The organism is Asticcacaulis aquaticus, from assembly GCF_028550415.1.
Taxonomy (GTDB): Bacteria; Pseudomonadota; Alphaproteobacteria; order Caulobacterales; family Caulobacteraceae; genus Asticcacaulis; species Asticcacaulis aquaticus.
In genome coordinates this window covers 1-51,130 of the sequence record NZ_JAQQKX010000020.1, presented here as the reverse complement: position 1 = coordinate 51,130, position 51,130 = coordinate 1, and the positions used below count along the sequence as shown (strand labels likewise).

General features: G+C 60.4%; 48 protein-coding genes and 2 pseudogenes. 17 read left to right on the top strand and 33 right to left on the bottom strand.

Translation table 11 applies throughout. From position 1 onward, the window contains the following. A pseudogene (locus tag PQU92_RS17630) lies at positions 1–105 on the top strand (IS5/IS1182 family transposase); the annotation flags it as partial. Positions 106–306: 201 nt separating this feature from the next. Here PQU92_RS17630 and PQU92_RS17625 read toward each other — a convergent pair. The 3 genes from PQU92_RS17625 to PQU92_RS17615 all read right to left on the bottom strand — a co-directional run bounded on the left by PQU92_RS17625 (position 307) and on the right by PQU92_RS17615 (position 4,548). Next, positions 307–1,962 carry a M28 family metallopeptidase gene (locus PQU92_RS17625; protein WP_272749616.1) on the bottom strand — a complete coding sequence of 552 codons (1,656 nt, stop codon included), beginning with the start codon at positions 1,960–1,962 and terminating at the stop codon, positions 307–309. A gap of 59 nt (positions 1,963–2,021) precedes the next feature. Next, a complete protein-coding gene (locus PQU92_RS17620) occupies positions 2,022–2,861 on the bottom strand; it encodes an alpha/beta fold hydrolase (protein ID WP_272749615.1) in 840 nt (279 codons plus the stop codon). Positions 2,862–3,042: 181 nt separating this feature from the next. Beyond that, positions 3,043–4,548: an oligogalacturonate lyase family protein gene (locus PQU92_RS17615; protein ID WP_272749614.1), complete on the bottom strand. Its 1,506-nt coding sequence runs from the start codon at positions 4,546–4,548 to the stop codon at positions 3,043–3,045. Positions 4,549–4,691: 143 nt separating this feature from the next. Between PQU92_RS17615 and dusA the strand changes: the two genes are divergently transcribed. After that, a complete protein-coding gene (dusA, locus tag PQU92_RS17610; RefSeq protein WP_272749613.1) occupies positions 4,692–5,711 on the top strand; it encodes a tRNA dihydrouridine(20/20a) synthase DusA in 1,020 nt (339 codons plus the stop codon). On the opposite strand, the gene PQU92_RS17605 is transcribed toward dusA, so the two are convergent. Then, positions 5,700–6,236: a TIGR02281 family clan AA aspartic protease gene (locus PQU92_RS17605; RefSeq protein ID WP_272749612.1), complete on the bottom strand. Its 537-nt coding sequence runs from the start codon at positions 6,234–6,236 to the stop codon at positions 5,700–5,702. The genes dusA and PQU92_RS17605 overlap by 12 nt on opposite strands. 350 nt (positions 6,237–6,586) lie before the next feature. Here PQU92_RS17605 and PQU92_RS17600 point away from each other — a divergent pair, with 350 nt between their 5' ends. Further along, positions 6,587–6,724 carry a hypothetical protein gene (locus PQU92_RS17600; RefSeq protein ID WP_272749611.1) on the top strand — a complete coding sequence of 46 codons (138 nt, stop codon included), beginning with the start codon at positions 6,587–6,589 and terminating at the stop codon, positions 6,722–6,724. 87 nt (positions 6,725–6,811) lie between these two features. On the opposite strand, the gene PQU92_RS17595 is transcribed toward PQU92_RS17600, so the two are convergent. From PQU92_RS17595 to PQU92_RS17570, 6 genes are all read right to left on the bottom strand, one after another. After that, a complete protein-coding gene (locus PQU92_RS17595; RefSeq protein ID WP_272749610.1) occupies positions 6,812–7,189 on the bottom strand; it encodes a hypothetical protein in 378 nt (125 codons plus the stop codon). A gap of 269 nt (positions 7,190–7,458) precedes the next feature. Continuing rightward, entirely contained in the window at positions 7,459–7,824 is a 366-nt protein-coding gene (locus PQU92_RS17590) for a hypothetical protein (RefSeq protein ID WP_272749609.1), read from the bottom strand. A 327-nt stretch (positions 7,825–8,151) separates the two neighbouring features. Next, on the bottom strand, positions 8,152–8,520 hold the full coding sequence (locus PQU92_RS17585; protein WP_272749608.1) for a hypothetical protein: 369 nt from the start codon (positions 8,518–8,520) through the stop codon (positions 8,152–8,154). A gap of 248 nt (positions 8,521–8,768) precedes the next feature. Next, positions 8,769–9,458, bottom strand: coding sequence for a hypothetical protein (locus PQU92_RS17580; RefSeq protein ID WP_272749607.1), 690 nt, complete (start codon positions 9,456–9,458; stop codon positions 8,769–8,771). Positions 9,459–9,609: 151 nt separating this feature from the next. Next, positions 9,610–11,331: a methyl-accepting chemotaxis protein gene (locus PQU92_RS17575; protein WP_272749606.1), complete on the bottom strand. Its 1,722-nt coding sequence runs from the start codon at positions 11,329–11,331 to the stop codon at positions 9,610–9,612. Positions 11,332–11,621: 290 nt separating this feature from the next. Then, positions 11,622–12,773, bottom strand: coding sequence for a cell wall hydrolase (locus PQU92_RS17570; protein ID WP_272749605.1), 1,152 nt, complete (start codon positions 12,771–12,773; stop codon positions 11,622–11,624). Between the two features lie 577 nt (positions 12,774–13,350). On the opposite strand from PQU92_RS17570, the gene uvrB reads away from it, so the two are divergent. The 3 genes from uvrB (at position 13,351) to PQU92_RS17555 (ending at position 16,995) form a co-directional block, all read left to right on the top strand. Beyond that, complete coding sequence (gene uvrB, locus PQU92_RS17565) at positions 13,351–15,528, top strand: excinuclease ABC subunit UvrB (protein ID WP_368407121.1); 2,178 nt, start codon at positions 13,351–13,353, stop codon at positions 15,526–15,528. A gap of 286 nt (positions 15,529–15,814) precedes the next feature. Continuing rightward, positions 15,815–16,216 carry a hypothetical protein gene (locus PQU92_RS17560; protein ID WP_272749604.1) on the top strand — a complete coding sequence of 134 codons (402 nt, stop codon included), beginning with the start codon at positions 15,815–15,817 and terminating at the stop codon, positions 16,214–16,216. A 173-nt stretch (positions 16,217–16,389) separates the two neighbouring features. Continuing rightward, positions 16,390–16,995, top strand: a complete 606-nt coding sequence (locus PQU92_RS17555; protein ID WP_272749603.1) for a DUF3617 domain-containing protein — start codon at positions 16,390–16,392, stop codon at positions 16,993–16,995. A 10-nt stretch (positions 16,996–17,005) separates the two neighbouring features. Here the strand turns inward: PQU92_RS17555 and PQU92_RS17550 are convergent, their stop codons facing one another. The 11 genes from PQU92_RS17550 to carA all read right to left on the bottom strand — a co-directional run bounded on the left by PQU92_RS17550 (position 17,006) and on the right by carA (position 30,125). Further along, positions 17,006–17,404, bottom strand: coding sequence for a DUF4870 family protein (locus tag PQU92_RS17550; RefSeq protein ID WP_272749602.1), 399 nt, complete (start codon positions 17,402–17,404; stop codon positions 17,006–17,008). A gap of 10 nt (positions 17,405–17,414) precedes the next feature. Further along, positions 17,415–17,966, bottom strand: a complete 552-nt coding sequence (locus tag PQU92_RS17545; protein WP_272749601.1) for a DinB family protein — start codon at positions 17,964–17,966, stop codon at positions 17,415–17,417. Then, positions 17,963–18,316, bottom strand: coding sequence for a dihydroneopterin aldolase (locus PQU92_RS17540; protein WP_272749600.1), 354 nt, complete (start codon positions 18,314–18,316; stop codon positions 17,963–17,965). The genes PQU92_RS17545 and PQU92_RS17540 overlap by 4 nt, the downstream gene beginning before the upstream one ends. Further along, positions 18,307–18,867, bottom strand: coding sequence for a 6-pyruvoyl trahydropterin synthase family protein (locus PQU92_RS17535; protein ID WP_272749599.1), 561 nt, complete (start codon positions 18,865–18,867; stop codon positions 18,307–18,309). The genes PQU92_RS17540 and PQU92_RS17535 overlap by 10 nt, the downstream gene beginning before the upstream one ends. 76 nt (positions 18,868–18,943) lie before the next feature. Continuing rightward, positions 18,944–19,948: a DUF4268 domain-containing protein gene (locus PQU92_RS17530; RefSeq protein WP_272749598.1), complete on the bottom strand. Its 1,005-nt coding sequence runs from the start codon at positions 19,946–19,948 to the stop codon at positions 18,944–18,946. A gap of 18 nt (positions 19,949–19,966) precedes the next feature. After that, on the bottom strand, positions 19,967–20,953 hold the full coding sequence (gene trxB / locus PQU92_RS17525) for a thioredoxin-disulfide reductase (RefSeq protein WP_272749597.1): 987 nt from the start codon (positions 20,951–20,953) through the stop codon (positions 19,967–19,969). Positions 20,954–21,030: 77 nt separating this feature from the next. After that, complete coding sequence (locus tag PQU92_RS17520) at positions 21,031–22,077, bottom strand: mitochondrial fission ELM1 family protein (protein ID WP_272749596.1); 1,047 nt, start codon at positions 22,075–22,077, stop codon at positions 21,031–21,033. 63 nt (positions 22,078–22,140) lie between these two features. Then, the gene (greA, locus tag PQU92_RS17515; protein ID WP_272749595.1) at positions 22,141–22,614 is read right to left on the bottom strand and encodes a transcription elongation factor GreA; all 474 of its coding nucleotides are present in this window, start codon (positions 22,612–22,614) and stop codon (positions 22,141–22,143) included. 213 nt (positions 22,615–22,827) lie between these two features. Continuing rightward, entirely contained in the window at positions 22,828–25,068 is a 2,241-nt protein-coding gene (locus PQU92_RS17510) for a DUF6311 domain-containing protein (RefSeq protein ID WP_272749594.1), read from the bottom strand. Positions 25,069–25,246: 178 nt separating this feature from the next. After that, positions 25,247–28,546 (bottom strand): carbamoyl-phosphate synthase large subunit, encoded by a 3,300-nt coding sequence (gene carB / locus PQU92_RS17505; RefSeq protein WP_272749593.1) that lies wholly within the window; start codon positions 28,544–28,546, stop codon positions 25,247–25,249. 406 nt (positions 28,547–28,952) lie between these two features. Then, positions 28,953–30,125 (bottom strand): glutamine-hydrolyzing carbamoyl-phosphate synthase small subunit, encoded by a 1,173-nt coding sequence (gene carA, locus PQU92_RS17500; RefSeq protein WP_272749592.1) that lies wholly within the window; start codon positions 30,123–30,125, stop codon positions 28,953–28,955. 265 nt (positions 30,126–30,390) lie between these two features. Here carA and PQU92_RS17495 point away from each other — a divergent pair, with 265 nt between their 5' ends. Further along, complete coding sequence (locus PQU92_RS17495) at positions 30,391–30,579, top strand: hypothetical protein (RefSeq protein ID WP_272749591.1); 189 nt, start codon at positions 30,391–30,393, stop codon at positions 30,577–30,579. Here the strand turns inward: PQU92_RS17495 and PQU92_RS17490 are convergent. Then, positions 30,576–30,716: a hypothetical protein gene (locus tag PQU92_RS17490; protein ID WP_272749590.1), complete on the bottom strand. Its 141-nt coding sequence runs from the start codon at positions 30,714–30,716 to the stop codon at positions 30,576–30,578. The genes PQU92_RS17495 and PQU92_RS17490 overlap by 4 nt on opposite strands. An 80-nt stretch (positions 30,717–30,796) precedes the next feature. Next, on the bottom strand, positions 30,797–31,834 hold the full coding sequence (locus PQU92_RS17485; protein WP_272749589.1) for a glycoside hydrolase family 43 protein: 1,038 nt from the start codon (positions 31,832–31,834) through the stop codon (positions 30,797–30,799). Between the two features lie 221 nt (positions 31,835–32,055). On the opposite strand from PQU92_RS17485, the gene PQU92_RS17480 reads away from it, so the two are divergent. The 5 genes from PQU92_RS17480 (at position 32,056) to PQU92_RS17460 (ending at position 37,357) form a co-directional block, all read left to right on the top strand. Next, a complete protein-coding gene (locus tag PQU92_RS17480; protein ID WP_272749588.1) occupies positions 32,056–33,120 on the top strand; it encodes a LacI family DNA-binding transcriptional regulator in 1,065 nt (354 codons plus the stop codon). A gap of 337 nt (positions 33,121–33,457) precedes the next feature. Then, positions 33,458–34,618: a fumarylacetoacetate hydrolase family protein gene (locus PQU92_RS17475; protein WP_272749587.1), complete on the top strand. Its 1,161-nt coding sequence runs from the start codon at positions 33,458–33,460 to the stop codon at positions 34,616–34,618. Between the two features lie 16 nt (positions 34,619–34,634). Then, complete coding sequence (xylB, locus tag PQU92_RS17470; RefSeq protein ID WP_272749586.1) at positions 34,635–35,384, top strand: D-xylose 1-dehydrogenase; 750 nt, start codon at positions 34,635–34,637, stop codon at positions 35,382–35,384. Between the two features lie 104 nt (positions 35,385–35,488). Further along, positions 35,489–36,385 (top strand): SMP-30/gluconolactonase/LRE family protein, encoded by an 897-nt coding sequence (locus PQU92_RS17465; RefSeq protein ID WP_272749585.1) that lies wholly within the window; start codon positions 35,489–35,491, stop codon positions 36,383–36,385. A 108-nt stretch (positions 36,386–36,493) separates the two neighbouring features. Beyond that, positions 36,494–37,357: an aldose 1-epimerase gene (locus tag PQU92_RS17460; RefSeq protein ID WP_272749584.1), complete on the top strand. Its 864-nt coding sequence runs from the start codon at positions 36,494–36,496 to the stop codon at positions 37,355–37,357. A 17-nt stretch (positions 37,358–37,374) separates the two neighbouring features. Here PQU92_RS17460 and PQU92_RS17455 read toward each other — a convergent pair whose 3' ends face one another. The 8 genes from PQU92_RS17455 to fucP form a co-directional block, all read right to left on the bottom strand. After that, positions 37,375–37,815, bottom strand: a complete 441-nt coding sequence (locus PQU92_RS17455; RefSeq protein ID WP_272749583.1) for a cupin domain-containing protein — start codon at positions 37,813–37,815, stop codon at positions 37,375–37,377. A gap of 125 nt (positions 37,816–37,940) precedes the next feature. Beyond that, on the bottom strand, positions 37,941–38,678 hold the full coding sequence (locus PQU92_RS17450; protein ID WP_272749582.1) for an SDR family oxidoreductase: 738 nt from the start codon (positions 38,676–38,678) through the stop codon (positions 37,941–37,943). Between the two features lie 135 nt (positions 38,679–38,813). Continuing rightward, on the bottom strand, positions 38,814–40,022 hold the full coding sequence (locus PQU92_RS17445) for a UxaA family hydrolase (RefSeq protein ID WP_272749581.1): 1,209 nt from the start codon (positions 40,020–40,022) through the stop codon (positions 38,814–38,816). Then, positions 40,019–40,318, bottom strand: a complete 300-nt coding sequence (locus PQU92_RS17440; protein WP_272749580.1) for a UxaA family hydrolase — start codon at positions 40,316–40,318, stop codon at positions 40,019–40,021. The genes PQU92_RS17445 and PQU92_RS17440 overlap by 4 nt, the downstream gene beginning before the upstream one ends. Next, complete coding sequence (locus PQU92_RS17435) at positions 40,311–41,321, bottom strand: aldo/keto reductase (RefSeq protein WP_272749579.1); 1,011 nt, start codon at positions 41,319–41,321, stop codon at positions 40,311–40,313. Before PQU92_RS17435 ends, PQU92_RS17440 begins: the two co-directional genes overlap by 8 nt. Positions 41,322–41,501: 180 nt before the next feature. Further along, complete coding sequence (locus tag PQU92_RS17430) at positions 41,502–42,281, bottom strand: IclR family transcriptional regulator (protein WP_272749578.1); 780 nt, start codon at positions 42,279–42,281, stop codon at positions 41,502–41,504. Then, positions 42,278–43,123 carry an amidohydrolase family protein gene (locus tag PQU92_RS17425; RefSeq protein WP_272749577.1) on the bottom strand — a complete coding sequence of 282 codons (846 nt, stop codon included), beginning with the start codon at positions 43,121–43,123 and terminating at the stop codon, positions 42,278–42,280. Before PQU92_RS17425 ends, PQU92_RS17430 begins: the two co-directional genes overlap by 4 nt. Positions 43,124–43,128: 5 nt before the next feature. Further along, positions 43,129–44,433: an L-fucose:H+ symporter permease gene (gene fucP, locus PQU92_RS17420; RefSeq protein WP_272749576.1), complete on the bottom strand. Its 1,305-nt coding sequence runs from the start codon at positions 44,431–44,433 to the stop codon at positions 43,129–43,131. A 149-nt stretch (positions 44,434–44,582) separates the two neighbouring features. On the opposite strand from fucP, the gene PQU92_RS17415 reads away from it, so the two are divergent. The 3 genes from PQU92_RS17415 (at position 44,583) to PQU92_RS17405 (ending at position 46,649) form a co-directional block, all read left to right on the top strand. After that, positions 44,583–44,936 carry an L-rhamnose mutarotase gene (locus PQU92_RS17415; protein ID WP_272749575.1) on the top strand — a complete coding sequence of 118 codons (354 nt, stop codon included), beginning with the start codon at positions 44,583–44,585 and terminating at the stop codon, positions 44,934–44,936. 141 nt (positions 44,937–45,077) lie between these two features. Next, positions 45,078–46,025 (top strand): Gfo/Idh/MocA family protein, encoded by a 948-nt coding sequence (locus tag PQU92_RS17410; RefSeq protein ID WP_272749574.1) that lies wholly within the window; start codon positions 45,078–45,080, stop codon positions 46,023–46,025. Positions 46,026–46,259: 234 nt separating this feature from the next. Continuing rightward, positions 46,260–46,649 (top strand): cytidine deaminase, encoded by a 390-nt coding sequence (locus PQU92_RS17405; protein WP_272749573.1) that lies wholly within the window; start codon positions 46,260–46,262, stop codon positions 46,647–46,649. A 15-nt stretch (positions 46,650–46,664) separates the two neighbouring features. On the opposite strand, the gene pyk is transcribed toward PQU92_RS17405, so the two are convergent. Further along, positions 46,665–48,122 carry a pyruvate kinase gene (gene pyk / locus PQU92_RS17400; RefSeq protein ID WP_272749617.1) on the bottom strand — a complete coding sequence of 486 codons (1,458 nt, stop codon included), beginning with the start codon at positions 48,120–48,122 and terminating at the stop codon, positions 46,665–46,667. A 423-nt stretch (positions 48,123–48,545) separates the two neighbouring features. Here pyk and PQU92_RS17395 point away from each other — a divergent pair, with 423 nt between their 5' ends. Further along, positions 48,546–49,898 (top strand): sugar MFS transporter, encoded by a 1,353-nt coding sequence (locus PQU92_RS17395; RefSeq protein ID WP_272749572.1) that lies wholly within the window; start codon positions 48,546–48,548, stop codon positions 49,896–49,898. Positions 49,899–50,094: 196 nt separating this feature from the next. Beyond that, complete coding sequence (locus tag PQU92_RS17390; RefSeq protein WP_272749571.1) at positions 50,095–51,009, top strand: ROK family protein; 915 nt, start codon at positions 50,095–50,097, stop codon at positions 51,007–51,009. A 15-nt stretch (positions 51,010–51,024) separates the two neighbouring features. Here PQU92_RS17390 and PQU92_RS17385 read toward each other — a convergent pair. Then, positions 51,025–51,130, bottom strand: a pseudogene (locus PQU92_RS17385) (IS5/IS1182 family transposase); the annotation flags it as partial.

Sequence of the window (51,130 nt, the reverse complement as noted above, 5' to 3'; positions counted from 1 at the left end):
CGATTAAAGGACTGGAGACGCATCGCCACCCGATACGACAAACTCGCAGCCAATTTTGCTGCCGCCATCGCTATTGCTATCGCAATTACTTGGTGGACTGATTGAGTCTCGAACCTAGTCAATCCTAATACCTCCCCATCTTTGATGGGGAGGGGGACCGCACGAACCACGAAGTGGTGAGATGTGGTGGTGGGGGTTCTTGCTTTCTTAAGTCAGCGAATGTTGAAGTTAAGTAAGATACCCCACCACCCCTTTGCTACGCAAAGCGGTCCCCCTCCCCGCCAAAGGCAGGGAGGAATGATAAGATCACTTCCGTTTTTCGTTCGACTTATCGCGCGCGCCCTTGAACTCCGAGGTGGCGCGCCATTGCGGCCAGACCCGCGAATTGGCCAGTTTTGCGCCGATCTGGTAATAGAGCGTCACGTCCTGCACCAAGCCCGTCAGGTCCCAGTCGGCCGACCATTCGTCGTCGGCCTGATGGTAACGCTTGGTGCGGTATTCGGCCTCGGCGGCAACACCGGCCTCGTGCCCGCCCTTGACCAGATCCTTGCCGCCCTTGGCGTAGAGCATCGGCACGCCGCGTTTGACGAACGGGAAGTGATCCGAGCGGAAGAAATACCCGGCTTCGGGCTTTTCATCCGGCGTCAGAACGCGGTTCTGCGCCTTGGCGAAGATAGCGAGATCGTCTTCGAGCGACGACTGCCCGTTACCGACGACGACGATGTTCTTTGACGCCCCATAGACGTCGAGCGCGTCCATATTGATCCCGGCGACCGTCGTTTCCAGCGGATAGACCGGGTTCGAGGCGTAATATTCCGAGCCCAACAGGCCGCTTTCTTCGGCGGTGAAGGCGATCATGACGATCGAGCGTTCGGGGGCCTTGCGGTGACCGAAGGCGCGGGCCAGTTCCAGCAGGGAGGCCGTGCCGGTGCCGTTATCGACGGCGCCGTTGAAGATTTTATCGCCGTTGGCGTCCGGCGCGCCGATGCCGAGGTGATCCCAATGCCCGCCATAGACGATGGTCTCGTTCGGATATTTCGAACCTTCCAGTCGCGCGATGACGTTATGCGTGACGACCTCAGACGCTGCAACCTTGTAATCGCCGCTCAAGGTGGCGGTGAGGGGCACGGGTTTGAAATCTTTCGAGCGCGCGGCGACCTTTAGCTGATCGAGATCGAGGCCCGAGGCGGCGAACAGCTTTTTGGCCGCATCCGCCGATAGCCAGCCTTCCAGCGCCGTGAACTGCTTTGCCGGATCGGGGCGGACGATATCGAACTGCGGCCCCGACCAAGAGTTTTTGACCGTGGTCCAGCCGTATGAGGCGGCCGCATCGTCATGGACGATCAGCACACCCGCCGCGCCATGCCGGGCAGCTTCTTCGTACTTATAGGTCCAGCGCCCATAGTAGGTCATGGCCTTGCCCCCAAAAGACTGGCCGCCAAAGGTCTTGGCTTCGGGGGCATAGAAGTCCGGATCATTGATCAGGACGACGATGATCTTGCCCTTGACGTCGACACCCTTGAAATCGTCCCAGCCACGCTCAGTGGCGGTGACGCCATAACCGGCGAAGATCAGGGGCGTATCTTTTAGCGAGACATTGCCCAGTGCGCCGCGCGTCGAGGTCACCACATCGACGCCCTGAACCAGAGGCGTGGACTTGCCATTGGCTGAGACCGACAGCGTCGCGTCCGATACGGTGAACTGACGCAGCTTCACTTCCTGCGTCCATTGACCGTTCGGCCCGCCCGGCTTGAACCCGGCCTCGGCAAAGCTTTTCGACAGGTAGTCGATGACCTTGGCCTCGGCGCGCGTATTGATGCCGCGGCCCTCATAGGCGTCCGACGACAGGACTTTCACGTCCATCGAGATACGCTCGGCGGAAATTTCCGGTGGTGCGGCGACGGTCGCGGTCGCCAGCAGGGTAAGGGCGCTGGCGGTGGTCAGCATCAGGCGAAGGGACATGCGGGGCTCCAAAATTCGTTTCAGGTGAAGCTAGTTTGACGCCCCGCAATGTCAAGCCATTAGGCCGTGATGAAGGCCAGCATGTCCGGATTGATGATATCGGCGTTGACGGTCAGCATGCCGTGCGAAAGGCCGGGATAGACTTTCAGCGTGCCGTTCTTGACCAGTTTGATGGCTTCCAGCGCGGCGGCCTGTATCGGCACGATCTGGTCGTCGTCGCCATGCAGGATAAGCACCGGCACGTCGATGGCCTTCAAATCGGCACTGAGGTCGGTTTCGGAAAAGGCCTTGATGCCTTCGTAATGGGCCTTGGCGCTGCCCATCATGCCCTGACGCCACCAGTTGTCGACGACCCCTTCGACCGGTGTCACGCCGTCGCGATTGAAGCCATAGAAGGGGATCGGCAAATCTTTGTAAAACTGGGCGCGGTTACTGGCGGTCTGGGCGCGCAGACCGTCGAAGACATCGATCGGCAGGCCGAGCGGAAAGGCCTCGGTCTTCAGCATGATCGGGGTGACGGCGCTGACCAGGATCGCCTTGGCGACACGGCCATTGCCGCCGTATTGCGCCACGTAACGGGCGACTTCGCCGCCGCCGGTCGAATGGCCGATATGGATGGCATTTTTCAGGTCCAGATATTCGGCTACCGCGTGGGCGTCGGCGGCGTAGGTGTCCATGTCGTGGCCGTCGCTCGACTGGCTGGAACGTCCGTGGCCGCGACGGTCATGCGCCACGACGCGGAAACCCTTGGCGAGGAAATAAAGCATCTGCGTGTCCCAGTCGTCCGACGACAACGGCCAGCCGTGGTGGAAGACGATCGGCTGCGCGGATTTCGGGCCCCAGTCCTTGAAGAAGATGCGGGTGCCGTCGGCGGTGGTGACGTAGGTTTCGTTGGTCATGGTCTTGATCCTGTGGATTTGGGCAAGGCTTCGCTGTCGGCGAAAAGCAGGGCTTTCGATGAGAAGCTTGTCGGAGAGGAGGGGGAACGCTTTACCGTAGTCGATGATCAAGATGTAACAGAGCCTCGGATGGCGGGAAGCCGCAATCCGAGGCATTCAGCGTTGCTGAAATCGGAACGCTTTACGGTTTCGCCTTGGCGGTTTCGACCGCATAGACGTGGCCCGGACCCCACATGTTAGAGCGGAAGACCAGCCACTTGCCGTCCGGTGTGAAGCTGGCATTCGGTTCACTGCGGTAGTTATGGTTTTTCATATTGACCAGCTTTTCGGACACGAAGGCGCCCGGGACGATCAGTTCACCGGCATTGTCGGCATGGATACCGGCGACGTCCGGGATATAGTTCGGCTTGAGCAGATAGAGATACTTGCCGTCCGGTGCGTGGGCGGCCATCTCGCTGTCGCCGCCGTCGCTGGAAAAGACCGTGCCGTCGTTCGACAGGTTGAAGTGCACGCCCCATTCATTGCGGTCCAGATTATACCAGGTGCGCTTGCCGGTCGCCAGTTCGTAACCGGCCACCCAGAAGACCTGACCGCGCGGGGTTTGCAGGTCGTACCACACCGTCTTGCCGTCGAGGCTCCACCATTCGTGACCGGCGATTTCCATGTTCATGGTCCGGGTATGCAGCTTTTTCGGCGCGCTGCCGTCACGGACATTGACCAGCCACAGGCGGTCGACGATGTGCCAGTTGCCTTCGTGGCAATAGAGCAGGACATTGGGATCGGTCGGCGAAAATTGCAGGTGGTTGAGCCAGTCGGTCGAGGCGGTGATCGTCTTCTTCTCACCGGTTTTGATGTCGATGGTGAAGATTTCCATCGGGATTTTCTGCACCAGACGGCGGTTGATCTGAATTTCGCGCCCTTCGGCAAAGGTCGCTTTCTGACCGTTCGGCAGGACTTCGTCACCGGGGTCGCGGGTCGTGCCGACGCTGCCCGCCGGGCCCTGAACGGGGGGGCGGTCATTGGCGACGGTGGTGCGCGACCCGGCGAACAGGGTCTCGTCGGCATTGATGGTGGCGATGCCGTAACCGGGCTCAAGCACGGCGATCTGACGCGATGTGCCGGTGGCGAAATCGTAGGCCATGATGGCGCGCGGCGCGCGTTGCGGCGCGGGGGCCGCTGTGCCGGTGGTCGGTTTCGGCGGATTCAGGCCCGTACCCGCGCCCGTGCCCTGCGACGCGGCCCCGCCGCCGAGGCCGGTGGTGTAATAGACGGCGCCGGTTTTCAGGCCGACGAATTGCAGCGCGACCTTGCCCGGTACGATCAGCTTCGTGGCGAAGGTTTTCAGATCCAGCGCCATGATGCCGCTGGGCGAGGAAAAGACCATCCACTTGCCGTCGGGTGTATAGGAGTTGACGTTGAAATAGTTGCTCGACGACCCGGCTTCGTCCGAGATGCGGATGACGCGGTGGCCGGTATCCTTGTCAATCCATTCCTTGGGGATCGAGGCCGGGGCGGGAACGGGGGCGTCCTTGGGACTGGCATTGGTGATGGCGACGCCGGGTCGGCCGGATTCGATGATCGGTACGGGGCCCTTGGTGAAGGATTGCGCAGACGCCATGCCGTTGCTGGTCAGGGCCAGTGAGAGGCCCAGTGAGAGGCAAAGCGCCGTAACGATGGTCAATTTCATATCTATCATCCCGATGAGTTCCCGCCTTCGTTCGAATGGACGGCTTACCGGTATATACGGTAGGGGCGGCGTTTTCCGACGCGTGCTTGCCAAGGGGCCTCATATCCGCGATATGGAGGCCTGTTTCTTGCCCCTGTAACCGTATGACGCCTGCCCACACCTTTTCCGTAGCCCCGATGATGGACTGGACCGACCGGCATTGCCGGGCCTTCCACCGCACCCTGACGCGCCGCGCCCTGCTCTATACCGAAATGGTGACCTCGCGCGCCATCATCCACGGCGATCAGGACAAGCTGCTGGGTTTTTCTGCCATCGAGCATCCCGTCGCCCTGCAACTGGGCGGGTCCGATCCGGATGAGTTGGCGGCCTGCGCGAAGATCGCCGAGGCACGCGGCTACGACGAGGTCAATCTCAACTGCGGCTGCCCGTCGGACCGCGTCCAGTCCGGCAGCTTCGGCGCGTGCCTGATGCGCGAGCCGCAACTGGTCGCCGACTGTATGCAGGCTATGGCGGAGGCCACGCGTCTGCCGATGACCGTCAAATGCCGCATCGGCGTCGACGATCAGGACGAGCAGGCGGCCCTGTTCGCGCTGGTCGAGGCCTGCGCCAGGGCCGGGGTGAAGACCTTCATCGTCCATGCGCGCAAGGCGTGGCTGAAAGGCCTGTCGCCCAAGGAAAACCGTGACATCCCGCCGCTCAACTACGATCTGGTCTATGCTCTGAAGCGGGCTTATCCGGATTTGACGATTTCGATCAATGGCGGCATCGGTACGCTTGAGGCGGCGCAGGCGCACCTCGACCACGTCGACGGGGTCATGCTGGGGCGCGTGGCCTATCACGAACCGGCCTTACTGGGGCAGGTCGATCGCCGGTTTTTCGGTGCGGACAGCGACGTGACCCCGTTCGAAGCGCTTGAGGCCTACCGGCCCTATATGGCGGCGCAACTGGAAGCGGGTGTGCACTTGCCGGCGATCACGCGGCACATGCTGGGCCTGATGCACGGTTTGCCCGGGGCGCGGGCGTTTCGCCGTATCCTGACGGTGGAGTCGATCCGCCCGGGGGCCGGGATCGAGGTGCTGGATGAGGCCGAGGCGGCTGTCCACGACGCGATGAATGCGGCCAGTGCGAGGCGCGACGCCTATGCAGAAAGTTTACGGGTGTAGGATCAGGCTGCGCGGCGTGGCTTCGAAGCGGCTGAGGCGGCCGAGATAGCTCATCCCCAGCAACGAGGTCGACAGGCCTTGCGGTATGACCAGAGCCTCGACCTTTTCCATGTGGCTCTGACCGACGCCCATGCGGTCGATGACGACGCGGGCGGCGAAGGTCTTGCCGCTGGCGGTCGAAACCTCCTGATCGTAGGACAGGGTCTTGAGGTCGATGCCCATGCGGCAGGCGTCTTCGGGCGTCAGGGCGACGACCGAGGCGCCGGTATCGACCAGAAACTTCACGACGGTCGAATTGACGCGCGCCTCGGCCCAGAAGTGACCGTCGGCGGCCTTGGGGATGGCGGTGACACCGCCACTCATGGGGGCTTGCGCGGAAGCAGTAAAAGCGGCGGCGCTGGTCTGGACGACGGTAAGGGTATCGGCAGCCCCCTGTTTCACGAAGCCGTCGTTTTTCGCAACGATCAGGCCGGTGGCCACGGCGCTCGATACGGCGCAGGCGAGGATAAAGGCGGACTTCAACATGGTACTTTCGGACACCCGGGGCGCAATTCTTGCTTGGGATCAGCCTAACCGCATAAGGTTGTTTTAGTGTGAATGGTGGATTTTTGGACGTATGCGGATTAATTTATTAAAAATTATTACAAAATTTTAAAATTGAAATATTAAATTATATAATAAAAACAACAATATAAAAATATGGATTCATTTTTTATAATCCGATATCGGATTAATGCTTGTTATATTTCTGAAATATGAGACAGTGATATCCGACGCGGCGACAGCTGAGAGATGTGCGATCCCCCTTAAACAAGGCTGACCTTCTGAGAGTTTGCGACGCGTCTTCTTATTCATCTGATGGAAAAGGAGACGCAATGATGAATGACACTGAAAAGAAACAACACGCGATGACGTCCTTTGCCCTGTTCGGGGGCGTGTTTCTGGGCGGTAAACCGAAGGATCAGCGGGTGATCAGCCGCCCGCAGGACTTCCGCCCCTTCGACAAGAAGTAATCTGGGACAAGACGTAATCGGGCACGAAAAACGCCCCGTGGTTCGACCACGGGGCGCTTTTTTGTTCCGGTGGAACCGAACCAAGGGTTAGTTCGAGGCGAGCTTCACGCCAGCCTTGGCTTCGGCAGCGGCCATGTTCGGCGAAGCCTTGGTGATCTTCACCGACGGCGACGACCCGCCAGCGCCAAAGCGGGCATTGCCCTCGACCCAGTACAGGCCGTCGGTGCTGAGGAAGTTATATTTGAATTCGATGATATAGGTGCCAGCGCGGTTTTCGCAGCTCGACAGATTGACCATCTGCTTGCCGGTGACGGGGACGACCTTCGATACGGCGGCCTTGGCGATACCGGCGGCCAGGGTGCCCGCTTCGCCTTGCTGGGCGTCGTCGCATTCACCGGCGAAAGCGTGGGTGCCCATCAGGCCAAGGCCGGCGATGAGGGCGATCGTGAGGGTATTGCGTTTCATCTCTCTGTAGCTCCTTGATGTTCTTCAGGATGTCTTCACTCTAAACAGGAATGAATAATTCTGAGTTAAATCAAGGCTTACGCTTTATTTACCGTCCTTAATGTCCGGGCTCGGAAAACATTGTTGCGCAAGGGGGGAAATCTTAATGGCGTCGAACGGCGGAAAAAATTATTTTCAAAATTTCAAAAAAAAGAGGCCGGTACGAAAAAGGGCCCGGAGTGCGCTCTCAGTTGAACGCGCTCCGGGCCCTTTTTCCGGCAACTATTGCCTTACTTCGCGGCGACCTTGATGCCGGTCTTGGCAGAGGCGTCGGCCAGGTTCGGGCTCAGCTTCTTCAGCTTGATTTCGCTGAGGCTGGCACCCTGCATGCGGGCATTGCCCTCGACCCAGTACAGGCCGTCGGCGCCGAGGAAGTTGAACTTGAATTCTGCGTAGATGCCGCCGGGGCTCGTCTCGCACATGCTCAGATTGACCATCTGCTTGCCTTCGACGGCAACGACCTTGGAGACGGCGGCGGCGGCGGCCGTGGAGATCGCCTTGCCGGTGGCGGCTTCTTCAGACCCGCTGCATTCAGCGAAAGCCGGAACGGCCAGGGCAGACAAAACAAAAGCGGAAAGAAGGGCGGTTTTGAACACTGTAGACTCTTTCTGAATTAAACTCAGGGCTTCGGCCCTGTGGAGGCTGTCTTAGCGTCGCCTGTCGGCGCGGCTACGCTATGGATACACAAGTCTGCTTAATTCAGAGTGAATCATCACACGTTTCGGACGAAAATCTTGCCGAAAGACCTCATTGAGCGAGGTCGGGGGGAGGCGAGATCGAATGGGGCGCGGATCAGCACGCCCCGTCCGATACCGGAGACTTAGAGCTGGTTTCGTTCAGATTGAATCGAAACCTAGCTCTAAAATTTTGTTTTATCGCGCATTTTGGATCCGAAAACCGTTTCACACTTTTCGGAATGCGCTCTAGTTCGAGGCGAGCTTCACACCAGCCTTGGTCGAGGCGTCGGCGAGGTTCGGGCTCATGCGCTTCAGCTTCAGTTCGCTGACGGCACCGCCCTTGACGCGGGCCGAGCCTTCGACCCAGTACAGACCACCGGCGCCGAGGAAGTTGTACTTGAATTCGGCATAGGCGCCACCACCGGCGGCTTCACAGCTGTTGATGCTGACCATCTGCTTGCCTTCGACGGCGACGGCCTTGGCAACGGCAGCCGAGGTTGCCGACGCGATGGCCTTGCCAGCGGCGCTTTCCTGGGCTTCATCGCACTCGGCGAAGGCAGGGGCGGCGAAAACGGCAAAGGCGGCGACGGCGAGGAGGGAGAGGCGCTTGGACACAGGAGTTACTCTTTCTGAATAGATCAGGGCCTTCGGCCCTTATGGGAGGTCTTCAAGAATATTGCCGTGCAATATGATCGGCAGGACTTGTTTCTACAGGCGCATATTTAATTTCGAATGAATCTATTGTGCGTCGCGGCGTGATTTTGAAAATAATTTCACGGGTAACGTATTTAATGGCCGTTAATCCTGAAAATGTCTGTCTTTGACCCGGCCTGACTCTGTGAGCGGCGGCCGTTCCTTAAGGCCTATGCCAAGTGGGGGGCTTTGCGCGTGGTACGTGGTGCGGGACCGTAGAAGAAGACCGCCAGATGGATCAGGATCAGTGCCGAGAAGACCCCCGCCAGTTCAAAGGGCAAAAACCTGTCCATATCGGCGCAATAGCCGAAATAGCAGCGCTGGCGTTCGATGCGTTTGTTCGACAAGCCATTATGGATGTTTAAGGGGTGTGTTCTCCGCGGCGGATTCACGACCATGGTCTTGTAAGCGATATAGTGTTTGCGTGTTTCGTAATTGAAAAGCCTTTTACCGTTGATTTCGGCCTCGAACAGGACCGTTTCACCGGTCTTATCGCCCCAAATATAGGTGTGATAGCGGATACGAGCCGGTCGTCCCGCCACCTGCCCCGCATAGGCTGTCAGGCACTCATTGATCGCGGGCAGAGATTCGCAATTCAACAAAAGGACACGCCCATCCGATGCCTTGAACGGATAGGGCTTCTGGCAATGCTCGAAATAAGCGTGGCATGTCACGCGCGGTCGGGGCAGAAAGACCCCCTCGGCGGTTTGCAGGGATGTGGCGGGCGGAAAGGCCTGAAACGCTTCGTCGGCTTTGTTGGCCCGTTGGATATTGGCGATGAACAAATAGCCGCATGTCGTGGCGAAGATCAGATAGATGGCGATCCAGCTATGCGTGAACAGACGTTTCTTTTGTACCATGCCGATGCCCCCGTTTATGCCCCTGACAATATCACTCGTCGTCTCGCGGCGTCTGTCAATCGCATCGCATGATACGAAAAAAGCCCTCCGGTTCGTACCGGAGGGCTTTGCCGATAGCGACGGCCTGCGGGCCGGGCAGACCGTAGCTGACCTATGCCGCCGTCAGTTCCGACAGGAAGCGGCGGATGTTCTCGCTCATGGCTTCGGTGCGTTGCGTCAGTTGACGCGCGGCGCCCAGCATTTCGGTCGAGGCCTTTTCAGTGTCGGCGGCAGAGGCCGACAGCTGCGAGACCGACGACGAGGCGGTGGTGGTGCCGTCCGAGGCTTCGTTGACGTTGCGGGCGATTTCGTTGGTCGCGTCGCCCTGCTGGTGGACCGAGTCGGCGATGCTTGATGCGATCTCGTTCATGTGCTTGATGGTCGAGCCGATACCGCGGATGGCGGCAACGCCGTTTTGCGCGGCGGACTGGATGTCCTTGATACGATCGCGGATTTCGTCGGTGGCCTTGGCGGTTTGCTGGGCCAGAGACTTCACTTCCGAGGCGACGACCGCGAAGCCCTTGCCCGCTTCACCGGCGCGCGCCGATTCGATCGTGGCGTTGAGCGCCAGCAGGTTGGTTTGCTGGGCAATCGCGTTGATGAGGTCGACGACCTCGCCGATCTGGTCGGCGGCGCGGCTGAGTTCGGCCATCGACTCGTTGGTCTTGTCGGCTTCGGCCACGGCTTCGGCGGCGATTTCCACCGAGCGCACGGCCTGGTCGCCGATGACGCCGATCGAGGCGGACAATTCGGTCGTGGCCGAGGCGACGTTCTGAACGTTGTCGGCGGAGTTGCGGATCGAGGACACGGCCTGTTGCGAGCGGCGCTCGTTCTCACCGGCGATGGTCAGCAGGGTGCGGCCGTTGGCGTCGAGGTCCGAAGCGGCCGCCGACAGGGCGTCGAGCATGTCCTGCGCTTCGTGGCGGAAGCGTTCGGCCAGTTCGCCCATCTGACGGGTGCGTTCTTCGCGGGTCTTCATGGTCGCGGCTTCGATTTCAGCGAGGCGCTGCTTTTCTTCGGCATTGGCCTTGAAGACGTTGAGGCTGTCGACGACCGATTTCAGCTCGTCGCCGCGCGCCAGAGCGCCGATATCGACGTGCAGATTGCCGTTGGCCAGCTCTTCGGTCGTCTTGGCGATGCGGTTGATGCCGGTTACTGTGGTACGCGAGAAGAGGTAGGCGATACCGCAGGAGAGGGCGGCCATGATGACGGCGAAGATGGTCAGCATGGAGACGCCGGCGGCCTGAGCGGCCTTGGCGGCTTCGGCGTCGGCCTTGGCGGTGGCGACCTGACCGTCGATGATCTTGTCCGAAATCTTCGACATCTTGGCATAGCCTTCGTCGAACTGCGACATCAGGGGGGCCACCGACGGGAAGTCGACCGTCATGACCGAACCGGCGAATTCGACGGCTTCCTTATAGGTCTTCACTTCCTTGCCGAGCGCTTCGAGGTCTTTCTTCTTTTCGGCGTCGGGGGTCTTGCCCGCCATATCCTTGATCTGGCCTTCGATCTTGCCGAGATCCTGCACGACCAGGGCGACGCGCTGCTCGCCATTGGTGGCGGTGCCCGAGGCCTGAGCCGTCAGGGCGCCGAAGAACTGGCCATTGGCTTCCTTGATCGCCGACTTGATGTCGCCCATGTCCTGAACATTGCGCAGGCTGACATTGTTGATGGTCTCGATGGCCTTGCCCTGCGTGTTCATGGTCACGACGGCCCCACCGGCCAGCGCCACGATCAACGCGGTGGCGACCGCCGCCGGCGTCATGAATTTCAAGGTAAACGACCAGTTCGAGATACTGATCTTGCCGCCCGTGGCGGATTTGGACTTTGTCATCTTGGCCCCTGACACTGAGTTAAGCCGTCACGCCCTTATGGCAAACCCTTTTGCGGGCGGGACTGGCATTAAGGTTAACAGGGCCGCAAGCACGCGATTTTGCAGACAAATTGCGAATCATCGTTTGCTTGGAGGCCCCGATTGAGCCTCAAGGTGTCAGAACATAGTTGTTGAATTCCTAACGCCAGCGTCCGTTTTTTGACAAAATGGGAAAAATTTCAGCGGCTAATAAGCGAAAAGCCTCCAACGGAATCGCTGGAGGCTTTTCGCTTATTATATAGACGAGGATTTTAGTTCTTGATCGGTGCTACGCCCGGCTTGCTGCGCAGCGCACTGTTTTGCAGCGCACTATTTTGTAGCGTCTGGGCGATCTGATGGGCGTCATCACCCTTGATCGTCGTTTCCAGCGCCACGACCTTGGTGGCAGCGTCCTTGACGGCGTCTTTTGCCGCGGCATCCCGGGTTACGATGTTGGCGTCAGGCGTGGCCGCCGTGACCGCCTGAACCTTGTCGGCGGGTGTATCGCGCTCGGTGGGCGCGTCCGACGGACGGACATTCTCAGCGCTCAGGGTGGTCGAGCCACGGCCACGGAACTGATAGAAGACGTGGCTACCGATGGTAGCGGTCTTGTCCATGCGCGGGGCCCAGTCGGGTGAGACGCTAAGCACGTGGAAGTGGGTCGAGGCGCCGACCGGCTTCATGACATAGCCATCCAGCGCGTCTTCGGCGACGGTGCGGGCGCGCTTCCAGGCCCAGCCTTCGACGCGGTTGGCCATGATGCCGTTGCAGGTGAAGCTGAACTGGCAGCCCGTGCGCTTGACGGCGCCCTGATAGACGACGTTGCAGATGGTCTTGGGGTAGCCCGGATGGCGAACGCGGTTGAGAATGACCTGCGCCACCGCGCGTTGTCCGGCGTCGGTTTCGCCGCGCGCTTCGTAATAGACGGCCTGGGTCAGGCAGTCGAGGTCCGACGCCGAGCGGTTTTTCATTTCGAACGGCGTGGCCGGATTGGCCTTGGCGAACGGATTGTGTCGCATCAGGCCGAGGTCGAGACCGGCGCGGGCGACAGGCGCTTCGCCGGCCTGACCCTTTTGCATCTGGGCCTTGCGCGCTTCGACCGGTTTCATCAGCGACGCGAACAGGCTGGAGCGCTGGGCGTCCTGACGGATGCGCATCGTGGCGACGGGCGAGGTATAGGATTCGTGGCGCATGACCAGCGCAATGGCGCGGCGGTCGAGATCGTCCTGAGTGGCGGCGATACGTTGCGCACCGTTCAGGCTGCGGAAGTGATCGGCGCCGTAGGAATGGTCATTGACGCTCATCAGGCTCTCGGCCTGTTCGCGCAGTTGGGCGTCGCGCGTCAGGCTGCCGCCGAGCCAGACGGCTCCACAGGCGGCGCCCAGCATCAGGCCCGAACCGCCGGCGGCGGTCAGAAGGCGCATCTGGCGGCGCGTAAGATTCAATTGAAGACCCAAGGGAGTCTTGTCCTCAGTGACGAGAGCGCTCGGCTCCCCGACAGAGTGCGCCGGGTGCGGAACACCCTGTGCGACGGCCCGTCTTATAGCGACAAATGTGGCAAAAATGTGTTAAATGACGGTTAAGGTAAAAAGAGCATCAGTTGACGCAGGGGATTATGATCCCTTTACTTTGGCTCCTGTCAATTCTCCATAAAGATTATGGCGGCTATATTGATATTTTTTATCAAGTAAAAAGTGTGATGATTGTCGTGTTTTTTCTTCGCCTATTCAATGGTGATTTTGCCCGTTTGTTTTGGATTACAATTTAGCCAAGCTTATTGAGGAAAAGCCCAAGGACAGAATCCAGCGCTCGCATGTATCGAACGCCGGTATGCGAAATCGGCATCGGCAAGGCACTGGATTCGCATATGAATCGCCTGTGAGGGGAGACGCCTGAAAACTTGCTGCCAGATTCGGGCCCTTATGGGGTTTTTATGAAGGGCGGGCATAAAAGGCCAATGCCGCCCCTTTCTTTTTTTTTATGGCGCGCTATCTTATGTTCATGACATGTTCCCATCTTGCTCGCCTTATTCGGGGTGATTCCGTCGTCCGCGCTGCCGAATTCGGGGGCGCGCAGGACTTTCCGCCCGCCCTGTGGTCGCCGCACCGTCCCGAACGCCCGGAAAAATCCGAGGGTGGGCGCAAGTTCGTCCTGCATTCGGCCTACGAACCGGCGGGGGATCAGCCAGCGGCGATTGCCGAGCTGGTGGCAGGGATCGAGGCGCAGGAACACGATCAGGTGCTGCTGGGGGTGACCGGGTCCGGCAAGACGTTCACCATGGCCAAGATCATCGAGGCGACCCAGCGTCCAGCGCTCATTCTGGCGCACAACAAGACGCTGGCGGCGCAGCTCTATAGTGAGTTCAAGGCCTTTTTCCCGGAAAACGCGGTCGAGTATTTTGTCTCCTACTACGACTACTACCAGCCCGAAGCCTATGTGCCGCGCACCGACACCTATATAGAGAAGGACTCTTCGATCAACGAACAGATCGACCGGATGCGTCACTCGGCCACGCGCGCCATCCTTGAGCGCGACGATGTGATCATCGTCGCCTCGGTCTCGTGCATCTATGGTATCGGTTCGGTTGAAACCTACACTGCCATGACCTTCGAACTGAAGGTCGGGCAAACCATCGATGAAGCACAACTGCGCGCCGACCTCGTAGCCTTGCAATATAAGCGCAATGATGCGGCGTTCGAACGCGGAACCTTCCGCCGCCGCGGCGATGTGATTGAAATCTTCCCGGCCCACTACGAAGACCGGGCGTGGCGCATCTCGCTGTTCGGCGATGAGATCGAGGCCCTGACCGAGTTCGATCCGCTGACCGGCAAGAAGACGGCGGATTTGAAAGACCTCAAGGTCTATGCCGCCAGCCACTATGTGACACCGCGCCCGACACTGCGTCAGGCCATCGACCGCATCAAGGCCGAGCTCAAGCTGCGTCTGGCGCAACTGCATGCCGAGGGCAAGCTGCTGGAGGCCCAGCGCCTTGAGCAGCGCACCACCTTCGATTTGGAGATGATGGAGGCGACCGGGGCCTGTGCGGGGATCGAAAACTATTCGCGTTACCTGACCGGACGCAATGCCGGCGATCCGCCGCCGACCTTCTTCGAATATCTGCCGGAAAACGCGCTTCTGTTCGCCGATGAGAGCCACGTCACCATCCCGCAGATCGGTGGCATGTATCGTGGCGACTTTGCGCGCAAATCGGTGCTGGCCGAATACGGGTTCCGCCTGCCGTCGTGCATGGATAACCGCCCGCTCAAGTTCGAAGAATGGGACGCCATGCGGCCGCAGACCGTCTCGGTGTCGGCCACGCCCGGGCCGTGGGAAATGACTCAGACCTCGGGCGTGTTTACCGAGCAGGTCATTCGCCCGACCGGCCTGATCGATCCGCCGGTCGAGATCCGCCCCGTGTCGAAAGACGGCGCCAATCAGGTCGATGACGTTATCGCCGAGGTGCGTGAGGTCGCCAAGCATGGTTATCGCTCGCTGGTCACCGTACTGACCAAGAAGATGGCCGAGAACCTGACCGACTATATGCACGAGCAAGGCATCCGGGTGCGCTACATGCACTCCGATATCGAGACACTGGAGCGCATCGAGATTATCCGCGACCTGCGTCTGGGGGCGTTCGATGTGCTGATCGGGATCAACCTGCTGCGCGAAGGGCTCGATATCCCCGAATGTGGCTTCGTGGCCATACTCGACGCCGACAAGGAAGGCTTCCTGCGCTCGGAAACCTCGCTGATTCAGACTATCGGCCGGGCAGCGCGTAACGTCGACGGCAAGGTCATCCTCTATGCCGACAAGATGACCGGCTCTATGGAGCGCGCTCTGGCGGAGACCACGCGCCGCCGCGACAAGCAACTTGCCTATAATGCCGAGCACGGCATTACGCCGGAATCGGTCAAGCGCGGCATTAGCGATATCCTCGACAGTCCGTATGAAAAGGCCGACCGCGTCCAGGTGCCGGTGGGTGTCGCGGGCAAGGACTCCAAGCCGTTTCTCGGCTCGAATTTTCAGGCGACGCTCAAGGATCTGGAGGCGCGGATGCGCGAGGCGGCGTCGAATCTGGAGTTCGAAGAGGCCGCTCGCCTGCGCGACGAGGTCAAGCGGCTCAAGTTGCTCGATCTGGAGTTTGCACGCGAGATGATCGGTGGCGATTCAGAAACCTGAAGCGCAAATGCGAACATCTCAAAACTTAAGATGCAATGATTACGGGCAGGTAGGCGAGCTGTTTCACGACTGAGGCCTATTCGTCACGCCCCTGTTACGAAAATGTGCCATTTTGAGGCGTCGCCTCTTACATTCCTCTGGATTTTTGCTGCGAATTGCCGCACCTTTGTGGTCTGTCCTGTGCATAAGTCAGGGTCGGAAGCCCTGACTGTGTCAAAGCGGACCGCTGCGGATTTGCGGTAACCGATGACATTATGGGGCGCGTATATCTGGTCGGGGTGCTTATATGCGTAGAACAAGATTGAATGTCGTGCCGCCGTCCTCGAAGGACGCGCCTCTGGGGACCGACATACCGGCGCCGGCCATCGAAGGCGTCGTCAACGAGGTCATCAATGTCGTGCCGGTCAACCTGCACACGCCGTTGCAAAACCTGGTCGACGCCACGGTCAGCGCGCGCGAAAGCCGTACCCAGCGCGTGCGTCGCCTGCAGGAAGAGGCCAAGTCTCTGGCGCGCGAACAGATTGCCGAGCTGGAAATCCTGATCGACGCCACGGCGAAGATGGCGAACGAGATCGCCGAGGGCGGCGAGGCCTATCCCGTCGGGGCGCGCGAAATCAGCCGCCGTCTGGCCGAAGAACTGCCGCGCACCCTGCAAACCCTGCGGATTGTCGCTAAAAAAGCGCTTTAACAGCGGCTCGTTGCGCTTTTCGATGACCCGGCGCATCGGTTCGCCGTTTGAAACGGCGACAAATTGACTTCGCGTCATTATTCGACTCGCTTGTTGGGCGTTTTCCTCTACTATTTTCGCGTTGTCCTCGCGTAAATTTGCGGGACGGCCAAAACCGGGGAGGAAACGAAACAATGCGCGGATATCGTTGGCTGTTCCTGTCCGTCGCGCCCGTCGTGGCGGTGTTGTCGTTGCTGGCGGGCTGCGGCAAGAAGGAAAAGGCGCCCGAACCCGAAGCCGCGGTCGTCGAAGCCCCGAAACCCGCGCCCAAACCCATGGACGTCCTGCCGTTACGCAAGCCCGGCCTGTGGGACATGACCATGAGCGAAGAAGGCTCCGAGGCTCAGGCCCAGACCATGCAGATATGCATCGATGCGGCGACCGAAAAGCAACTGGGGATTACCGGGACCGATCTCAATGGCGACCGCTGCCAGAAAAATACGGTCAGTCACCTCGAAGACGGCTCGTGGGGTATTCTGGCCGAATGCAATATGGGCACCGGCGGGACGATGGAAATCTCGGGCAAGATCACCGGCGACTATACCAGCAACTACACCATGACCCTGCGCTCGCAGACGACGGGCGCTGCCGTGCCGCACATGAACCGCGTGGTCAATATGACGATCCTGTCGAAGCGTCTGGGGGCATGCAAGGCCGAGCAGAAACCTGGCGATGTGATCCTGCCGGGGGATGTGACCTTCAACCTGTTCGATATGGCGGGGAAAGAGCCGGGGCAGTAGGTCTTACGGCTTAAACCAGCCAGCTTTTCGGGTTGGGATAGGCGCGTTTGTGGAAGATATGGTTGAAGCCCATCACGCTGCGACCAATCGTCCAGAAGAAGACCGCCGTAAAACCGATCCAGACGATGGCGGCGGTGATCGGGTGCGCCACCGAACGGCCGATACCGGTCAGCACAAACAGGGCCACGACGGCGATGATACCGATCCAGAAGGTGCGTTTCTGAAACTGATAGTGGCTCTTGAGCCAGTCGGGGGCTTCGTCCTGAAACAGGTAGATCAGGGTAATGGCCGGGAGGCCTGAAATGCCCGCCGTCATCAGGAAGATGAAGAACAGCAGATAGTTGATGACCGGCACGATACGCTTGTCACTGATTTTTTCGCGGGCCGGGGCGGGGGTATTGGCGGTCATCGGTTCCTGATCAGGGTTCGGGGGTAAGTTCTGGCACCAGAAGGTGCACGTCCGTCACGCCTATATCAAGGCCCATCTGCGTGAAAAGCGTGGTGATCTGGCCACGGTGATGGGTCTGATGATTGAAAACGTGGCTGAGCGTCAGGCCAAGCACCTTGGTATGGGTTTCGCCATTGGCGCGGCTATAGGTAAAGGTCGAGGCGATGTCGTCCTCGTTCAGGCTATCGACATAGGCGATCAGCAGTTCGTCCAACGCCCGGCGGGGTGCGGCATAGGACTGATAATCTTCGTAGAGGATATCCGTCAGGCCCGCCGGTTTCGGCAGGTCGAGGACCGGTAGCAGCAGGTGACCGCTCGGGTGCTTCGTCATCCGCGCCAGCCAGATGATGTCGGCGACGATCAGGTGGTTGAGTGCGCCCCACACGGACTTGAAAAAGCCGCCGCGATTCTCGGTGAAGTCGCGCTCGGGATGATCGGCCATCAGGGTCAGCACCTTGCCGTTCATCCACTGATTATAGCGCGCCATCAGGGCCAGATGGGCTTTATAGCCGAGAGGGGTCACTTGGTGAAAACCACGACGCAGCCCGAACGGTCGGCGTCTTTCAGCGCTTCGGGCTTGGAAATCCGGATGCGGACTTCGAGGGCTTGCGGTAGATCCAGCACCGCGCGGGCGAGGTCTTCGGCCAGGGTTTCAACCAGTTTGATATGGCCGACGGCGATGATGTCGCGCGCCAGATTGCCCACCATCTCGTAGTTCAGCGTGTCCTTCAGGCCCTTGATTTCGTGCAAGCCGATGGTGATGTCGGCGTCGATGATCAGGGGCTGGGTGCGGCCGTGTTCGTAGTCGTAGATGCCGATGGCGGCCTCGACCCTCAGGCCCTCGACAAAGACGTGGCGGGATTTCAGGTACATGTGTCGCCCTTCGGCTGCGCCCATTGATCCGGCGTGAGAATATCGTTGAGGCTCATATCGGCACGGTGGCACCAGTCGGCCAGACGCGGCGCACCGATCAGGTCGTCCGGTGTCAGGATGACGCTGTTGGTGGGTGTTTCTTCGATCTCGAAGCGCACGCATTCGAAATCCGGCACGTGGGTGCGGAGGATAGCGTTGAGCTTGTAATAGAGCGCCAGCGCCACGGCTTCGGTGGTCGGATCGCCGGAAATGACCAGCAGACGCGGCAGGAGGTCCGGCTCATGCGCTTTGAAAAACCCGATCATCGGGTCGTCGTGACCGAGCTGAAACGCATGGTCGAGCGCATCATCGACGAAGCGGTGCCAGTCGCGTTTAAGCAGGTCGAAGCTTTGGGCATAGTTGGACTGCCCCCACTTCACTGTGTCGGCGGATTTGGCTTTCAGGGTCACCTTGACGAATTCGTTATGGCCATGCGGGGTCGCGCACTTCGACGAACGGTCGGCGCGCAGGCGATGGGCCATGGAAAAACGACGGGTGAACTGGATTTGCACAGTGGAAGCCTTAAGGGATCAAGGCGCAGCTAAAAGCCTAAAAGGAGCCGGGAGTCAAATCACGGGTGTGGCGATATTAGATGATATCTTCAGGATCAACATTATCCTCAGATGTATCTGATAGCTCCAAGTTCAATTGTTTTACACGCTGGCCAAAGACGCGTTGAAAGCGTTCCATACGATCAAGCATCCAATCATGTAACTCAGAATAGCTGTTTTCATCAGAAGGGTCGGAATCGGTTTTGAAAACAGCAATACGGCTAGCCTTTTTTCCAAGCAGTTCCTGCCAATCTAAGGCTTCTCCAAATTCTTGTTCGATTGCAGTTTTATCCGCTTTCAATTGTCTTATACCGGCTTTCAAAGGATCTTTATGCAGGTAGAGTTCGACGCCAATTCGCCCCTTCGTCGTAATCGTAGAGCTAATTACAATGCCGCTGCGGCCAATAGGGAACTCAAACCAATGGTCTTTATTTTGTCGACGAATTTGAAATTTACTGTTTTTCGCCCGCAAATACTCGGCAAATGACGCCCAATAGCTTATTCGCATATGGTGTCTGCTAGCTAATTCTCCGGTAGAGGTTTGTCTTGAAACTGCGCGAACATTTCTTGCCCAGTTATTAGGTTTAGCAACCACATTGAAATAAGGAGCGGGGTCGCTATCGCCGATTTTAAGTGCCTCGACTTCAACGGCAAAAAAGTCATAATCTTCTGATGTGCTGGAATTTAGCCAGTCTATAGCGGCTCTATGATCTTCTTTAAATCTTTCAGCCACCCAAACGACTGTTGCGCGATTCTTTAAGCTGGCAACATAACTGATAAGTTGCCCAAGATGTTTATGATCTGTCGCGCCAAACTGATTTTCAATGATGACTGGAAAGCCTTCACCATCTTCAGCCAGTATGTCCAGTCTGAAGTCTCCAGCTGAGACTTCAGTTCCCTTAAGTTCTAACTCTTCTATCTGCAAAGCTTCAGACAGCAATTCTAAGTTCTGTGACAACCATGGCGTAAAAATCTGAGGCTCGTTTCCCCACACTTCCGCAGCCTTGAGTATTAAAAGCTTACCAAGTTTAGGCAGTTGCATCGAATCCCCCCTCTCAAACTACCAAACGCCGATTTTCTCGTCCTGCTTATGGTGGTCTTCTTCAGCCAGCAGGCGCACGGCTTCGAGGGCAGCCATGCAGCCCATGCCTGCCGCGGTGACGGCCTGACGATAGACGTCGTCGGTCACGTCGCCTGCGGCAAAGACGCCCTTGATAGCGGTTTTTGGCGTGCCGGGTTCGACCTTGAGGTAGCCGCCGGAATTGGTCTCAAGCTGGCCCTGGAACAGTTGCGAGGACGGGGCGTGGCCGATGGCGATGAACACGCCGTCGAGCGGCAGTTCACGCTTATCGCCGGTCAGGACGTTCTTCAGGCGCACGCCGGTAACACCCAGCCCGCCGTATTCATTGGTTTCGCCCAGCACCTCGTCGATCGCCGTATCCCAGATCGGCTCGATCTTGGGTTCGGCCAGCATCCGTTCGGCGAGGATTTTTTCCGAGCGCACGCTGTCACGGCGGTGGATCAGGTAAACCTTGGCGGCGAACTTGGTCAGGAACAGGGCTTCCTCAACCGCCGTATTGCCGCCGCCGACCACGGCCACGACCTTGTTGCGGTAGAAGAAGCCGTCGCAGGTCGCGCAGGCCGAGACGCCGAAGCCTTGATAGGTCTTTTCCGAGTCGAGGCCCAGCCACTTAGCCTGAGCGCCGGTCGAGATGATGACGGTTTCGGCCAGATATTGCAGGCCCGAGTCGGTTTCCAGCAGGAACGGCCGGCGCGACAAATCGGCCTTGGTCACGATGTCGCTGATGACCTCTGTGCCCATATGCTCGGCCTGAGCGCGCATCTGATCCATCAGCCACGGGCCCTGGATCACCTCGGAAAAGCCGGGATAGTTCTCGACGTCGGTGGTGATGGTCAGTTGCCCGCCCGTCTGAGGTCCGGTGAAGACCACCGGGTTGAGCAGGCCGCGCGCCGCATAGATGGCGGCGGTCCAGCCGGCAGGGCCGGAACCGATAATGGCGCAACGAAGGGGACGGGGCGTGGTCATGGTGTGGTCTCGGAGAAACAGGGCGAGTCGCGCCCTCACAAATATCGGCCCTTAGATAATCACCGCGCCGCCGCTTGTCACCCTTTTGCGCGGCGGTCCGGGTGTTTTTCGGCATAAAGCGCCAGCACGGCCTCGGCGGCGCGGCGCGTTTCATTCAGCGGCGTATATTTCCATTGGCGCAGCTCGCCCGACCACGGACGGGCGGCACCATAATCCTGCAATCCCTGATGAAAGCGCCCGAACTTGGCGCCGGAACCGCGCGCATCCATGCTGAGGATATGGACCGGTTTGCCGGTGGCGCTGGCCTCGGCGGCCATATTGACGGAATCCTCGGTCACCATCAGGAAATCGGCGGCGTTGAGAAAGGCGAAATAGGGGTTCTCACCCTTGCCGTCGTAAAGAATGCCCGGCAGGTCTTTCAGCCCCTCCATCAGCACCTTACGCGCATCGTCGGGCGTGCGGCGCGACACGCTAAGGAGCAGGGTGGCTTTCTTGCTTTTGACGGCGATGCGAATCTGCTGAACGAGGGCTTCGGCGCGCTCGGCGCTGATCGTATGGCTCTTCGACTTGCCGCCGATCAGGACGGTGAGGAAGGGGCCGTCAAAGGCGGACAGGCGCTCTGCCCACGGCGCGGCTTCGCGTTTGAGGCGTTCCGGCGTCACGCGGTGGGTCGAACCTTGAATCGACAGGACGTTATCGCCCTTCACCTGATCGTGCAGGGGGGCAATGACCATGTCGAAGCGTTTGGAGGCTTCGCGCGGGTCCTGAAGCTGCACGACGAGGGTCTGGCCGTTGCTCAGTTTTTTGACGCGCTTCGAATGGGGCAGGGTGGCGCGTCCGGCGGCGATCCAGATATCGGGCCAAGGACGGCCGACGGGGTCGGAATCGCGTTTCAGCATCAGGTGCGGAAACAGGCGCAGAAAGGTCGGCCAGCGATCGAACATCCGGCGGTAGCGAATATGGCGCACCACGACATTGGCCGGGGTCAGGTCGGCAATGGCTTCGGCAAGACCCAGAACCTGATTATGGATACCCGCGCGCCCGTCCGATACCGCCCAGACGACCAGTTGGCCGTGCCGGGGGATTTTCAGGGAGTCTTCGGTGGTAATGGGTGCGTTGAGCAATTGCCCCTCATCCGCCGCTGTGCGGCACCTTCTCCCCGTAGAACGGGGAGAAGGGAAATCGAATTAGATCCATTCGACCTTGAGGATTTCGTAGGCCTTCACGCCTGCGGGCGTCGTCACTTCGACCACGTCGCCGACTTCCTTGCCGATCATGGCGCGCGACAGCGGCGAGGTCAGCGAAATCTTGCCCGACTTCACATCGGCCTCGTGCTCGCCGACGACCTGATAGCGGCCCTCTTCCTCGGTGTCTTCATCGACCACGGTGACGGTCGCGCCGAACTTGATGTTCTGACCCGACAGTTTCGATACGTCGATCACCTGAGCGCGGCTGATCTTGTCCTCGATCTCGGCGATCTGACCTTCGATCCAGCCCTGACGCTCCTTGGCGGCGTGATATTCAGCGTTTTCCGAAAGATCGCCGTGCGAACGGGCTTCGGCAATGGCGGCGATCACGGACGGACGCTCGACCTGCTTCAAACGCTTAAGTTCATCGTCGAGGGCCTGATAGCCCGCGCCGGTCATCGGCACTTTTTCCATGTGCGATTGTTTTCTTAATTACACCCTGAGTGAAGACAAAAAAATCAACGGCGGTCGAGGGTGCCTGCGACCGGTTGACGAAAGATAGATACGGTTTTTACCCGGCGCAAGATGGCTTCGCCTATAATCGGCATAGCTTTCCCTTGCGTTCGGGGGGCGTCTTATATCCCGTTTCGTGCACGGATTAAACCCCCTATTTCAAGGCGGCTTTCCTTACGGTTTCGCGGGTGTTTTGACCGCCTGCTGACCCGCCGCGATACCGGGGGACTCGGTTTGCACCGCTGCCTTGATGTCTTTTTGCGCCTCGGCGATTTTCGCCTGTTTTTCCGCCTCGGCCTTTTCGCGCACGGCGGCGTCCTCAAGGGTCAGGCGGAACAGCTTCATCCCCAGCAGGCGCTCGTCGTCGCCGCGGCCGACATCCTTGAGCGACAGGGGGTCGTGGATGAGGAAGGTGACCTTCATATCCTTGCGATTGAAGACCGACGGTGGCAGGGGAATGTCCTGATAGGAGCGTATTTTTTCGAGTTCCATCGTGCCGCGCTTGACGCCGTTGATGAGGACATCGACGGTCATCGGGCGATAGAAGCTCTTGGCGACCATGCGAAGCGACGGCTTGACCGGACGGATGTCGTTTTCGAACTGAATCTCCTGAATCGGGATGACCATTTCGGCGCGTTTACCCAACGTCCAGGCGCCGTCGCCTTCGGGCGGGGCCCAGTTCTTGTCGAGCAGACACGAACCCTGATTGAGGAAGCCCAGACCCATACGCGCCTTGATCGGCTTCCATTCGGGGTGATCCAGCGGCAGGTGGCGCATCGAGGCCGGCGGGATGATCCATACGCCGTCTACTTCGCGCATCAGTGGTTGCAGATTGGCCGGGGCCAGACACTGATTGAGGAAGACGTACAGGTTGTCGTTATTGATCTCGCCGTTGAGATAGGCTTCGCGGCCCTTGAGTTCGATCGCGCGCTGGCCGACGTTTTCGCGGGCCATGTACATGGTGTTGACCGGCTTCTTCTGAGAGACCGCGCGCCAGGTGATCTCATAGAACAGCTTGTCGTTCAGATGGACCTGCGCGGGGTAGAAATCGACGCCCTTCGCCCCGGAAATCAGCTTGTCCCACAGGGGATCGGGCGCCTGATCGTAGATGACGGTCGAACGCGCCAGTTCGGTCTGGGCGCGCATGGCGGCGATGAAGCCCTGCAGGTCGATCAGTTGAATGACGATCACGGCGGGCAGGGCGACCTGCATGATCTTGGGCCGCGACTTATAGACGATGACCAGCGCGATCAGCATCAGAGTATAGGCGATCGGCCAGAAGAACCGGCCCGACGCGCGCAGCACCGCCAGCTTTTCGAGCACGTAGGGCGGCAGCGGGATGTTGAGCAGGGTAATGTCGTAAAACTGCACGTGGTTGGACAGGGCGATGACCAGCAAGCAGACGAAGGGAATGATCAGCGGCTTGCAGCTATCGATGAACGGCCGCGCCTGCCGGGCGGAGAAGGTGATCTGATACAGCAGCAGCGCGCCGATCAGCAGGCCCAGAATGCCGAGGCCCATATACTGGAAACCTTCGAAATACTGCCCCATGTCCTGAGGGTGCGAGCGGATGAAGAAGGAGAAGTCGGGCTGCACCGGATTGATCGGCGCATCCAGGCCCATCGAGTAGAACCCGTAGCCCTTGGCTTCGGCAGAAGAGCCGGAATAGGCACCGGAAATGCCCAGCGCAATCATCGGGCAGGCGAAGATCAGGGCGCAGTCGCGGATAATGATCAGGATCTGTTTGCGGTCCAGCGCCTTCGCGGCAGGAATGAATTTGCGCAGGACGTCGCCGCCCCAGACGGCGGCCATCATGAACAGCATGTAGGGATGAAGGAAACCGGTAACGCCGAGCGACGCCGCGTACCACCAGTTCTTATGCTTCTCGTTCTTGACGTTGAAGAAGATCCACAGGGTCCACAGAATGAGGAAGTGTGCGACCAGCGTATCGTGGCGCATACGGTAGTAGAGCGCCGGCAGCAGGGTCATGATGACTGCCCCGGCCAGCGCGGCCCACGGCCCCGGTGCGTGCGGACGCACCAGCCGGTAACCAAAGAAGAACTGCATGGCGACGCACAGGCCGAACCACGGGCCAATAAACTGGAAATTATCCGGCAGGATCGGGCTCAGGGCCTTGAAGATGAACGAGAAAAACGGATTGGAATCCGTATAGATAATCGAAATCCCCGTCGGCCAGGCCAGCAGATTCTGATAGTTGAACGGCCACGCCCACGGCACGTTACGGAAGGCGTGCCAGCCCAGCACGTGCTGACCCCAGTCTTCGTCCAGCAGCCAGCCGATGCGCGTCGGGTCGAGAATCTCCACGTGGAAGAACAGGCAGAACAGAGCAATGGGAGCGGCGACCGTCAGGACGCGGCGCAGCCATTTCAGGGCTTCCGGGAGATAGGTGGGCATGCGGGACGTGTGGCTCTATCGGAAATAAAAAGGGATAGGTGCGGCGCATCATAGCGAAATCGGTGCGCATCACAAGTTGCGTGATCAAACGTTAAAAGAGGGCAAAATTCGGGCGGCCGACAAAAATATACCTCCCCGATTGTGTCGGGGAGGTATGGGGCAGAGCTTTGAGGGCGGCTTACGCGTAGGCCTGAATGGATCGCACGTCGAGGCCATCCCTGGCGCCCGCCGCGATGGCGCGGACGGCGGCCACGGCGCCGTTGGCGGTGGTATAGTAGGGCACCTTAGACATCAGGGCCGTGCGGCGGATCGAGAACGAGTCGAGGATGGCCTGCTTGCCTTCGGTGGTGTTGAAGACCAGCGCGATCTCCCCGTTCTTGATGGCGTCCTGAATGTTCGGACGGCCTTCGAGCACCTTCTTGATCGTCTCGACGCTGACGCCCTGTTGGGCCAGATAGTCGGCGGTGCCGACCGTGGCGCAGACCTCGAAGCCGAGGCCGAGCAGGGTGCGGATCGACTCGACGATCAGCGGCTTGTCCTGATCCTTGACCGAGACGAAGACCTTACCGGCGGTCGGCAGTTGCACGCCTGCGCCCTGTTGCGATTTGGCAAAGGCACGCGAGAAGGCGTCGATCATCTCTTCGCCGTCGCGGACCCAGTCGAGGCCCATGACTTCGCCGGTCGAGCGCATCTCAGGCCCAAGCACCGTGTCGACATTGGCGAAGCGCGCGAACGGGAAGACGGCTTCCTTCACTGCGACGTGCTTGTAGTCGCGCGCCGTCAGGCCGAAGGTCGACAGAGGCTCATTGGCCATGACCTTGGCGGCGATGGCGGCCAGCGGTTGACCCAACGTTTTTGCCACGAACGGCACGGTGCGCGAGGCGCGTGGATTGACCTCAAGGACGTAGATCTTCGGGTCGGTATAGGGATTCATGATGGCGAACTGCACGTTCATCAGACCCTTGACGTTCAGGGCCTTGGCCAGTTCGATCGTCTGGCGTTCCAGTTCCTTGACGGTTTCGGCTTTTAGCGAGAAGGGGGGCAGCGAACAGGCCGAGTCGCCTGAATGGACGCCCGCTTCTTCGATGTGCTCCATGATCCCGGCGACGAACACATCACCCGACCCGTCGGCCAGCGCGTCGGCATCGACTTCGATGGCGGCCGAGAGATACTGGTCGATCAGGACCGGCGAGTCGCCCGACACCTGCACGGCTTCACGCACGTAACGGGTCAGTTGCTCGTCGTCGCGGATGATTTCCATGGCGCGGCCGCCCAGCACGTAGGACGGGCGGATGACGATCGGGTAGCCGACTTCGTGGGCGGCCTTGAAGGCCTCTTCCGGCGTGCGGGCGATGGCGTTGACCGGCTGGGTCAGGCCAATGTTCTTCAGCAGTTGCTGGAAGCGCTCGCGGTCTTCGGCCAGATCGATGGCGTCCGGCGAGGTGCCGAGGATGGGGATGCCTTCGTCCTCAAGCGCCTGCGCCAGTTTGAGCGGCGTCTGGCCGCCGAACTGAACCACCACACCGGCCAGTTCACCGGTCGACTGCTCGACGGCGATCAGCTCCAGCACGTCTTCGGCGGTCAGGGGTTCGAAATAGAGGCGATCCGACGTGTCGTAGTCGGTCGAGACGGTTTCCGGGTTGCAGTTGACCATGATCGCCTCGATGCCCATGTCCTTGAAGGCAAAGGCGGCGTGGCAGCAGCAATAGTCGAACTCGATGCCCTGACCGATCCGGTTCGGACCGCCGCCGAGGATGATGGCCTTCTTGCGATTGGTCGGCTCGGCTTCGTTTTCCGGCACCTGACCAAGCGCGCCCGACTCGTAGGTCGAATACATATAGGCGGTGGATGAGGCGAATTCGGCAGCGCAGGTGTCGATGCGCTTGAACACCGGGCGCACGGTCAGGCCGCGACGATGGGCGCGGACGTCCTTTTCGGTTGCACCCGTCAGCTTGGCCAGACGCACGTCGGAGAAACCGAGCGCCTTCAAGCTGCGCAGTTCGTGCGCGGTCTTGGGCAGGCCCAGCGCGCCGATCTTCGATTCTTCGGCGACGATGGTTTCGATCTGACGCAGGAACCACGGCTCATAGGCACAGGCGGCGTTGATTTCCTCGACGCTCAGGCCGTGGCGGAAGGCTTGAGCGATGACGCGCAGGCGGTCCGGCGTCGGACGGCCCAGTTCGCGCACAACGGCGTCCTTGATGCCCTGGGTGTCGGTGGCGGTCTTGACGCCCGCGATCTCGACCTCGTCGAAGCCCGACAGGCCGGTTTCCAGCCCGCGCAGGGCCTTCTGCACCGACTCGGCGAAGGTGCGGCCGATGGCCATGACTTCGCCGACCGACTTCATCGAGGTGCCCAGCAGGGGCTCGGAGCCGGGGTACTTTTCAAACGCAAACCGCGGGATCTTGGTGACGACGTAATCGATCGACGGCTCGAACGAGGCGGGCGTGACCTTGGTGATGTCGTTGGTCAGTTCATCGAGCGTATAGCCGACGGCCAACTTGGCGGCGATCTTGGCGATCGGGAAGCCGGTGGCCTTAGACGCCAGCGCCGAGGAGCGCGACACGCGCGGATTCATCTCGATGACGATCATGCGGCCATCGGCGGGGTTGAGCGCGAACTGCACGTTCGAGCCGCCGGTTTCGACGCCGATTTCACGCAGCACGGCCAGCGAGGCCGAGCGCATGATCTGGTATTCCTTGTCGGTCAGGGTCAGGGCCGGGGCCACCGTGATCGAGTCGCCGGTGTGGACGCCCATCGGGTCGACGTTTTCGATCGAGCAGACGATGATGCAGTTGTCCGCCTTGTCGCGGACGACTTCCATCTCGTATTCCTTCCAGCCGACGATCGACTCTTCGATCAGGACTTCGGTGGTGGGCGACAGGTCGAGGCCGCGCAGGACGATGTCGCGGAACTCTTCCTGATTATAGGCGATGCCGCCGCCGGTCCCGGCCAGCGTGAACGACGGACGGATGACGGCGGGCAGGCCGCCGATGGCCTTGAGGCCCTCGACCGCTTCGTCCCAGGTATGGGCGACGGCGGAGCGGGCCGATTCGAGGCCCAGCTTGTCCATGGCGTCGCGGAACTTCTGACGGTCTTCGGCCTTGTCGATGACCTCGGCCTTCGCGCCGATCATTTCGACATTGTACTTTTTCAGCACGCCCGAGGCGTCGAGCGCCAGCGCGGTATTGAGCGCGGTCTGACCGCCCATGGTCGGGAGCAGCGCGTCCGGGCGCTCCTTGGCGATGATCTTTTCGACGAATTCCGGGGTGATCGGCTCGATATAGGTCGCATCGGCCACGTTCGGATCGGTCATGATCGTGGCGGGGTTGGAGTTGACGAGGACGATGCGGTAGCCCTCTTCGCGCAGGGCCTTACAGGCCTGCACGCCGGAATAGTCGAACTCGCAGGCCTGACCGATGACGATGGGGCCCGCGCCGATAATCAGGATGGTCTTGATGTCTGTACGCTTGGGCATGTCTCGGTCTCTCGTCTTTATGTGCGTCTATCGCGCGCGGTAAGTTTCGGGCAGCGCGCAAGGCGCGGCTGTCCGGTGAGGGTGTGAGCTGTTAAGCTCTCATTATATTTTCAGGCTAAGCGGGTGCTTTAGAGGCTTAAGGCAGGGGATGCAAGTGCGAATTTGAACATCTTTTCCCACACTCGGAAGCACGGTGAAATCTATGCCTTTTCATACCTCCCTGCACTTCAGTGCGGGGAGGGGGACCGCGCCCGGAGGGCGGGGTGGTGGGGTGTCTTTCGGAGTTTCAGTAGCCACGGTCGTGCGTTAAAGAAAGCAAGAACCCCCACCACCGCATCTAGCTTGCTACGCAAGCGTCGTGCGGTCCCCCTCCCCAACAAGTTGGGGAGGTATAAAAAGCGAGGATTTAAGCACTTACCTTCGCGTCGCGCATGTGCTGGGCGAAGCGCTCGAACAGATAGAGCGAATCGACCGGGCCGGGCGAGGCTTCGGGGTGGTGCTGGACGCTGAATACCGGCGCATTCGCCAGAGCGATGCCGCAGTTGGTGCCGTCGAACAGCGAGACGTGCGTTTCGACCACGCCTTCGGGCAGCGAGTCGCGATCGACTGCGAAGCCGTGGTTCATCGAGACGATCTCGACCTTGTTCGTCGTGACGTCCTTGACCGGATGGTTGGCACCGTGGTGCCCCTGTTCCATCTTGACGGTCTTCGCACCCAAAGCGAGGGCCAGCATCTGGTGGCCGAGGCAGATGCCGAACACCGGCAGTCCAGCATCGACCAGTTTTTTGATTTCCGGCACGGCGTAGGCACCCGTGGCCGCCGGATCGCCGGGGCCGTTCGACAGCAGGACGCCATCGGGCTTCATCGCCAGAATCTCTTCGGCGGTGGTCTTGGCCGGGACGATCTTTACGCTTGCACCAACGCTGATCAGGGCGCGCAGGATGTTCTGCTTGACGCCGTAGTCGATGACGACGACGTTGAAATCTTTTTTCTGGCCGTCCTTATGACCTTCGGCCCATTTCCACAGATCCGAGGTGTAGGTCGAGGACTGCGCCGAGGTGGCGTCGAGCGCCAGATCGAGCCCGACGAGGCCCGCCCAGTCGGCGGCCTTCTTCGTCAAGGCGGCGATGTCGAACTTGCCTTCCGGATCGTGGGCGATGACGCCGTGCGGCATACCCTTTTCACGGATGCGCTTGGTCAGGGCGCGCGTGTCGATCCCGGCCAGACCGACCACGCCGCGCGAGGCCATCCAGTCGTTGAAGCTCATCGCCGAGCGCCAGTTGGCGGGCGGGGTCGGCACGTCGCGGAAGATCGCACCCTTGGCCGCGCGCTTGGGGTCGTCCCCCAACTGCTCGACGTCTTCCGGATTGACGCCGACATTACCGACGTGTGGGAAGGTGAAGGCGACGATCTGGTCCATATAGGACGGGTCGGTGAGGATTTCCTGATAGCCGGTCATGGCTGTGTTGAAACAGACCTCACCCAGCGCATCGCCGGTGGCGCCGCAGCCGATGCCCTGAAACACGGTGCCGTCGGCCAGAACCAGAACCGCCGTAACGCCGGGTAATAGATCAGTCATGGTGAAAACTCCTGTGAAGGGCAAAGGTCGGGCAGGCTTGCGGATAAACGGCGGCACACATAGGGATTTGAGCCCGGGGGGTCAATGACCAATCTTAAGTTTTCGGTCACGATTGCAGATCGCATGTAAGCGATAATTACAGAGGTGGGGAAAAGGCGGTCCTTCGCCTCATTGCGGCTGCATTTCGCCGCCACTTAGTCACACTTTCTCAAAGGCTTTTGAGGCGGGGGGCACAGATCATAAATCTGCCTGCAACGGAGCGCCTATGTATCGCATCTTCTTTCTGACCGCCGAAGAGACCGAAGTGACCTCGGTGCCGTGGGGTTCGGACCTGACACTGGCTATCGACCACGCGAAGAATCACCTGCCGGCGCATGGTCGCTGGCACGGGGCGACGCAGGTGCGCATCTACGACATGAAAAGCCAGCAGCTTGTTTATCAGTACCCGGTTTAGCGTCTGAGCTGCCCGTTCCGGTCCATGCCGAGCCAGGCATAGACATCGAAAGCCTTGCGCGGTGGCTGCGGCCTGACCTCCACGGCCGCCAGGTAGGCACGCAAGGCGGACTTATAGGCGGTGAGGGTCTCGGGCATATCGGTGCGTTTCCCGTTGCTTTTGTTAACGCTTATTAACCATGTTTTGCCCGTTTCGCCAGTCAGGATTTCGAATCCGGTTACGGTTTAAACGGGGCGAGCGGCGTCTTGTCGAAATCGAGGTCGGTCCGTTGCCGGATCAGTTCAATGGACATGCCGGTGTCGCGCACCTCGTAAAGATAGCCGCGGGCGTTCTTGAACGGGCGGTGGACAATCAGCATCAGTTGACCATCGAAGGTCTTGAACAGCATGCCGTGGCCGGAGCCCTTATCCAGCAGCATCGGTAGTTGTTCCCACGGTCCGAAGAGGTCACCCGACTTCGACCGCGCCAGGGTCTGGATATAGCCATCCTTGCCCCAGCTGGACCACAGCATCATCAGAGCGCCGTCCGACGTGCGGTACAGTTCCGGACCGTCGGTGACGACATTCGTCCCCTGCTGCGGCACGGCCCACGGCGAGGCGGAACCCTTGAACAGGGTTTTGGGCGGCCCCTTGGCCGACAGATCGGCATTGAGCGGCAGGGCCTCCATCGTGCCGACGCCGGTCTGAATCCATTCGTGAGCAAAGACCATCCACGGCTCGCCCTTCGGATCGACATACAGCGTGCCATCGAGCGTCATCAGGTCCTTCGAGGCCACCGGCTCACCGTCGCGGACCAGCGTGAACGGTCCGGCGGGCGTGTCAGCGACGCCCAGAACGGTGCCACGGCGATAGAGCGGTTTCGCGGACGTGCTGCCGGGCAGGGGCATCTGTTCGTTATGCAGGGTGACGAACAGATAATATTTCCCTTGCCAAGAATGCACTTCGGGGGCCCACGCCCCGGCATTGGCCCAGATCGTGTCGGGCAGGGTGAACACGACGGACGGCTTCGTCCAGTGGATCAGGTCGTGCGAGCGATAGGCCATGATGCCGATGCCCTTCTGACCCGACATGCGCTCGCGGTTGGAGGTATAAAGATAATAGGTTCGGGGCGCCGCGTCGGCGACGATCCATGGATCGTGCAGCGGCATGTCGGGCAGGGTCAGGGGCGCCGTGTCCTGCGCAACCAGGGATGTGGTGAGGGTGGACGGCACAGCCAGGGCGGCGGCCATATGCAGAAGGGTGCGGCGAGTGCTCATGAATATCCTTGTGTATCCGTGGTATAACGTCGGCGCCCACCTGAATCCGGCGCGTCAAAAAGACAGAGGATTTCATAAATGGCTTTATTTTCATATGTGAAAATAAAATCGTGGCTCTTTACGCCATTATATTGAATATGCGACTATAACTCCGAAATTCGGCCGGAGCCGCAGGCGAATCACGCCTCGCTTACGGTCGTTGAAAAAAGAGGATCGGGCCATTGGCGCGTAAGGTCAGCCGCCGGGGCGGTAATATCGTTACCATTCATGATGTCGCCCGCCACGTCGGCGTGTCGCCGATGACCGTGTCGCGCGTCATCAACGGCGAAAAGAACGTCCGTGAAGAAACCCGCCAGAAGGTGATGGAGGCGGTCGAGGCACTGAACTATACGCCCAATCTGGCCGCCCGTTCGCTGGCGTCGCAGGATTCGTCTCGCATTGCTCTGATCTATTCCAACCCGTCGATGTCGTTCCTGTCGGAACTTCTGCTCGGCATCCTCGAACAAAGCTCGCAAAGCGGGTGTCAGCTCACCATCGAAAGCTGCGACGGCCCTGAGGGCGTGGCGGATGTGCTGGACAAGCTGAAGGCGACGGGTGTCGACGGTGTCGTTCTGCCGCCACCGCTGTCGGACTCGTCGCGGGTCGCCAAGGCGCTCAAGGACATGAAGCTGCCATTCGTCGGCGTGGCCACGTCGCGGCCATCGCCCGACGCCCCGTCGGTCAGCGTCGACGACTTCAAGGCGGCCTTCGCCATGACATCGCGCCTGATCCAACTGGGCCATCGGCGGATCGGCTTCATCAAGGGCAACCCGAACTCCTATTACAGCCAGCTACGTTACGAAGGCTATGTCGCTGCCCTGGCCAAGGCGGGACTCATGGCCGAGGAGACGCTGGTCGGGCAGGGGTACTTCACCTACCGGTCGGGATTCGATGCGGCTGAAACCCTGTTGGTGCGCGCCGATCGCCCTACGGCGGTCTTTGCCTCGAACGACGACATGGCGGCCGGGGCCGTGGCGACGGCGCATCGTCTGGGCCTCGATGTGCCGCGCGATGTGACGATCGTCGGTTTCGATGACACCTCCATGGCGTCGTCAGTGTGGCCGGAACTGACCACCGTGCGTCAGCCGATTTCGGACATGGCGGCGCTGGCACTGAAGCTGCTGCTGGACCAGATCAAGACTCGTCGCGCGGGTCAGACCTATGCGCCGGTGCATGAAATTCGCGATTTCTCCATCGTCGAGCGTCAGTCTTCGGCCCCTCTGGGCGAGGCATCGACGACCGAATAGCGTAAAGCGCATTTCCGATCCAAACAGATCGAAATTTTTGTTAATCTGTTGTTTTGTTATGCTTTTGTTCCAAAAAGCCGTCAGGTGCTTTTGGGAACGCACTCTAATTTGTGTGATAAAGAATGTAAGGGCTTGACAAGGCGGCTGCGGCCTGAAAATGGTAGCGCTATCAATGCGTATCTACGACTTTGGTAGGGGGCAGGGATGGACACAATTATAAGCCCGGTGTTTTGTGGAGCATCAGGCACATACAGGTCGAGTTGAAATCGTTGTTTCCCCTATGCCTGAACTGACACGGCAAAGGGTTAAACCCATTGAACAGGTGAGTCTTTAAATCATGACCGACTTTCTGCCCGAAGATTGGCGCAGCGCCACATTGGTGGGTCGTTTTCTTCTGCCGGAAGGGCCGACGCCGGTCCTGGTGAAAAACGGCGAGGTATTCGACATGAGCGCCGTGGCGCCGACTGTGGCGCAGCTTCTGGCCGTTTGGCCGGAAACCGGCGTGGCATCTGGCGGCAAATCGCTCGGTTCGCTGGACGATTTTACCTTCAACAAGGTGTGGGAAGGCGAGAGCGCGCTTTTGTCGCCGATCGATCTTCAGGTGGTCAAGGCGGCGGGTGTGACCTTCGCCGTGTCGGCGGTCGAACGCGTCATCGAGGAGCGCGCCCGCGGCGATTTCAACAAGGCTCAGGCCATCCGCGACGATCTGGCGGCGCGCGTTGGCGGCGATATCCGTTCGGTCGTGCCGGGCACGGATGCGGCGGCAAAGCTGAAAGACGCCCTGATCACGGACGGCCTGTGGTCGCAGTACCTTGAGGTCGCCATCGGCCCGGACGCCGAGGTCTTCACCAAGTCGCCGGTCCTGTCCTCGGTCGGCTGGGGTGAAGAGGTCGGCGTGCGTTCGGATTCGACGTGGAACAACCCCGAACCGGAAGTCGTGATGGTGGTGGACCCGAAGGGCCGCGCCGTGGGCGCGACGCTGGGTAACGACGTCAATCTGCGCTGCTTCGAAGGCCGCTCGGCGCTGCTGCTGGGTAAGGCCAAGGACAATAATGCGTCGTGCGCGCTGGGGCCGTTCATCCGCCTGTTCGACGATAATTTCACCCTTGATGACGTGCGCGCCGCCGTGCTGGATCTGCGCATCGACGGGCCGGAAGGCTATGTCCTTGAGGGCCGCTCCTCGATGGACCAGATTAGCCGTGATCCGCTGGAACTGATCCGTCAGGCCTTGTCCGAGCATCACTATCCCGACGGTTTTGTCCTGATGCTGGGGACGTTGTTTGCGCCGACCCAGGATCGCGACACGCCGGGCCGCGGCTTTACGCACAAGGTCGGTGACGTCGTTTCGGTCTCGACGCCGAAGCTGGGCAAGCTGGAAAACCGCGTCACCACGTCGAAGGACGCCCGCGCCTGGACCTTCGGTATTGTCGCCCTGATGCAAAATCTGGCCCAGCGTGGCCTTCTGAAATCCGCCGCTGCCCGCGCAGACGCTGCTTAAGAATAGAGAATTATAAATGTCGTCTGCTATCTATCCGAGCCTCAAGGGGCGCAAGGTTCTGATCACCGGCGGGGGGTCTGGGATCGGTGCGGGGCTGGTCAAGGCCTTCGTCAATCAGGGTGCGCGCGTCCATTTCATCGATCTGGTCGACGAGGTAAGTTCTACGCTCGACCTCGGCGTGCTCGGCCTGCCGCCGGTGTTCCACAAGTGCGATCTGACCGATACCCCCACGCTTGAGAAAGTGTTGGCGGCCGTGGTCGCGGACGGGCCGGTGACGATCCTGATGAACAATGCGGCGCGTGACGACCGCCATTCGCTGGACGAGATCACCTCGGAATTCTTCGATAAAAATATCGGCGTCAACCTCAAGCATATGCTGATGGTCACCCGTGCCGTGGCGCCGGGCATGAAGGCGGCTGGTGGCGGGGCGATCATCAATTTCGGCTCGATTTCGTGGCATCTGGGTCTGCCAGACCTGACGCTTTATGAGACCGCCAAGGCCGGGATCGAGGGCATGACGCGGGCGCTGGCGCGTGAACTGGGGCCGGACAATATCCGCGTCACGACCATCATTCCGGGGAACGTCAAGACCCCGCGCCAGATGAAGTGGTACACGCCGGAAGGCGAGAAACAGATCGTCGACGCTCAGGCGCTCAAGGGTCGCATCGAGCCGCAGCATGTGGCGTCTCTGGCGCTGTTTCTGGCGTCGGACGATGCGTCGTTATGCACCGGCCACGGCTACTGGATCGACGCCGGCTGGCGGTAACGCCTAATCTATACCTCCCTGCCCTTGGGCGGGGAGGGGGACCATTCTCGGAGAGAATGGTGGTGGGGGAGGGGTGTTGCCCCGATCTCAAGCAGGTGAATGCCATGACTCTTTTTCAACCGACCTGCCTTCTCGATCTCAAGGCCACGCTGGGCGAAGGGCCCGTCTGGTCGGCCTATGACCACGCCCTCTGGTTCGTCGATATCAAGCAAAAGCGCGTTCATCGCTACGATCCCGATATCGGGGCACATCGGACGTATCCGGCGCCATCCGAGCCGGGGTTTCTGGCGCCGAAAATACACGGCGGGTTCATCGTCGGCTGTAAAACGGGTCTGTACGACTTCGACCCGATTACCGGTCACTTCACCCTGCTGACCCATGTCGAGGCGGGCATTCCCACCAACCGGCTGAACGACGGTTATGTCGATGCGCAGGGCCGACTATGGTTCGGCTCGATGGACGATGACGAGGCGCGTCCGACCGGCAGGCTCTATCGCTACGACGCGCGTGGCCTGAAGGTGATGGATGAGGACTATGTCATCACCAACGGTCCGGCGGTCAGCCCGGACGGCAAGACTCTCTACCATAACGACACGCTAAAAAAGCATATCTATGCCTTCGACCTCGATGCCGACGGCGAGATCACCAATAAGCGCCTGTTCGCGCAACTGGATGCAGAAGGTCATGCCCCGCCGCATGGCGAAGGCTATATGGACGGTCCCATTGTGGACAGCGAGGGTAATGTTTGGGTGGGGCTGTTCTTCGGCTGGGGTGTCAATGTCTATGCGCCGGATGGCCGCCTGATTCGTAAGGTCGATTTCCCGGTCTCGAACGTCACCAAGATCGCTTTTGGCGGCCGCGATCTGAAGACCGTTTATGCGACGACGGCGGCCAAGGGGCTCACGACGGACGATCTGAAAGCGCAGCCCCTGGCGGGCGGGCTGTTCAGTTTCCGCAGCGACGTGGCCGGGCAACCGCAGAACGCCATCGCGTTCCTGTGATAGACGAATGGTTGAGCGCCATGACAAGCCATAGTATCTGTATATACCACTACGCGTAACGACGGGGCTTCGATCAGGCGCCGCACATAACAAAACCGGGATGAAACCATGATCGAGCTATCACCGCTGACTCTCAGCTGCCGCGATACGGTGCTGGAACTCAATCCGCATCTGGGTGGGTCTATTGCGCGACTGATCCACAAGGGCCGTGACTATATGCGCCGGACGCCGGACGGTGCGCGCGACGTGTTGCAAACCGCGTCGTTTCCGCTGGTGCCCTTTTGCAATCGCATCCGGGACGGCCATTTTGCGATCGGTACGCACAAGGTGGCGCTCAGGCCGAATCTGGGCGATCATCCGCATGCCATTCATGGTCAGGGGTGGCTCAATAGCTGGCGCGTCAGCGAGCAGGGGCCGTCGCGCGTGGTCCTGACCTACCGCCACGAGGCCGGTGAATGGCCGTGGACCTACGAGGCGCGGCAGGTGTTCGAACTGCGTCCGGGCGGTCTGCGCGTATGGTTGAGCGTCAAGAACCTAAGCCCCAGCGCCATGCCGGCGGGATTGGGGTTCCACCCCTACTTCAACCGTACGCCCCTGACGCGGCTGAAAAGCCAGTTGGATGGGGTATGGATGGCCGATGCCGAATGCCTGCCGACGGAATGGCACGCCGGTATCTGGCGCAAGGACTGGACCGGCGGTGATTTCGTGACCGACGGTGAGTTGATCGACCATTGCCATACCGGCTTTACGGGGCGCGCCGATATCTATGAAGGCGCGCAGCCGACTCTGACCTTGCGCGCCTCGCCGGACTGCCACTGGCTGCATATCTATGTGCCGCCGGGCGAGGACTATTTCTGCGCCGAGCCGGTCAATCATATGCCCGATCCGTTCAACCACGCCAATTCAGGCCTGCGTTGCCTTAAGCCTCAGGCGGTGGCGATGGTATGGATGGATCTGACGCTGCACGGATAAGTGCATGCCCAAAAATATTATTTCGTCCGTTCTTTTAACGGATAGGACACGATCAGGCTGAGCGGTTCGTCGCCGACCTGCTTGATGCCGACCTTCGCGCCTTCGTAGAGATAGGCGGTCATGCCGGTGGTAAGCGTTTTCGTCACACCGTCGGATTCGACGAGGCCGGTGCCGGAGACGACGTAATAGACCTCGTCGTGCTCGATCGGATGGATGCCGATAGCCGAGCCCTTGTGAAGGATGCGTTTGCGGAACTCCATGGCGCGCTGAGGGGCCTTGTCGCTGATGCGGTAGGCCGTCGACATGCCGATATTGCCGTGCGGGGTGGGCTGTTCGACGATGGTGTCCTTCTCGTCGATCACGACCATCCCAGGCAAGATGGGGGGCTGGTTCACGGGCGGCGCTCCGTAGGCGAGGGCGGGCAGGGCGATCAGGGCAGCGGCAAGCATCAGGCGCATGGGGGTTCCTCTCATATCTTTTCCGCGAAGAGAAGACGCATAACCGTCAAATGTCAAATCCGGGCCGATGCCACATGTGAATGAATCGATCCACCTTTCGATGCGAGGCATCGAAAGGTGAGAGATTACATAATCCAGCCGCCGTCGATGATGTGGATCTGGCCGGTGGTGAACCCCGACTCGTCGGAGCCGAGATAGACCGCCAGTGCCGCCAGTTCATCCGGTTTGCCGAAGCGGCCCATGGCCTGACGCGCGGTGAACTCGCCATAGGCCTTGTCGAAGTCGCCCGTGTCGCGCAGGCGTTGCAGCAGCGACGGCGTCTCGACCGTGCCGGGGCAGATCGCGTTGCAGCGGATGCCCTGAGCCACGAAATCGGCGGCGACGGCCTTGGTCAGACCGATGACGGCGGCCTTGGTAGCGCCATAGGCGAAGCGGTTGGCCACGCCCTTGATCGAAGAGGCGACCGACGACATGTTGATGATCGACCCGCCGCCATTTTTGAGCATGTTCGGCAGCACGGCACGGATCAGGCGGTACTGCGCCGTGACGTTGAGGCTGTTGGCGAAGGCCCACTGGTCTTCGTCGCAATCGAGGATGCTGCCCGCGTGGACGACGCCCGCGCAGTTATAAAGAATGTCGATCTGCGGGAACTCGGCGGCGATCGCCTTGACCGCGTCGGGGTCGGTGACGTCGAGCTTGCGGGCGATGACGTTGTCGAGTTTGGCGATTTCGGCCAGCGCCGCGTCATTGATGTCGCCTGCGATGACGGTCGCGCCTTCGCGGACATAGGCTTCGACGGTGGCGCGGCCGATGCCTTGGGCAGCGGCGGTGATGAGGGCGGTTTTACCTTGAAGTCGTGACATGGTGTTTCTCAAATCTTCCCCTCGCCCCTGTGAGGAGAGGGTGGCTTGCATAGCAAGCCGGGTGAGGGGGCTGGACGATGGGTTGCCCCCTCATCCGGTCCTGCGGACCACCTTCTCCCCACAGGGAGAAGGAAATTATGCGCGTTTCAACGGCAGGCACGCGGGGCCAAGCGGATCGAAGGCCTTGTAGGTCAGGATGAACTCCTGGTGCCCCATGGCTTCCGACTTGGTCCTTTGGCCCGCGGCGGTGGCTAGTACGCTGTCGATGATCTCCTGACCGACGGCGTCCAGGGTGGCGCGGCCTTCCATGATCTTTCCCGCGTCGATATCCATATCTTCGCTGAGCTTGCGGTAGGTGTCCGGATTGGCGCAGACCTTGATCACCGGCGAGATGGCCGAGCCGACAACGCTGCCGCGGCCGGTGGTGAACAGGGTCACGTGCGATCCGCAGGCGATCAGCTCGACGATTTCGGCATTGTCCGAGATATTGGGGAAGCCAAAGCGCGGCTCACCGTCCGGCACCACATCGAGCAGGTAGAGCCCGCCCGTCGGGGGAATATCCCCCGGCTGAAGGATGCCGCAGATCGGTGCGGCGCCCGACTTCGAATAGGCCCCCATCGACTTTTCTTCCTGCGTCGTCAGGCCGCCCTCGGCATTGCCGGGCGCGAACGAGCCATAGCCCATGACGGTGTAATAGGCCTCGGCCTTCTGCACGCAGGCTTCGAGTGCCGCGCCCAGTTCTGGCGTGATGGCGCGCGAGGCCATGATGGTTTCGCAGCCGACCAGTTCGCCGGTCTCCTCGAAGACGCAGGCGGCCCCCTGCGCGCCGAACCAGTCGAAAGCGCGGCCGACGGCGGGGTTGGCGGTGATGCCGGACGTGCCGTCCGAGCCGCCGCAGATGGTGCCGATGACCAGTTCCGATACGTCCATATCGACCACGGGCGTTTCCGCCGCGATGGCTTTCAGACGTTCGACGGCCTCACGCCCCTTCTGGATGGTCGACAGCGTACCGCCGGAATTCTGGATGACCAGCACCTCGCACGGGCGGCCTGACGCCTCGATGGCCGATTTCAGGCGCTCGCGGTTGAAGCTTTCACAGCCGAGCGAGATCAGCAGGACGCCACCGACATTGGGATGGGTGGTCACCGCCGACATCACCTTGAAAGCGTAGTCGTTGGGGTAGCAGCCGGGGAAGCCGATCAGATGGACGTCCATGTCGTCGGACTTCTGAACGATCTGACGCGCCACGTGGTGCGCGCATTCGACCAGATAGGCGACGGCGACGACGTTGCGGATGCCTTTGCGGCCATCGGCGCGCAGATAACCTTTGAACGGAGCGGTCATGCGGCACCGCCGGACGCGTTGCGGGTATGGGAGGGGATATAGTCGCTTTGCATATTGTGCATGTGGACGTGGCCGCCGCGCGGCGTGTCTTTCGTCATGGAACCGATGGGGGCGCCGTATTTGAGGATCTTGTCGCCGGGGCGCAGATCGACCCGCGCCACCTTGTGACCGACCTCGATCGGCTGGGTAATCGTGACGGCTTCACCGTCGATCGTGGCCACCGTACCGGGCGCGATGGTTTCGCGGCAGACCAGAACATTGTCCGTCGGATGCAGCAGGATCAGGGCCTCAGGCATCGAGCGCCTCCGGGACCGGTGCGGCGTCGCTAAGCAGGCCTTCGGCTTTCAGATCGGCCCATAGCGCCGGCGGGATCGGGTGGCGGAACAGGGCTGAATTGGTCTCGACCTGAGCCGGGCTGTTCATGCCGGTCAGGACGCTGACCACGACCGGGTGGGCCAGCGGGAATTGCAGCGCGGCGGCGGCCAGGGGCACCCCGTGCGCCGCGCAAACCGCTTTCAGACGGACGACGCGGTCCACGATGTCGGCTGGTGGCGCGGCGTAATTATAGTGCTGACCGTCGGCCAGCATACCGGAATTGAACGGTGCGGCCGCGATGATCGAGACGCCTTTGGCGGCGCAGCGATCGAAGAAACCGTCCAGCGGCGCCTGTTCCAGCAGGGTATAGCGACCGGCCAGCAGCACGACGTCGATATCGGCGGCGCTCATAACCTGATCGCAGATGGCGGATTCGTTGACACCCAGCCCGATGGCCCCGATCAGCCCCTGAGCCTTCAGATTTTGCATGGCCTCAAGGCCGCCGCGCAGGAAGGTCTGCAGGTGATAGTCGTGCTGGCCGCCGTGGGTTTCGCGCCCCAGATCGTGGGCCAGCAGGATGTCGATCCGCTCGCGCTTCAGCCGCTTCAGGCTGTCCTCGAACGACCGCATGATGCCGGAATAGGAATAGTCGAAATGTTCTTCGAACGGATCGCCGTCGACAAAGCCGTGGCGCTCGGTGCCAGGCGGCGGCGGGGTGATCGGGCTCAGGACGCGCCCGGCCTTACTCGACAGGGTGACATTTTTCGGCAGGGTCGCGCCGAGACGCCGTTCGCTCAGGCCCTGCCCGTAGCGCGGCGCGGTGTCGATATAGTCTATCCCCGCTTCGACCGCCGCCGCGACCGTGGCGGCGGCATCGGCATCGGTGACGGGCTGATAAAGATTGCCAATGGCCGCCGCGCCAAAGCCCAGCGCGCCGACCTTGACGCCGGTGCGACCAATCTCGGATTTAGGAAATGAAAACACCCGTAGGCTGCCCTGTATTGTCGTGAAATTAGATATCACTTATAAAAACGAATACAGTTCGGTGACGCGGCTTTCAAGCGCTCTTCGTGCGGTAACGGGCGAGAAGACGCATTTTGTCTTTCATCGATAAAAGTCGCGCAAAGGGGTTTTCAGGACGTTGCGTTCGGCCCTGAAACCGACCTAACCGCCCAGCATCTTGGTCAGGGCCGCCGCCGTCGACTTGAGCTTGGCGATGGTATCTTCCAGGCTGAGGCAGCCGTGGGTTTTCATCCATGGAATGGTCATGGCGGCGATGACCGACGAATCGTTCAGGACCGGACAGGAAACATCCAGCACGCCATCGACGAAATCGCTCTTGGCCTGAACGTGGCCCTGTTGCAGGGCGCGGTCGGCGACGGTTTCGAACAACGCCCATTCCTGCGGCGTGGCGGTGCCCCTGAGCAGGCCGCGCCAGTGTTCCTTGAGCTTCGGCGGCTGGAAGGCATAGAGCACGAGGCCCGAGGTCGATTGCACCAGCAGACGCTGATAGCCGACGCGGACCGAAAAGCCGAGGTCGCCCGGGGCTTCGATACGGGCGATGACGACCATATGGTCGTCCGACGCTATGGCCAGATGCACGGACTGACGCACCTGTTCGGACAGGGCCTGCATCAGGGGCAGGGCCGAGGCCAGCAGGTTCTGGCTGGGGCCGCGACTCATGCCGAGCGAGAACAGCTTGTTGGTCAGTTCCAGCCCTTCGCCCTTTTGCGAGGGGGCCACATAGCCGCGGCTTTCCAGCACCTGCACCATGCGGAACAGTTCGCTGACCGATCGGTCGAGGCGGTTGGAAATCTGCGACAGGGTCATGGGGCGCTTGTTGGCCGCCAGCAGCTCCAGCACGTCGAGCCCTTTTTCCAGCGCCGGGGCGCGGTATTTGAGGGTCTTGGCGTCATCGCCCGCCCGGCTGTCTTCGGTGATCATCGGCATCCCTGCGTCGTGTATATTTTTTTTGCGTTATGCCCGAAGATGTCGTCTCTGTCGCCGCGCGTCAAATGGTTTAGGCGGTGCGCCAGCCAATCGTGCCATTCGCCCCAGCTTTCGCGCAGGCCCAGCACCGGCCAGTCCGATCCGAACATCAGGCGCTGCGGCCCGAAGACCTCGATCAGATGATCGACATAGGGGATGAGGTCGTCGATGGGCTGACCCGGGGCCATTTCTGTCCGCAGACCCGACAGCTTGCAGGTAATGTTCGGATATCCGGCCACGGTTTCGATGGCCCGGAACCAGGCAAGGGTCTCTTCGGGGCGGAGGCGATTCGTTGCCACGGGTGGCTTGGCGCCGTGGTCGATGACGATGCGCAGGTCCGGGTAACGCGCGGCCAGCGTCCCGATAAACGGCAGGTGGCGGGTAAAGACCAGCGCATCGAAAGTCAGGTTGGCGGTGACCATGGCCGCCAGACCGGGCGCGACCTGCGGACGCAGAATCCAGTCGTCGTCCGGCAGCCCCTGTAGCATGGGGCGCAGGCCTTTCACCTTCGGTTGCCGGGCCAGAGCGGCGACGCGGGCAGGCGCATCGGCGGCGGCAAGGTCGGTCCAGCCGACGATCCCCAGCACCAGAGCTTCGTCTTGCAGGCTGTCGATTAGCCACGCCGTATCGGCGTCGGACGGTTGCGACTGCACGACAATGGTGCCGCCAAGACCGGGCGCGGCGGCGCGCAGATCGTCAAGGCCGAAGTCGCGATAGATCGGCGTCAGGTCGGGGGTCGGCCATTCGAAGCCGTGCCGCCCGACCTGCCACAGGTGATGGTGCGCATCGACAAGCACAATCGTCAGTGCCCGGTTATGGCCACGGGGGCGGCATTCGCGGCCTTCGGGGCGCGGAAGGCATATAGGGCGATCACGGCAAAGCACACGGCGGTGACCACGAAGGCGGTGCGGATGTGGCTGTGATCCGAGACCATGCCCATGACGGCGGTCAGGACCGCGCCGCCGACGATGCTCATCACCAGCAGTGACGATCCGGTCTTGGTCAGGTTGCCGAGGCCCGCGACCGAGGTAGCGAAGATGGTCGGGAACATGATCGACATGAAGAAGCTGGACGCCACCAGCGCCCACAGGCCGTTCTGTCCGCCGCTGACGACCGCGAACAGGGTCAGGCCAATATTGACGATGGCGAACAGGCCCAGAATCAGGCTGGGGCGCAGTTTCGTCATCAGGCCGGTGCCGATGAAACGGCCCACCGCAAAGGCGATCAGGGCATAGTAGAGATAGGTGGCGGCGGCCTTGTCGGTCAGGCCGATCTCAGCCTGGGCGTAGCGGATCATATAGCTCCAGATGCCGACCTGCGCGCCGACGTAAAAGAACTGCGCCACGACACCGAACAGGAAGTGCGGGCGCTGGAAGAGGCGGCTCACCGAGGTCAGGAAGCCGATCTCCTCACCCGTGTCCTCATGCGCGTTTTTCGTGGCGGCGGCCGGGAATTTCGACAGGAAGACCAGTAGCGCCCACGCCAGCACCACCGTGCCGATGAGCAGATACGGCCCCTGTACGGCCTTGACTTCGGTGACGTAGAAGGCCTGACGGGCGGCGTCCGACATGGCGGCCAGCGCCGCTTCGTCGTGTTCGATGCCCGACAGGATGAACTGCTGCCCGATGAAGATGCCGCTCAAAGCACCAAGTGGGTTGAAGCTTTGCGCCAGATTGAGGCGGAAGGCGGCCTTGTCGGGCGAACCCAGCACCGTGATCAGCGGGTTGGCCGAGGTCTCAAGAAAGGCCAGACCCGACGCGATGACGAACAGTCCGCCGAGGAACCAGCTATATTGGTGATTATCGGCAGCCGGGTAGAAGAGGAACGCCCCGGCGGCATAGAGCAGCAAGCCCAGAACGACCGCCGACTTATAACCGAACTTGCGCATGACGAAGGCGGCGGGCAGGGCGAGCAGAAAATACCCCATATAGAATGCCGACTGAACCAGACCCGATTGCAGATCGGTCAGGACGAAGGCCTTCTTGAACTGCGGAATCAGGACGTCGTTCAGATTGTTGGCGACCCCCCAGAAAAAGAACAGGCTGGTGATCAGGATCAGCGGCCATACGGCGCTGAACCCCTTGGCGGGGGTGGTTTGGGTCGTCATGGGTGTCCTCTTGGCCTGCGTCTGGCCGGTTATGGTCCGGTCCTGTTGCGGGAGAGAAAACAGCATTTTGAAACAGATTGTCAAATATGAAATTTACACGGCACGTAAAATCGTTCAGAAATCGGGAAAAATGATGAGGAAACGCTTTCATGACCGACACGCAACGCTACTGTTTCGCCCTTGATCTGAATGACGATGCCGAACTGATCGCGGGCTACAAGGCCTGGCATGCGCCCGGCGCCGTCCCCGCCGCCGTGACGCGGTCGATTCGCGACGCCGATATCCGCGAGCTGGAAATCTGGCAGGTCCACGACCGCATGTTCATGATCATGGAGGTCGGCCCCGACTTTTCGCCAGACGCCAAGGCCGCCGCCGATCTGGCCGATGCCGATGTGCAGGCGTGGGAGCGCCTGATGTGGCAGTTTCAGAAACCCCTACCCAAAGCCCGTGAAGGCGAAAAATGGGTCGCGCTGGAACGGATTTACGCCTTGTCGGCGCAATAACGCGCGGTTGACTCCCCTTTACCCTATGCTATGTCGGAGCCACTATTTGTCAGGGTAATTTCACCAATTGTGTGATAATTCTTGCGGCGTGCCGCACGGCCTGATAACCGGTCAAAAAGCGTATAGCTGAGGGAAGCGTTCATGTTTGGTAAGAAGAAGCTTAAGCCGCTGAAAATCGGCCTTGTCGGTCTGGGCAAGATCGCGGTGGATCAACACATTCCGTCGATCCGCGCCAATCCGGGCTTGGAACTGGTGGCTGGCTGCTCGCCCAACGCCCGTCCGGACGATGTAAAGGCTTACAACTCCCTCGAAGAGATGCTGGCGGCGCACCCCGAGATCGAAGCGGTCGCCATCTGCACCCCGCCGCAGATCCGCCATACCATCGCCAGGCAGGTCATCGCTGCGGGCAAGCACGTTTTCCTCGAAAAGCCGCCCGCCGCGACGCTGGGCGAAGCCGAGGCCATCGCTGATCTGGCCAAGGCCAAGGGCGTGTCGGTACTGGCGTCCTGGCATTCGCGCTTTGCCCCGGCGGTCGAGACCACGCGTCAGTGGATCGCCGCGCGTACCATCAAATCCATCCACGTCGTGTGGAAGGAAAACGTGCGTCAGTGGCATCCGGGCCAGAAGTGGATATTCGAGGCCGGCGGCATGGGCGTCTTCGATCCGGGCATCAACTCGCTGTCGATCCTGACGCGTATCGTGGCGGAAAAGGTCGTCGTCAAAAAGGCCGACCTGCATATCCCGGTCAATTGCGAAGCGCCGATTCAGGTCGAGATGGATATGACGACCGAAAGCGGTATCGCGATCCGTGCCGACTACGACTTCCTGCAAACCGGTATCCAGACCTGGTCGATCTTCGTCGAAAGCGACAGCGGTGAAAAGCTGGAACTGAACATGGGCGGCACTGGCCTGATCATCAACGGCACCGAGATCATGAAGGAAAAGGAAGCCGAATATCCGGGCCTTTATGCGCACTTCGAAAAGCTGGTGCGCGCCGGGCAATCGGATGCCGATTTCTCGCCGCTGCGCGTGGTGGCCGACGCCATGCTGCTGGGTAAGCGCATCGCCGCCCCGGAATATATCGAGTAGGTCGAAATAAGATAAGATTTTACCACGAAAAACACAAAAAGCACGAAAAAGCAGGCTGAAGCTGCTGCGCGAAGCGCGGTAACTAATGTGCAGCATTACATGCTTAAAGGCGCTTCGCGCAAAAATTTGAGTAAGCTCCCTTTTTGTGCTTTTCGTGTTTTTCGTGGCTAAAAAAATCTTGTGGCGCGTCAGGCTTTATTGCGGCAAGCTTACCTTCCATGGACGGAGCGTAAATTGTCCCAAAACCTGTTCAAGGCCGCTAAGGCCGCTACCGCGTTCAGCCATTCCCCCTATTCGAAATTCCCGGTAGGGGCGGCGATCCTGGCCGACGACGGCAAGGTCTATAGCGGCGCCAATATCGAAAATATCGCCTTCCCGCAGGGCTGGTGTGCGGAAACGACGGCCCTGTCGCATATGATCATGGGCGGCGGCAAAAGGGTGCTCGAAATCGCCGTCTTCGCCCCGTGCCATCCGCACTGTCCGCCGTGCGGCGGCTGTCGTCAGAAACTGGCCGAATTTGCCGACGCTTCGGCGCAGATTCACATGTACGCCGAGGACGGCAGCGTGAAAACGGCAGCGCTGGGTGACTTGCTGCCGATGAACTTCAACGCTGACCTGACCTGACCTGACCTGACCTGATTATTTCACTTCGTCTTCGAATTCTGGTTCGCTGATCTGGGTCCGGGTGACCTTGGCGACGCGCAGCGCGTTGGTCGAGCCCGACTTGCCGAACGGCATCCCTGCTACGATGACGATGTCCTGACCGGGTTCGGAAATGCCTTCGGTGCGGGCGATCTGCACGGCGACCTGAACGGTTTCCGACATCGAGTGGGTGACCGGCGCCGGGGTCGCGTGCACCCCCCAGGTCAGGGCCATGCGCCGGGCCGTTTCCATATGCGGCGTCAGGCAGAGGATAGGCGCGGTCGGGCGTTCGCGCGCCACGCGGAGCGTCGTGGGGCCGGAATTGGTCAGGGCGACGATGGCCGAGGCCTCAATGGTTTGCGCCACCTGACGCGCGGCGGTGGCGATGGCGCCCGACACCGACTTTTCCGTTTCCGGGCGGCGGCGGTCGGTCTGCATGCGCCAGTCGGCGTCCTTTTCGACGCGGCCGACGATACGGTCCATGATGGTGACGGCCTCGACCGGATACTGACCCGCGGCGGTTTCCGCCGACAGCATGACCGCATCGGCCCCATCATAGACAGCGGTCGCGACGTCGGAGGCTTCGGCGCGGGTGGGCGTGGGGGCCGAGATCATCGATTCGAGCATCTGGGTGGCCACGATGACCGGCTTGCCCAGATCGCGGGCGGCACGGATGATGCGCTTCTGCGCCAGCGGCACTTCTTCGGGCGGCAGTTCGACGCCGAGGTCGCCGCGCGCCACCATGACCGCGTCCGACAAGGCCAGAATGGATTCGAGATTGTCGAGGGCCTGCGGTTTTTCGAGCTTGGACAGAACCCAGGCCCGGCCCTTGATGATCTCCTGCGCTTCCATGACGTCTTCGGGACGCTGGACGAAGCTGAGGCCGATATATTCGACGCCGCGTTCCAGCGCGAAGGCCATGTCCTCGCGGTCCTTTTTGGTCAGGGCCGGGATGGGCAGCACGACGTCGGGGACATTGACGCCCTTACGATCCGACAGGCGGCCGCCGGTGACAACCACGGTTTCGACGTGGTCTTCGCGGACGTGGGTGACGCGCAGCTTGAGCTTGCCGTCGTCCAGCAAAAGGTGCGAGCCGATCTGCGCCGCGCCGATGATTTCCGGATGCGGCAGGTTGGCGCGCGTCAGGTCGCCGGGCGTCGGATTGAGGTCGAGGCGGAAAGTCTGACCGGGGCTGAGCACGATGGCACCGCCCATGAAACGGCCGACCCGCAACTTCGGTCCCTGCACGTCGGCCAGAATACCGATCGGACGCTTGGTCTTGGCCTCAAGGTCGCGGATAAGGTCGATATTGCGCCCGTGATCTTCGTGCGAGCCGTGCGAAAAGTTCAGGCGGAAGACATCGGCCCCGGCCTGAAACAGTTGCGCCAGCATGTCGGCATTGGAGGAGGCGGGGCCCAGGGTGGCGACCAGTTTCGTACGGCGGCGGCGAAGTATTTTCAAGGGATCGAACTCTTTAAGCTGGTAAGGAGGTCACCGGACACGAAGGGCTCCGGTTTCAGAACATATTTTTGGCAAGGGTGACAAAAGTCCTGTTCCCTCCCTTGGGTCAAGTCACATTTTGCGAAACCTTTTCGTGATTTTTGACGCATAAGGCAAAAACCAGACAGCGTTGTCACGGCAAATCGGGTCAGGCAAGTGGAAAATCATCAATATTGCAATCTTGTCGGACAAATGCCCTCGCAAAGGTGCCGATTTGTTGATAAAGACATCCTTATGGGACGGCGATCGAATTTTTCATTTGCAAACCAATGCCGATATGCGTTGTCTGACAAATTGAATGAGGGGATCGATACGGGCCAAACAGAAGTCTCCTCAAGGGAACCTTTCTAACTCATCTCAAACCTACAGGTAGGGTACATGTCTGAACCGTCAAGCACCGCCAAGCGCGGGGGCAGCGGCCTCGTTCTGGCCATTATTTATGTGACCGCGCTCTTCTTCATCTGGGCCGTTGTCACCAATCTTCTCGATCCGCTGGTGAAGACCATGAAGACGGTCTTCACCCTGACTCCGGTTCAGGCCATGTTGACCGGCTTCGCCTTCTTCATTGCCTATTTCGTGATGTCCATGCCGTCGGCGGCCTTTCTGTCGCGATTCGGTTACGCCAAATCGGTCATGGTCGGTCTTGGCGGTATCGCAGCAGGTTGTTTTCTGGCGATCGCCGCGGCCAAGCTGCACGTTTACACCATCTTCCTGATCGCCCTGTTCATCATGGCTTCGGGCGTGACCCTGCTTCAGGTGGCGGCCAACCCGCTGATCGCCTCGATGGGCAAGCCCGAGGATTCGGCCTTCCGCCTGAACCTGTCACAATCGTTCAACTCGCTCGGCGCGGCCTGTGGTCTGTTCTTCGGTGCGTCGTTCCTGCTGAACGGCGATATCTTCAAGAAAGATGTGGTCATTACCGAACTGATGAAGGAAGAAGCGCTCGGCTTCGTCACCAACGTCTATTTCGCCATTGGTCTGGCGCTGGCGATCTTCATTTTCATGATCTGGCTGGTGCGTGACAAGATCACCGCCGCCGCGCCCAAGACCGGCCATCTGGTGTCGCCGTTCACGGCCCTGACGTCCAAATGGGCCAACCTCGGCTCGATCGGTATCTTCCTTTATGTCGGTGCCGAAGTTGCCATTTCGCTCAACCTGCTCCTGTTCTTAGAGCAAGCCAATATTCTGAACCTCGAAGCTCAGTCGGCCGGTCACCTGACCACCTACTATATGCTGTTCGCCATGATCGGTCGCTTTGCCGGTTCGGCTCTCCTGAAGTTCGTCAAGGACTATGTCATGCTGGGGATCGTGGCCGTCGGCGCCATTGCCCTGTCGCTGCTTGTCATCTTCACCAAAGACATGGTGCCGTCTGAACCGACGGGCATGATCAATGTCATCCTGACCTCCGTGCCGAACACTACCGGTCTGATCCCGGCCTTCGGTGCGCTGCTGATCGGCCTGTTCAACTCGATCATGTTCCCAACCATCTTCACCCTGACCCTGCAACGGTCGAGTGCGCCGACTTCGGCGACCTCAGGCCTGCTGTGCATGGCCATTGCCGGCGGTGCGGTACTGCCGCTGATCTTCGCCTGGATTGAAGAGAAGACGGGCTCGAAGTCGATGGGCTTCATCGCGCCTCTGGTCTGCTATGTTTATGTCCTGTGGTTTGCGTTCGTCGCCAAGAAGGCCCCGACCCATGCCATCGAAGAAGGCGTGAGCGGCGGTCACTAAGCCGGTGTTAGAGCGTGTTCCGATCTGGTTGGATCGGAACACGCTCTAAGTTTTTTTGTCGCGCATTTAACTCCGAAAACCGTTTCACACTTTTCGGAATGCGCTTTAAAACACACTGCGGCGTTATAAAATGTCGTTATACTGAACGGCCTCGTCCCTTTGGACGGGGCCGTTTTGTTTGGTGGTGAGGGACTCCATGCTGCGTATCGGCGTCGATTTCGGCGGCACGAAGATAGAGGCTGCGGCCCTGTTGCCCGACGGGACCTTCTTGTCGCGCCACCGCGCACCCAATCCCGGCGATTATGTCGCCGCCCTGACCCTGGTCAGGGATCTTATCGCACGCGTCGAGGCGGAGGCGAGGGCCGATGGTTCTATCGCAGAGCCCCCCCCCACCATCGGCATCGGATCGCCGGGCTCCACCTCACCGCGGACGGGCCTGATGCGCAATTCCAATTCCCTCTATCTCAATGGCCGGACGTTCCGCGAAGACCTGCAAACCGTGCTTGAGCGGCCGGTGCGGCTGGCCAACGATGCCAATTGTCTGGCCCTGTCCGAAGCCGTGGATGGCGCCGCCGAAGGGGCATCGTCCGTTTTTGGCGTGATTATCGGTACGGGCTGCGGCGGCGGGGTGGTGGTCGGGCAGCGACTGCTTGATGGTGCCAACGGTATCGCCGGGGAATGGGGACATATGCCCCTGCCGTGGCCCGGTCCCGACGAGCATCCGGGCCCACCGTGCTGGTGCGGCCTGCATGGCTGTCTGGAAACCTGGGTGTCCGGTTCGGGTTTCGCCCGCGATTTCTGCGCGACGACCGGGCGCGACCTGAAAGGCGAGGCGATCATCGATACCATGCGCGCGGGCGATCCAGAAGCCATCGCCGCGTTCGACCGCTTTTTGTCGCGTCTGGGCCGCAGTCTGGCGGTGGTGGCCAATCTGTTCGATCCGGACGTTATCGTCTTCGGCGGCGGGCTGTCCAATGTCGGTGAGATATATGAGCGCTTGCCCGGCCTGATTGCGCCCTACGTCTTTTCCGATGTGTGGGAAGCCCGGCTTGTGCCGGCCCGCTGGGGCGATTCGTCAGGCGTGCGCGGTGCGGCCTATCTTTGGGGCTGACCCTAGGTTCGAGACTCAATCAGTCCACCAAGTAATTGCGATAGCAATAGCGATGGCGGCAGCAAAATTGGCTGCGAGTTTGTCGTATCGGGTGGCGATGCGTCTCCAGTCCTTTAATCGG

Excerpts from the sequence above, each read along its gene's own strand:
- PQU92_RS17600 (WP_272749611.1), top strand. The coding sequence starts at position 6,587 with ATGATGAATGACACTGAAAAGAAACAACACGCGATGACGTCCTTTGCC.
- PQU92_RS17605 (WP_272749612.1), bottom strand. The coding sequence starts at position 6,236 with ATGTTGAAGTCCGCCTTTATCCTCGCCTGCGCCGTATCGAGCGCCGTG.
- trxB (WP_272749597.1), bottom strand. The coding sequence starts at position 20,953 with ATGACCACGCCCCGTCCCCTTCGTTGCGCCATTATCGGTTCCGGCCCT.
- PQU92_RS17495 (WP_272749591.1), top strand. The coding sequence starts at position 30,391 with ATGTATCGCATCTTCTTTCTGACCGCCGAAGAGACCGAAGTGACCTCG.
- PQU92_RS17445 (WP_272749581.1), bottom strand. The coding sequence starts at position 40,022 with ATGACCGCTCCGTTCAAAGGTTATCTGCGCGCCGATGGCCGCAAAGGC.
- PQU92_RS17550 (WP_272749602.1), bottom strand. The coding sequence starts at position 17,404 with ATGACCGCCAATACCCCCGCCCCGGCCCGCGAAAAAATCAGTGACAAG.
- PQU92_RS17395 (WP_272749572.1), top strand. The coding sequence starts at position 48,546 with ATGTCTGAACCGTCAAGCACCGCCAAGCGCGGGGGCAGCGGCCTCGTT.
- PQU92_RS17475 (WP_272749587.1), top strand. The coding sequence starts at position 33,458 with ATGACCGACTTTCTGCCCGAAGATTGGCGCAGCGCCACATTGGTGGGT.
- PQU92_RS17560 (WP_272749604.1), top strand. The coding sequence starts at position 15,815 with ATGCGTAGAACAAGATTGAATGTCGTGCCGCCGTCCTCGAAGGACGCG.
- PQU92_RS17595 (WP_272749610.1), bottom strand. The coding sequence starts at position 7,189 with ATGAAACGCAATACCCTCACGATCGCCCTCATCGCCGGCCTTGGCCTG.
- xylB (WP_272749586.1), top strand. The coding sequence starts at position 34,635 with ATGTCGTCTGCTATCTATCCGAGCCTCAAGGGGCGCAAGGTTCTGATC.
- uvrB (WP_368407121.1), top strand. The coding sequence starts at position 13,351 with ATGACATGTTCCCATCTTGCTCGCCTTATTCGGGGTGATTCCGTCGTC.
- PQU92_RS17460 (WP_272749584.1), top strand. The coding sequence starts at position 36,494 with ATGATCGAGCTATCACCGCTGACTCTCAGCTGCCGCGATACGGTGCTG.
- PQU92_RS17580 (WP_272749607.1), bottom strand. The coding sequence starts at position 9,458 with ATGGTACAAAAGAAACGTCTGTTCACGCATAGCTGGATCGCCATCTAT.
- PQU92_RS17455 (WP_272749583.1), bottom strand. The coding sequence starts at position 37,815 with ATGCGCCTGATGCTTGCCGCTGCCCTGATCGCCCTGCCCGCCCTCGCC.
- dusA (WP_272749613.1), top strand. The coding sequence starts at position 4,692 with ATGACGCCTGCCCACACCTTTTCCGTAGCCCCGATGATGGACTGGACC.
- fucP (WP_272749576.1), bottom strand. The coding sequence starts at position 44,433 with ATGACGACCCAAACCACCCCCGCCAAGGGGTTCAGCGCCGTATGGCCG.
- PQU92_RS17485 (WP_272749589.1), bottom strand. The coding sequence starts at position 31,834 with ATGAGCACTCGCCGCACCCTTCTGCATATGGCCGCCGCCCTGGCTGTG.
- PQU92_RS17490 (WP_272749590.1), bottom strand. The coding sequence starts at position 30,716 with ATGCCCGAGACCCTCACCGCCTATAAGTCCGCCTTGCGTGCCTACCTG.
- PQU92_RS17625 (WP_272749616.1), bottom strand. The coding sequence starts at position 1,962 with ATGTCCCTTCGCCTGATGCTGACCACCGCCAGCGCCCTTACCCTGCTG.
- PQU92_RS17620 (WP_272749615.1), bottom strand. The coding sequence starts at position 2,861 with ATGACCAACGAAACCTACGTCACCACCGCCGACGGCACCCGCATCTTC.
- PQU92_RS17570 (WP_272749605.1), bottom strand. The coding sequence starts at position 12,773 with ATGCGCCTTCTGACCGCCGCCGGCGGTTCGGGCCTGATGCTGGGCGCC.
- greA (WP_272749595.1), bottom strand. The coding sequence starts at position 22,614 with ATGGAAAAAGTGCCGATGACCGGCGCGGGCTATCAGGCCCTCGACGAT.
- PQU92_RS17555 (WP_272749603.1), top strand. The coding sequence starts at position 16,390 with ATGCGCGGATATCGTTGGCTGTTCCTGTCCGTCGCGCCCGTCGTGGCG.
- PQU92_RS17440 (WP_272749580.1), bottom strand. The coding sequence starts at position 40,318 with ATGCCTGAGGCCCTGATCCTGCTGCATCCGACGGACAATGTTCTGGTC.
- PQU92_RS17415 (WP_272749575.1), top strand. The coding sequence starts at position 44,583 with ATGACCGACACGCAACGCTACTGTTTCGCCCTTGATCTGAATGACGAT.
- PQU92_RS17390 (WP_272749571.1), top strand. The coding sequence starts at position 50,095 with ATGCTGCGTATCGGCGTCGATTTCGGCGGCACGAAGATAGAGGCTGCG.
- PQU92_RS17615 (WP_272749614.1), bottom strand. The coding sequence starts at position 4,548 with ATGAAATTGACCATCGTTACGGCGCTTTGCCTCTCACTGGGCCTCTCA.
- PQU92_RS17410 (WP_272749574.1), top strand. The coding sequence starts at position 45,078 with ATGTTTGGTAAGAAGAAGCTTAAGCCGCTGAAAATCGGCCTTGTCGGT.
- carB (WP_272749593.1), bottom strand. The coding sequence starts at position 28,546 with ATGCCCAAGCGTACAGACATCAAGACCATCCTGATTATCGGCGCGGGC.
- PQU92_RS17430 (WP_272749578.1), bottom strand. The coding sequence starts at position 42,281 with ATGATCACCGAAGACAGCCGGGCGGGCGATGACGCCAAGACCCTCAAA.
- PQU92_RS17540 (WP_272749600.1), bottom strand. The coding sequence starts at position 18,316 with ATGTACCTGAAATCCCGCCACGTCTTTGTCGAGGGCCTGAGGGTCGAG.
- PQU92_RS17575 (WP_272749606.1), bottom strand. The coding sequence starts at position 11,331 with ATGACAAAGTCCAAATCCGCCACGGGCGGCAAGATCAGTATCTCGAAC.
- PQU92_RS17510 (WP_272749594.1), bottom strand. The coding sequence starts at position 25,068 with ATGCCCACCTATCTCCCGGAAGCCCTGAAATGGCTGCGCCGCGTCCTG.
- PQU92_RS17450 (WP_272749582.1), bottom strand. The coding sequence starts at position 38,678 with ATGTCACGACTTCAAGGTAAAACCGCCCTCATCACCGCCGCTGCCCAA.
- PQU92_RS17530 (WP_272749598.1), bottom strand. The coding sequence starts at position 19,948 with ATGCAACTGCCTAAACTTGGTAAGCTTTTAATACTCAAGGCTGCGGAA.
- carA (WP_272749592.1), bottom strand. The coding sequence starts at position 30,125 with ATGACTGATCTATTACCCGGCGTTACGGCGGTTCTGGTTCTGGCCGAC.
- PQU92_RS17465 (WP_272749585.1), top strand. The coding sequence starts at position 35,489 with ATGACTCTTTTTCAACCGACCTGCCTTCTCGATCTCAAGGCCACGCTG.